Origin of the sequence: Facklamia sp. P12950 (assembly GCF_050409465.1) — a bacterium.
Lineage (GTDB): Bacteria > Bacillota > Bacilli > Lactobacillales > Aerococcaceae > Facklamia.
In genome coordinates this window covers 1-57,671 of record NZ_JBNUPK010000006.1, presented here as the reverse complement: position 1 = coordinate 57,671, position 57,671 = coordinate 1, and the positions used below count along the sequence as shown (strand labels likewise).

General features: G+C 34.8%; 60 protein-coding genes and 8 pseudogenes. 60 read left to right on the top strand and 8 right to left on the bottom strand.

The window, feature by feature from the left end; all coding sequences use genetic code 11:
- Positions 1 to 240: 240 nt before the first annotated feature.
- The 27 genes from ACQV2Q_RS06405 to ACQV2Q_RS06275 all read left to right on the top strand — a co-directional run bounded on the left by ACQV2Q_RS06405 (position 241) and on the right by ACQV2Q_RS06275 (position 32,454).
- Positions 241 to 1,476, top strand: a complete 1,236-nt coding sequence (locus ACQV2Q_RS06405) for a lipid II:glycine glycyltransferase FemX (protein ID WP_428873515.1) — start codon at positions 241 to 243, stop codon at positions 1,474 to 1,476.
- A gap of 103 nt (positions 1,477 to 1,579) precedes the next feature.
- Positions 1,580 to 2,965, top strand: coding sequence for a L,D-transpeptidase family protein (locus tag ACQV2Q_RS06400; RefSeq protein ID WP_428882290.1), 1,386 nt, complete (start codon positions 1,580 to 1,582; stop codon positions 2,963 to 2,965).
- A 152-nt stretch (positions 2,966 to 3,117) separates the two neighbouring features.
- Entirely contained in the window at positions 3,118 to 4,311 is a 1,194-nt protein-coding gene (locus ACQV2Q_RS06395; RefSeq protein ID WP_428882288.1) for a peptidoglycan bridge formation glycyltransferase FemA/FemB family protein, read from the top strand.
- A 132-nt stretch (positions 4,312 to 4,443) separates the two neighbouring features.
- Positions 4,444 to 5,349, top strand: coding sequence for a LysR family transcriptional regulator (locus ACQV2Q_RS06390; protein ID WP_428873517.1), 906 nt, complete (start codon positions 4,444 to 4,446; stop codon positions 5,347 to 5,349).
- 504 nt (positions 5,350 to 5,853) lie between these two features.
- Positions 5,854 to 6,636 carry an enoyl-CoA hydratase/isomerase family protein gene (locus ACQV2Q_RS06385; protein WP_428873518.1) on the top strand — a complete coding sequence of 261 codons (783 nt, stop codon included), beginning with the start codon at positions 5,854 to 5,856 and terminating at the stop codon, positions 6,634 to 6,636.
- A gap of 15 nt (positions 6,637 to 6,651) precedes the next feature.
- The gene (locus ACQV2Q_RS06380) at positions 6,652 to 7,956 is read left to right on the top strand and encodes an acetyl-CoA hydrolase/transferase family protein (RefSeq protein ID WP_428873519.1); all 1,305 of its coding nucleotides are present in this window, start codon (positions 6,652 to 6,654) and stop codon (positions 7,954 to 7,956) included.
- Between the two features lie 21 nt (positions 7,957 to 7,977).
- Positions 7,978 to 9,183 carry an acyl-CoA dehydrogenase family protein gene (locus ACQV2Q_RS06375; protein WP_428882285.1) on the top strand — a complete coding sequence of 402 codons (1,206 nt, stop codon included), beginning with the start codon at positions 7,978 to 7,980 and terminating at the stop codon, positions 9,181 to 9,183.
- Between the two features lie 33 nt (positions 9,184 to 9,216).
- A complete protein-coding gene (locus ACQV2Q_RS06370; protein ID WP_428873553.1) occupies positions 9,217 to 10,461 on the top strand; it encodes a thiolase family protein in 1,245 nt (414 codons plus the stop codon).
- A gap of 26 nt (positions 10,462 to 10,487) precedes the next feature.
- Positions 10,488 to 11,336: a 3-hydroxybutyryl-CoA dehydrogenase gene (locus ACQV2Q_RS06365; RefSeq protein WP_428873521.1), complete on the top strand. Its 849-nt coding sequence runs from the start codon at positions 10,488 to 10,490 to the stop codon at positions 11,334 to 11,336.
- 130 nt (positions 11,337 to 11,466) lie between these two features.
- Positions 11,467 to 12,399 (top strand): NAD(P)H-dependent flavin oxidoreductase, encoded by a 933-nt coding sequence (locus ACQV2Q_RS06360; RefSeq protein WP_428882283.1) that lies wholly within the window; start codon positions 11,467 to 11,469, stop codon positions 12,397 to 12,399.
- A 399-nt stretch (positions 12,400 to 12,798) separates the two neighbouring features.
- Complete coding sequence (locus tag ACQV2Q_RS06355) at positions 12,799 to 12,930, top strand: hypothetical protein (protein WP_428882281.1); 132 nt, start codon at positions 12,799 to 12,801, stop codon at positions 12,928 to 12,930.
- 63 nt (positions 12,931 to 12,993) lie between these two features.
- Complete coding sequence (locus ACQV2Q_RS06350; RefSeq protein ID WP_428873524.1) at positions 12,994 to 13,146, top strand: hypothetical protein; 153 nt, start codon at positions 12,994 to 12,996, stop codon at positions 13,144 to 13,146.
- A gap of 181 nt (positions 13,147 to 13,327) precedes the next feature.
- The gene (locus ACQV2Q_RS06345) at positions 13,328 to 14,278 is read left to right on the top strand and encodes a metal ABC transporter solute-binding protein, Zn/Mn family (protein ID WP_428882279.1); all 951 of its coding nucleotides are present in this window, start codon (positions 13,328 to 13,330) and stop codon (positions 14,276 to 14,278) included.
- Entirely contained in the window at positions 14,279 to 17,524 is a 3,246-nt protein-coding gene (locus tag ACQV2Q_RS06340) for a pneumococcal-type histidine triad protein (RefSeq protein ID WP_428882277.1), read from the top strand.
- A gap of 174 nt (positions 17,525 to 17,698) precedes the next feature.
- Positions 17,699 to 17,881, top strand: a complete 183-nt coding sequence (locus ACQV2Q_RS06335; RefSeq protein ID WP_428873527.1) for a hypothetical protein — start codon at positions 17,699 to 17,701, stop codon at positions 17,879 to 17,881.
- A gap of 200 nt (positions 17,882 to 18,081) precedes the next feature.
- Entirely contained in the window at positions 18,082 to 18,300 is a 219-nt protein-coding gene (locus ACQV2Q_RS06330) for a hypothetical protein (protein ID WP_428882275.1), read from the top strand.
- 190 nt (positions 18,301 to 18,490) lie between these two features.
- A complete protein-coding gene (gene rlmD / locus ACQV2Q_RS06325) occupies positions 18,491 to 20,029 on the top strand; it encodes a 23S rRNA (uracil(1939)-C(5))-methyltransferase RlmD (protein WP_428882273.1) in 1,539 nt (512 codons plus the stop codon).
- A gap of 306 nt (positions 20,030 to 20,335) precedes the next feature.
- The gene (locus tag ACQV2Q_RS06320; RefSeq protein ID WP_428882271.1) at positions 20,336 to 20,548 is read left to right on the top strand and encodes a helix-turn-helix domain-containing protein; all 213 of its coding nucleotides are present in this window, start codon (positions 20,336 to 20,338) and stop codon (positions 20,546 to 20,548) included.
- On the top strand, positions 20,541 to 22,580 hold the full coding sequence (locus ACQV2Q_RS06315) for an HsdM family class I SAM-dependent methyltransferase (RefSeq protein ID WP_428882269.1): 2,040 nt from the start codon (positions 20,541 to 20,543) through the stop codon (positions 22,578 to 22,580). The genes ACQV2Q_RS06320 and ACQV2Q_RS06315 overlap by 8 nt, the downstream gene beginning before the upstream one ends.
- Before the next feature lie 17 nt (positions 22,581 to 22,597).
- On the top strand, positions 22,598 to 23,695 hold the full coding sequence (locus ACQV2Q_RS06310) for a restriction endonuclease subunit S (RefSeq protein ID WP_428882267.1): 1,098 nt from the start codon (positions 22,598 to 22,600) through the stop codon (positions 23,693 to 23,695).
- A gap of 69 nt (positions 23,696 to 23,764) precedes the next feature.
- On the top strand, positions 23,765 to 24,031 hold the full coding sequence (locus ACQV2Q_RS06305; protein WP_428882265.1) for a DUF3847 domain-containing protein: 267 nt from the start codon (positions 23,765 to 23,767) through the stop codon (positions 24,029 to 24,031).
- Positions 24,032 to 24,490: 459 nt separating this feature from the next.
- Complete coding sequence (mobQ, locus tag ACQV2Q_RS06300) at positions 24,491 to 26,128, top strand: MobQ family relaxase (RefSeq protein WP_428882263.1); 1,638 nt, start codon at positions 24,491 to 24,493, stop codon at positions 26,126 to 26,128.
- A gap of 95 nt (positions 26,129 to 26,223) precedes the next feature.
- Positions 26,224 to 26,931 (top strand): replisome organizer, encoded by a 708-nt coding sequence (locus ACQV2Q_RS06295; RefSeq protein ID WP_428882261.1) that lies wholly within the window; start codon positions 26,224 to 26,226, stop codon positions 26,929 to 26,931.
- A gap of 214 nt (positions 26,932 to 27,145) precedes the next feature.
- Positions 27,146 to 27,988 carry an ATP-binding protein gene (locus ACQV2Q_RS06290; RefSeq protein ID WP_428882259.1) on the top strand — a complete coding sequence of 281 codons (843 nt, stop codon included), beginning with the start codon at positions 27,146 to 27,148 and terminating at the stop codon, positions 27,986 to 27,988.
- 745 nt (positions 27,989 to 28,733) lie between these two features.
- Positions 28,734 to 28,907: a hypothetical protein gene (locus tag ACQV2Q_RS06285; RefSeq protein WP_428882257.1), complete on the top strand. Its 174-nt coding sequence runs from the start codon at positions 28,734 to 28,736 to the stop codon at positions 28,905 to 28,907.
- Positions 28,908 to 28,960: 53 nt separating this feature from the next.
- Complete coding sequence (locus tag ACQV2Q_RS06280; protein ID WP_428882255.1) at positions 28,961 to 30,643, top strand: recombinase family protein; 1,683 nt, start codon at positions 28,961 to 28,963, stop codon at positions 30,641 to 30,643.
- A gap of 161 nt (positions 30,644 to 30,804) precedes the next feature.
- A complete protein-coding gene (locus ACQV2Q_RS06275; RefSeq protein WP_428882253.1) occupies positions 30,805 to 32,454 on the top strand; it encodes an Eco57I restriction-modification methylase domain-containing protein in 1,650 nt (549 codons plus the stop codon).
- Here the strand turns inward: ACQV2Q_RS06275 and ACQV2Q_RS06270 are convergent.
- From ACQV2Q_RS06270 to ACQV2Q_RS06245, 6 genes are all read right to left on the bottom strand, one after another.
- On the bottom strand, positions 32,435 to 33,448 hold the full coding sequence (locus ACQV2Q_RS06270; protein ID WP_428882252.1) for a hypothetical protein: 1,014 nt from the start codon (positions 33,446 to 33,448) through the stop codon (positions 32,435 to 32,437). The genes ACQV2Q_RS06275 and ACQV2Q_RS06270 overlap by 20 nt on opposite strands.
- Before the next feature lie 13 nt (positions 33,449 to 33,461).
- Positions 33,462 to 34,466 (bottom strand): DUF2326 domain-containing protein, encoded by a 1,005-nt coding sequence (locus tag ACQV2Q_RS06265; RefSeq protein WP_428882250.1) that lies wholly within the window; start codon positions 34,464 to 34,466, stop codon positions 33,462 to 33,464.
- Complete coding sequence (locus ACQV2Q_RS06260; protein ID WP_428882249.1) at positions 34,387 to 35,100, bottom strand: hypothetical protein; 714 nt, start codon at positions 35,098 to 35,100, stop codon at positions 34,387 to 34,389. Before ACQV2Q_RS06260 ends, ACQV2Q_RS06265 begins: the two co-directional genes overlap by 80 nt.
- Entirely contained in the window at positions 35,090 to 35,314 is a 225-nt protein-coding gene (locus ACQV2Q_RS06255) for an ABC-three component system middle component 7 (RefSeq protein WP_428882248.1), read from the bottom strand. The genes ACQV2Q_RS06260 and ACQV2Q_RS06255 overlap by 11 nt, the downstream gene beginning before the upstream one ends.
- Positions 35,298 to 35,723, bottom strand: coding sequence for an ABC-three component system protein (locus ACQV2Q_RS06250; protein WP_428882247.1), 426 nt, complete (start codon positions 35,721 to 35,723; stop codon positions 35,298 to 35,300). Before ACQV2Q_RS06250 ends, ACQV2Q_RS06255 begins: the two co-directional genes overlap by 17 nt.
- Positions 35,724 to 36,077: 354 nt before the next feature.
- Complete coding sequence (locus tag ACQV2Q_RS06245) at positions 36,078 to 36,455, bottom strand: hypothetical protein (protein WP_428882246.1); 378 nt, start codon at positions 36,453 to 36,455, stop codon at positions 36,078 to 36,080.
- Positions 36,456 to 36,617: 162 nt separating this feature from the next.
- Between ACQV2Q_RS06245 and ACQV2Q_RS06240 the strand changes: the two genes are divergently transcribed.
- From ACQV2Q_RS06240 to ACQV2Q_RS06190, 11 genes and pseudogenes are all read left to right on the top strand, one after another.
- Entirely contained in the window at positions 36,618 to 36,755 is a 138-nt protein-coding gene (locus tag ACQV2Q_RS06240) for a hypothetical protein (protein ID WP_428882245.1), read from the top strand.
- A 263-nt stretch (positions 36,756 to 37,018) separates the two neighbouring features.
- The gene (locus ACQV2Q_RS06235; protein WP_428882243.1) at positions 37,019 to 37,573 is read left to right on the top strand and encodes a hypothetical protein; all 555 of its coding nucleotides are present in this window, start codon (positions 37,019 to 37,021) and stop codon (positions 37,571 to 37,573) included.
- 159 nt (positions 37,574 to 37,732) lie between these two features.
- Entirely contained in the window at positions 37,733 to 37,897 is a 165-nt protein-coding gene (locus ACQV2Q_RS06230) for a hypothetical protein (RefSeq protein ID WP_428882242.1), read from the top strand.
- Positions 37,839 to 38,132: a DNA ligase gene (locus ACQV2Q_RS06225; protein ID WP_428882240.1), complete on the top strand. Its 294-nt coding sequence runs from the start codon at positions 37,839 to 37,841 to the stop codon at positions 38,130 to 38,132. Before ACQV2Q_RS06230 ends, ACQV2Q_RS06225 begins: the two co-directional genes overlap by 59 nt.
- Entirely contained in the window at positions 38,116 to 39,255 is a 1,140-nt protein-coding gene (locus ACQV2Q_RS06220) for a DUF2800 domain-containing protein (protein WP_428882239.1), read from the top strand. The genes ACQV2Q_RS06225 and ACQV2Q_RS06220 overlap by 17 nt, the downstream gene beginning before the upstream one ends.
- Entirely contained in the window at positions 39,245 to 39,787 is a 543-nt protein-coding gene (locus tag ACQV2Q_RS06215) for a DUF2815 family protein (RefSeq protein ID WP_428882237.1), read from the top strand. Before ACQV2Q_RS06220 ends, ACQV2Q_RS06215 begins: the two co-directional genes overlap by 11 nt.
- 10 nt (positions 39,788 to 39,797) lie before the next feature.
- Positions 39,798 to 40,013 carry a hypothetical protein gene (locus ACQV2Q_RS06210; RefSeq protein WP_428882236.1) on the top strand — a complete coding sequence of 72 codons (216 nt, stop codon included), beginning with the start codon at positions 39,798 to 39,800 and terminating at the stop codon, positions 40,011 to 40,013.
- A pseudogene (locus ACQV2Q_RS06205) lies at positions 39,994 to 40,599 on the top strand (hypothetical protein); the annotation flags it as partial. The gene ACQV2Q_RS06210 and the pseudogene ACQV2Q_RS06205, both read left to right, overlap by 20 nt.
- A 193-nt stretch (positions 40,600 to 40,792) precedes the next feature.
- A pseudogene (locus ACQV2Q_RS06200) lies at positions 40,793 to 42,137 on the top strand (SNF2-related protein).
- Between the two features lie 93 nt (positions 42,138 to 42,230).
- Complete coding sequence (locus ACQV2Q_RS06195) at positions 42,231 to 42,638, top strand: DUF1492 domain-containing protein (protein WP_428882235.1); 408 nt, start codon at positions 42,231 to 42,233, stop codon at positions 42,636 to 42,638.
- A 303-nt stretch (positions 42,639 to 42,941) separates the two neighbouring features.
- The gene (locus ACQV2Q_RS06190) at positions 42,942 to 43,298 is read left to right on the top strand and encodes an HNH endonuclease (RefSeq protein ID WP_428882234.1); all 357 of its coding nucleotides are present in this window, start codon (positions 42,942 to 42,944) and stop codon (positions 43,296 to 43,298) included.
- Positions 43,299 to 43,394: 96 nt separating this feature from the next.
- On the opposite strand, the gene ACQV2Q_RS06185 is transcribed toward ACQV2Q_RS06190, so the two are convergent.
- Together ACQV2Q_RS06185 and ACQV2Q_RS06180 are read right to left on the bottom strand one after the other, a co-directional pair.
- The gene (locus ACQV2Q_RS06185) at positions 43,395 to 43,772 is read right to left on the bottom strand and encodes a type II toxin-antitoxin system death-on-curing family toxin (RefSeq protein WP_428882233.1); all 378 of its coding nucleotides are present in this window, start codon (positions 43,770 to 43,772) and stop codon (positions 43,395 to 43,397) included.
- The gene (locus ACQV2Q_RS06180) at positions 43,769 to 44,011 is read right to left on the bottom strand and encodes a type II toxin-antitoxin system Phd/YefM family antitoxin (protein ID WP_428882232.1); all 243 of its coding nucleotides are present in this window, start codon (positions 44,009 to 44,011) and stop codon (positions 43,769 to 43,771) included. The genes ACQV2Q_RS06185 and ACQV2Q_RS06180 overlap by 4 nt, the downstream gene beginning before the upstream one ends.
- Positions 44,012 to 44,247: 236 nt before the next feature.
- On the opposite strand from ACQV2Q_RS06180, the gene ACQV2Q_RS06175 reads away from it, so the two are divergent.
- From ACQV2Q_RS06175 to ACQV2Q_RS06070, 22 genes and pseudogenes are all read left to right on the top strand, one after another.
- A complete protein-coding gene (locus ACQV2Q_RS06175) occupies positions 44,248 to 44,820 on the top strand; it encodes a P27 family phage terminase small subunit (protein ID WP_428882231.1) in 573 nt (190 codons plus the stop codon).
- 103 nt (positions 44,821 to 44,923) lie between these two features.
- Positions 44,924 to 45,686 (top strand): annotated as a pseudogene (locus tag ACQV2Q_RS06170) (S-adenosylmethionine synthetase N-terminal domain-containing protein).
- An 8-nt stretch (positions 45,687 to 45,694) separates the two neighbouring features.
- A complete protein-coding gene (locus ACQV2Q_RS06165) occupies positions 45,695 to 46,615 on the top strand; it encodes a ParB N-terminal domain-containing protein (RefSeq protein WP_428882230.1) in 921 nt (306 codons plus the stop codon).
- A 15-nt stretch (positions 46,616 to 46,630) separates the two neighbouring features.
- Positions 46,631 to 46,951: pseudogene (locus ACQV2Q_RS06160) on the top strand (DNA methyltransferase); the annotation flags it as partial.
- On the top strand, positions 46,941 to 47,540 hold the full coding sequence (locus ACQV2Q_RS06155) for an HNH endonuclease (protein ID WP_428882228.1): 600 nt from the start codon (positions 46,941 to 46,943) through the stop codon (positions 47,538 to 47,540). The pseudogene ACQV2Q_RS06160 and the gene ACQV2Q_RS06155, both read left to right, overlap by 11 nt.
- Positions 47,533 to 48,141, top strand: a complete 609-nt coding sequence (locus ACQV2Q_RS06150; RefSeq protein WP_428882226.1) for a DNA cytosine methyltransferase — start codon at positions 47,533 to 47,535, stop codon at positions 48,139 to 48,141. The genes ACQV2Q_RS06155 and ACQV2Q_RS06150 overlap by 8 nt, the downstream gene beginning before the upstream one ends.
- A gap of 129 nt (positions 48,142 to 48,270) precedes the next feature.
- Positions 48,271 to 49,026: a DNA cytosine methyltransferase gene (locus ACQV2Q_RS06145; protein ID WP_428882225.1), complete on the top strand. Its 756-nt coding sequence runs from the start codon at positions 48,271 to 48,273 to the stop codon at positions 49,024 to 49,026.
- A 133-nt stretch (positions 49,027 to 49,159) separates the two neighbouring features.
- Positions 49,160 to 49,282: pseudogene (locus ACQV2Q_RS06140) on the top strand (DUF4314 domain-containing protein); the annotation flags it as partial.
- An 89-nt stretch (positions 49,283 to 49,371) separates the two neighbouring features.
- Complete coding sequence (locus ACQV2Q_RS06135; RefSeq protein ID WP_428882224.1) at positions 49,372 to 49,656, top strand: hypothetical protein; 285 nt, start codon at positions 49,372 to 49,374, stop codon at positions 49,654 to 49,656.
- A 1-nt stretch (position 49,657) separates the two neighbouring features.
- The gene (locus tag ACQV2Q_RS06130) at positions 49,658 to 49,819 is read left to right on the top strand and encodes a hypothetical protein (RefSeq protein WP_428882223.1); all 162 of its coding nucleotides are present in this window, start codon (positions 49,658 to 49,660) and stop codon (positions 49,817 to 49,819) included.
- A 103-nt stretch (positions 49,820 to 49,922) separates the two neighbouring features.
- Entirely contained in the window at positions 49,923 to 51,524 is a 1,602-nt protein-coding gene (locus ACQV2Q_RS06125) for a terminase large subunit (protein WP_428882222.1), read from the top strand.
- 55 nt (positions 51,525 to 51,579) lie between these two features.
- Positions 51,580 to 51,999 carry a hypothetical protein gene (locus ACQV2Q_RS06120; protein WP_428882221.1) on the top strand — a complete coding sequence of 140 codons (420 nt, stop codon included), beginning with the start codon at positions 51,580 to 51,582 and terminating at the stop codon, positions 51,997 to 51,999.
- A 41-nt stretch (positions 52,000 to 52,040) separates the two neighbouring features.
- Positions 52,041 to 53,274 (top strand): annotated as a pseudogene (locus ACQV2Q_RS06115) (phage portal protein).
- Between the two features lie 7 nt (positions 53,275 to 53,281).
- Positions 53,282 to 53,895, top strand: a pseudogene (locus ACQV2Q_RS06110) (head maturation protease, ClpP-related); the annotation flags it as partial.
- A 185-nt stretch (positions 53,896 to 54,080) separates the two neighbouring features.
- Positions 54,081 to 55,168, top strand: a pseudogene (locus ACQV2Q_RS06105) (phage major capsid protein).
- A gap of 10 nt (positions 55,169 to 55,178) precedes the next feature.
- Positions 55,179 to 55,451, top strand: coding sequence for a head-tail connector protein (locus tag ACQV2Q_RS06100; RefSeq protein ID WP_428882220.1), 273 nt, complete (start codon positions 55,179 to 55,181; stop codon positions 55,449 to 55,451).
- A gap of 14 nt (positions 55,452 to 55,465) precedes the next feature.
- Positions 55,466 to 55,798: a phage head closure protein gene (locus ACQV2Q_RS06095; RefSeq protein WP_428882219.1), complete on the top strand. Its 333-nt coding sequence runs from the start codon at positions 55,466 to 55,468 to the stop codon at positions 55,796 to 55,798.
- Entirely contained in the window at positions 55,795 to 55,974 is a 180-nt protein-coding gene (locus tag ACQV2Q_RS06090) for a hypothetical protein (protein WP_428882218.1), read from the top strand. Before ACQV2Q_RS06095 ends, ACQV2Q_RS06090 begins: the two co-directional genes overlap by 4 nt.
- Positions 55,905 to 56,171, top strand: coding sequence for an HK97 gp10 family phage protein (locus tag ACQV2Q_RS06085; protein WP_428882336.1), 267 nt, complete (start codon positions 55,905 to 55,907; stop codon positions 56,169 to 56,171). Before ACQV2Q_RS06090 ends, ACQV2Q_RS06085 begins: the two co-directional genes overlap by 70 nt.
- Positions 56,168 to 56,521, top strand: a complete 354-nt coding sequence (locus ACQV2Q_RS06080) for a hypothetical protein (RefSeq protein WP_428882216.1) — start codon at positions 56,168 to 56,170, stop codon at positions 56,519 to 56,521. The genes ACQV2Q_RS06085 and ACQV2Q_RS06080 overlap by 4 nt, the downstream gene beginning before the upstream one ends.
- A 153-nt stretch (positions 56,522 to 56,674) precedes the next feature.
- Positions 56,675 to 57,271, top strand: coding sequence for a major tail protein (locus ACQV2Q_RS06075; protein WP_428882215.1), 597 nt, complete (start codon positions 56,675 to 56,677; stop codon positions 57,269 to 57,271).
- On the top strand, positions 57,249 to 57,671 hold a 423-nt coding region (locus ACQV2Q_RS06070; protein ID WP_428882340.1), incomplete at its 3' end, for a hypothetical protein. The genes ACQV2Q_RS06075 and ACQV2Q_RS06070, both read left to right, overlap by 23 nt.

The following is a 57,671-nucleotide window of genomic DNA, read 5'->3' as shown; positions in this document are numbered from 1 at the left end:
TTAAGTGAGTTACATATGAAATTAAGATTATATTTAAAATACTATTCGAACACTTGAAGTAGAAATATTGAATTAAATTCTTCCTTATTATTTTATGGCTAGTAATATATAATAGCCCAACTTATATTTTTATTTCTAAGATTCACTTAATTTCATTTAATTAGAATGTAAGAGCGGATCAATTGGAAGATTTTTCACCTATGCTATAATATCAAAGAAAGATGGAGAAGGAGTTCCACAATGATTCGAAATATTATAATTAGTGATACTGAACATGATCAATTTGTAAAAGACCACCCCAATGGCGATATGTGTCAATTGTCTTCTTGGGCCAAAATAAAACAATCTTTAGGTTGGAAGTGGTCGAGAGTTAGTGTGGGCCATGAAGACCGAGTGACAGGAGTTGCATCCTTATTATATAAAGAAATTCCTATTATCAAACGTTCTATTTGTTATGTGTCTAGGGGATTCGTGGTCGATTGGTTCGATAACGAATCAGTTAAAGCCCTTCTAGAAGTGGTTAAAGAAGATGCAAAACAACATAATGCTTTTTTAATCAAAATTGATCCAGTTCTAGAAGAGTCCACCCCTCATTTATTAGAACAGATTGAAAGCTATGGATTTAATCATCAAGGGTTTACCTTTGGTTTTAAAGAGGCGATTCAGCCCCGTTTCCATATGATTACAGATTTGAATAAAAGTGAAAAAGAAATACTGGATTCATTTCAAGGATTGACTCGTACTAATATTCGAAGAGCTAATAAATATGGCTTTATTCTAGAAGAGGCGCCTATAAGTAAAATGGCTATTTTTTACAATCTTATGAAAGAAACAGGTGCAAGAGGGAAGTTCTGGATTCGAGATATAAGTTATTTCGAGCAAATTTATAATGAAATGAATCCAAAAGGAGAAGCACAATTTTACTTAGTGAGGTTAGATCCAAAAGCAGCCATAGAAGGATTAGATGCTAATGATAAGAATCGTCAAAAAGAATTGAAAAGTCTCAAAAAGAAAAAACCAACTCCAGAATTTGAACAACAAATCAAACATTTAGAAGAAGCGATTGAAAAATCTGCTCATCAGAAAAAAACTCTTGAGCAAATTGCTCAAGAAAATCCAGCCGGCTATTACTTATCAGGAGCCATTTTCGTTCAATCAGGTGGGAAAGGCTATTATTTATATGGTGCCTCATCTAATCAACTACGTGAATTACTACCGAATGACTTTATGGTTTGGGAAATGATGCGTCAAGCGAAAAAGCGGGGATGCCATTCATTTGACTTGGGAGCAATTTCTGGCTTAGAAGATAAGCATGAAGATGATGCACCCGGACTGTATAATTTTAAGAAACGTTGGGGTGCCGTTAAAAGTGCTCGAATTGGTGAGTTTGATTATGAATTATCGCATTTTATTTCAATCTTATATCGTCAATTATTTAAGTTGCGCCAAATTTACTTTAATTGGCAAAAGAATTGAAAATAATAGTCGTAAAGAACGATAACTGACAAATTGTAATAGATTATTACTAGAATATTCATAAATACATGATATACTAGAATCTCGAAAGGGAGGTAATTTTGTGAAATTTTTAAAACGCTCACTGGTAACAATAATGATAGTAAGCCTAATCTTTGGTTTAGTATATGCAGGTGGAATCGGCTATTATTCTAATCGTTTTCAAGCAAATACTAAAGTGGGACAAATTGATGTAAGTAACTTGACACTCCCTCAAGCAGAGGAAAAAATAGAAAAATATGTACTAGATCAACAAATTGAATTTTTTGAAAATGATCGGTCAGTAGCAAGTATTAAAATGAAGGATTTACAGCCTCAAATTGACCAATCTGCTAAATTGGAAGAGCTTTATAATAATCAAAATCCAAATGCTTGGTTAAATTATTACTTTAAAGGTCAAAGTTTTGAAGACACCTCTTTAACTGACATAGAGATCGATTACCAAGTATTACAGGATAAATTAGAGGTCCAAGGTTTAGATAATAATAAGCGTTCCGCTTCACAAGATGCCTTTATCGACTATTCAGAAGCAGAAGGCTACCATGTTGTTGAAGAAAAACAGGGAACTCAGATTGATGAGGAAGCTTTAAAAAATGGTATGATGGCTCAGATTCAAGCGGGTAATTCTAACGTAGAATTAAATCAATATTACAAAAAGCCTACAATGACCAGTCAAGATAGCAAAATTGAAGAGTTTTTGGAACAAATTCAAGATGTTGTAGATACAGAGATAACTTTAGAGATTGATGGCAACGAAGAAGCCATTCCTAAGAAAGAAATTGAAAAGTGGCTGCATTTTGATGAGAACAATCAAATCGTTTTCGATGAAAATATGATTATGGAATTCTTAAAAACATACAATGATAAGTATTCATCTTACTTAAATCCTCGTTCCTTTAATTCTACTTTACGAGGTCAAGTTACAGTACAACCTGGTACTTTAGGATGGTCAATTGATCGACAAGCTGAAGCGAGTCAAATTGTAGAAGATTTGCAAAAAGGCGAGGACGTACGTCGCGATCCAGTAGTAGTAGGAAGCGGTTATGGAAGTGGTGGCGATGATATTGGTTCAACTTATGTTGAAGTAGACTTAGCTAACCAAACAATGTTTATCTATATTAATGGTCAACTTTTCACACAAACACCGATTGTTTCAGGAAAAGATGGGGCTGAAACAGTTCCAGGCGCTTATGCAATTTGGAGCAAGGAAAGAGATCGGTATTTAGAAGGATATGACTGGGTAAACGAAAAAGACTATAAAGTACATGTGGATTATTGGATGCCGTTTGATACTGTTGGTCAAGGTATTCATGATACTGCTAGTAGACCGGCCTATGGTGGAGATATCTATCGTTCTAATGGATCAATGGGATGTATCAATACTCCACCAGCAGTTATGCAACAAGTTTATAACGCTTTAGAAGTTGGTACGCCTGTCATTGTTTTCTAATTTATGCAATTTTTTTAAATACAAGCATCAGCATATGTGAACAATCACATATGCTGATGCTTGTTTTTTATTTTGAAGAAACTGCGGCAGGTTAAAAACTTAAAAATAGGCGAGTATAAACACTGACATTCTTAAATACCTTGGAGGTAGCCATGAAGATTATTGAAATTTCTTATGATGAACTTGCACATTTTTTAGCTAATAAAAGTGGCTTTTCTTTTTTACAAACAGCTCAAATGGCTAAAGTTTTAGTTGCTCGCGGTTTTCAGGAAAAACGTTTAGCTTTAGAAAATGCAGGAGTTATAAAAGCTGTGGGATTGGCTTATAGCCAAAAGGTCTTCGCCGGTAAAAGAATGGAATTAATGGCAGGGACTTTTGCAGCAGAAGAACAGTATGAATCACTTTTCTACCAGCATCTAAAGTTATATGCCAAACGCATGAAAATCACGGAGGTGATTGTTCAACCTAATCACAAGGATCATCTCTATAATAGTGAAGCAACAGCCATTAAGGATTTAGAAGCAATACCAAGCTATTTTGATGAATTAGGTTATACTAGAGAAAAGTCAAATGTCTACAATATGCAAGGAATGCCGACTTTCCAATATTTAAAAGATTTAAGTGCTTTTACATCAGAAGATGAAAAATTGCTTTTAAAATCTTTTAATAAAAATAGTCAAAGAAAGATTAAAAAGGCTAAGCAGTTTGGTCTTTCGATACGAACAATGGACTATGAAGAAATGGAAGATTTCTGCAGAATAACTAGGGAAACCGCTCAAAGACAGGACTTTGGAGATAAATCACTAGATTATTATCAAGCAATGTATAAAAACTTTAAGGATCAAGTTGAGTTTTTAGTAGCTGAGATCAATCTTCCTAAAGCCATTGAAAAACTAAAAAGACAAATCAATGAATTAAACCCCAAAAAAGTTCAAGATCAAGACCGAATCAAGTCATTAGAGAAAGATATAGAAATGGTTCAAGCCATTCAAGATGAAGAGAAAAAAGAAATTATTCCTTTAGCAAATATGTTAATAGTTTATTTAGATCAAGAAGCAACTTATTTTCTGGGGGGATCGCTAGAATCTTATCAAAATTTTTCAGCTCCATTTCTATTACAATATGAAGCCATGATGCGAACAATTAAAAAAGGGATTCCTTATTATAATTTTTATGGAATTGAGGGGGAATTTGATGGAAGTGATGGCGTTATGCGTTTTAAACAAAATTTCAATGGTTTTATTCTTGAAAAAACGGGCGTTTTCTTCTATCGTCCGTTCCCGCTTTATTATAAATTGACTCACTCTTTAAAAAGAATAGTATTTGGCTTAATTCCAAAAAAATAATGCAAAATAGGATAAAACCATCTGCAATAAACAGGAGGTTTTTGTGCAGAAAATAAAGCGTTTTCCTTTTAGAATATTGAATATCTGATATAATTGAAGAGAAATAATTAGAATCTGGAGAAAGGTAAAAGAATGGATATTAGACAACTAAAGTATTTCGTTGAAATTGTTCAGTCAGATTGCAATATGACTAGAGCAGCTAAGCACCTTTTTGTTAGCCAATCTGCACTTAGTCAAATAATTTCTTCATTTGAAGAAGCTCATAATTTAGACCTTTTTTATCGCGAAAGAGGTCGCTTGGTAGGACTGACGCCGATTGGTCATAAGTATTATAAGTATGCTTTAGAAATGATTGGTCTTCATGATCGAATGATGACGACCATTCACAATGAGTCGCGCAAGCTTAATAATGTGGTACGCATCGGTCTACCTTCTATTGTATTGAGAACTAGACTAACTAATGTCGTCTTAGATTTACGAAAAACTTATCCGGATGTAAACCTAGAAATTATTGAGGGCGGTTGTCAGTTCTTATATGAAAGGTTAGATGAAGGCGATGTGGATCTGGCTATTCTGATGGATCCCATTCGACGGACAGGGGAATTTCAAGACCAGGTTCTGATTCACGATAAATTTGTTGTCTTTATGGATCCTAACAATCCTTTAGCCAAGAAGAAAAAAGTGACCTGGGATGAAGTGAACCAAATGCCTATTGCCATTTTTAATGAATCATTTTCTACTAATCGTTTGGTAATGGATCAATTTGCTCAAAGACAGATGAAACCTGAAATTTTTGTTCACTCTTCTTCTTGGGAATACCTTATTGATCTTGTAAAAGGGAATGAAATAATTACGATTCTTCCTCTATCTACTTATCATTTAATGAATTCGGATCAAATAATTTATCGCGAATTCAAAAAAGATTTACCTTTTAATATCTATTTATCAAGAAAAAAATATGAAGCTTACCCGACCAGCCATAACTTACTTTATGACTGGATTAAAAACTATATAGACCAGCAAGTAATTAGTGGGTAAGAGTCAAATATCTTTCAAGCATATTTCTAAATTTTAGAAATATGCTTTTTTTGTGCTGTCCACTCTTTTTTTAAATAATTTTTTAAATTTAACAAAACTGCTTTGAAAAAAATTAGGCAAAACTTTATTTAAATAGTTGGCGATTACACAAAGTATTTAATAGATAAAATTTAATACGAATTCATATTAAATCAAAAGCTATCGCACTTATGACCTCTTTGTGAAAAATTTTTATAAAAAAACTGCTGAATTTGTGAAAAATAGTGGGAGAAATCACAATTAAAATCCTACCTGATTAGTAAATGTAATGGAATCGATTTCTTTTTCTAAGTTGCAAGCCTCTAAATGATTGCCTATACTCAATTTGTAAGCGCTTATCAAATTTTGTGTTGCATAATTTATGGAGTAAGTATTTAAATTTGATCGATCAAAGTCAATTTTGAGTTTGTGAATTATTTTTATCTAACAAGTTTTACTTTGTGATTTTGATTGAAGGAGAGAATAATGACTCAGTTAAAGACTTTAAGTTATACGGTTGATAAAGGCATAGCCAAGCTTGTCCTCAATCAACCCAAGAGCCTGAATGCTATTAATTCAGCAATGTTGGATGACCTAAATACCTTTATGGATGCAATGGAGCAGGACGAGAGTATTCGAGTAATTATCTTGACGGGTGAAGGTAAAGCCTTTATGGCCGGTGGAGATATTAAAGAAATGATGAAGATGGATGACCAAGTGGCTAAGAAATTCATTGAATATGGAAATTATACAATGAATCGCTTAGCAGGCCTTAAGCAAATAATGATTGGGGCTATTAATGGTTATGCCTTAGGTGGTGGTTTGGAACTCGCTTTAACTTGTGACTTAAGAATAGGAAGTTCTGAAAATACAATCGGTTTTCCTGAAGTCGGCTTAGGAATTATGCCAGGCTATGGAGGCACTCAAAGAGCTGTCCGTTTAATCGGCTTAGGTGCAACAAAACGATTAGTTTTCACTGGAGAATTGATAGATGGTAAAGAAGCTTATCGATTAGGTTTGATTGACTATTTAGTTCCTTCAGCAGACTTATTAGAAGAAGCTGATAAATTAGCTGACAAACTAATGCAGCAAGCCCCACTTGCTTTAAAAAAAGCCAAACTGGCTATTAATCGAGGTTCCCAATCAAGCTTACAAGAAGGACTCTTATTAGAAAATGAAATTGTGATTGGATTATTTAATAGTCAAGATCGTATCGAGGGTATGAATGCCTTTGTTGAAAAGCGAAAAGCTAATTTTAAAGCCAAATAAGTTAGGAGGAATAGTATGAGTCAATATCAAGCGATCTATGATGAAAAACGTCGTTCAGTTGAAGAGTTAGTCGCAATGATTGAACCGGGTGAAGGGATCGTTCTAGCAGCGGCTGGAAGTGAGCCATTATTGATTACCCAAGCTTTAAACAATGCTAAGCAACTTAAAGGGAATCGATTGTATCGGATGTTATCAATGTCACCGGTAGTTAATCTAGCTAAAGATCAATTAAAACAGTTTACTTTTTTCTTATCAGGCTTGGATCGTAAGGCTATGAGAAATACAGATGTCGATTTAATTCCTTCTCATTTCTCAGAAATACCCGCCATTATTAAACAAAGAGAACCAGAACCTGTAATGATTAGTCAAGCTTCACCAATGGATGAAGATGGATACTTTTCATTTGGCTTAACAGCTGCTTATACACCGTGCACGGTTGAGTTTGCAAAAAAAGTGTTTCTTGAAGTAAATGAAAATATGCCGCATACACATGGAGAGGGGATGAGAATTCATATCTCAGAAGTAACTGCTTTTGTAGAATCTTCTGAAGATGTTGTAGAATTACCGGATATCGAATTATCAGATAAGGACCGCAAAATTGGTGAGTATGTTGGGGACATTATTGAGGACGGTTCAACTATTCAAATCGGCTTTGGAACAATTCCAAATGCTGTTATGAATGCTTTAAGCCATAAGAAAAACTTAGGGATTCATACCGAAATGTTGCCATCATCAATAGTAGATCTTTATAACAATAAAGTTATTACTAATGAAGAGAAACCGGTCGGTAAACACCGTTTCTCAACAACTCTAGCTTTAGGAAATCGTCGCTTGTATGATTTTATTGATAATAATGAGGATGTCGAAATTCTTCCGGTTAACTTCATAAACAATATTGTTGAACTTGCAAAAATTGAAAACCTGGTCTCAGTCAATACAACTTTAGAAATTGACTTCTTGGGTCAATGTAACTCTGAACAATTAGAAGATTTCTACTATTCTGGTACCGGTGGTCAATCAGACTTTGCTGTGGGGGCAAGAATTGCTGCCAATGGTGTGGGAATTGTTTGTCTATATTCAACAGCTAAAGATGATACCATTTCTCGAATTGTTCCACATTTACATAGTGGTTCACCTGTTTCAACCTCAAAAAATGATATTGAAATTGTTGTTACAGAATATGGGGTAGCCCACCTTAAAGGTAAGAGTATTCAAGAAAGAGTACAAGCTTTAATTGAAGTGGCGCATCCGAAGTTCCGTGATGGTTTAAGAGAAGAAGCCATCAAGCTTGGTTATTTAGAAAATAAAAAATTAAAATAAAAGAAAAGGATTGATTTTAAAATGACTACAAAGATTGAAAAATTACAGTATTTATATCCAGAAGATATCTATGGTTACTCGCATGATCTTTCAGAAAATGAAGTAAACTTTCTAATGAAGCTGCGTGAAGTACTTGAAAAAGAACTTTATCCAGTTATTGATGAGCACTGGAAGAAAGAGCTTTTCCCGATGGAAGCTTTTAAGAAAATTACTGATTTAGGTTTGATGACTCATCCAACTCTTTTCGAGGGACGGGAAAATAAACGTAAAACTTCAGAAATTTTTAATCTTTTCCGTCTTTATGAATTAAACCGTATGGATTCTTCAATTGGTGCATTCACTATCGTCCACGGAGGACTTGCTTACTCAACTGTTTTAATCGGAGGATCTGAAGAACAAGTTAATTACTATGCACCTAAATTGGCCTCTTATGAATGGCATTCATGTTTCGGTTTAACTGAACCTCTTCACGGATCAGATATTGCCGGTGGTCTATCAACAACTGCTGAGAAACAAGGTAATAAATGGGTCTTAAACGGTGAGAAGAAATGGATTGGCGGGGCAGCAACTGCCGATGTTTTACCAATTTTTGCACGCGAGGTTGAAGATGGCAAGATTAAATGTTTCATGGTAGCAGGCGGAACTAAAGGCTTAACAGTCGATAAGATTGATGGAAAGATTGCCTTAAGAATGGTCCAAAATGGACATATTAAATTAAATAATGTTGAAGTGGACGCTGAAGCGCGTTTAGAAAATATTAATGGCTTTAAAGATGTCGCTAAGATCTTATACACTACTCGTGCAGATGTGGCTCACTTAGCAACAGGTTTACATGCTGGAGCTTTAGCTAATACCTTGAAATACGTTAAAGAGCGTGAGCAATTCGGTAAGAAAATTTCTGAATTCCAACTAGTTCAAGAAAAACTAGCCAGAATGCAAGCAAACTGTGTGACTTCATTAGGACTATCTCACCGTTTAGCTGTTCTACAAGAAAAAGGTAAGTATGCAGAAGTTCAATCTTCACTTGCTAAAATGAATAACGCTTACCGTCTGCGTGAAACAGTAGCCCTAGGACGTGAGCTATTAGGTGGTAACGGTATTATTGTTGAACACGATGTGGCACGCTTCTTCGTGGATGCTGAAGCAGCATATTCTTATGAAGGAACCCACGAAGTCAACTCATTAATTATCGGTCGTCACTTAACAGGTAAAGGGGCCTTTGTTTAGAAATACCAAGCTGAAGCAAGAGATAAGGAGCGAATTATGAAGAAAAATTTAGATGAAGTAGTTATTGTTGGGGCAGCCAGAACACCTGTAGGAGCCTTCTTGGGCGATTTAAAAACGGTTCGTGTTCAAGACTTGGGAACAACTGCTTTAAAAGAAGCAGCTAAAAGAGCAGGTGTCAGCCTAGAAGAAATTGAAGAAGTTATCTGTGGCCATGTGGTTGGTTCACCTACTTCAAGTAATATTGGTCGTGTAGTCGGCATTAATGCAGGTTTACCGATTGAATCTACTGGTTATACAGTCAACCGTTTGTGTGGTTCTGGTATCCAATCAGCTGTTTCAGCTGTACAGCTTTTACAAGCTTCTGAAAAGAAATATGTGGCGGCAGGGGGAGCAGAGTCCCTATCTAGAGCACCTTATTTCTTACCAGAAGAAGTGCGTTTCCAAGGATTTAAAACTGGTGATCAGCGATTAATTGATGCGAATACTATGATTCATACAGGGTCAGTCGGTGATGGGTACCCAGACTTGATTCATATGGGACAAACAGCAGAAACTTTAGCAAAGATGTATAAGATTTCGCGTGAAGAGCAAGATGAATTTGCTTTAAACAGTCAAGCCAAGGCCAAAAAAGCCATGGAATCAGGACGCCTCGCTCAAGAAATTGTGCCAGTTGAAATAACTGATCGTAAGGGAAATGTGACTGTGATTGATAAAGATAGTCACCCACGTCCGGATACTAGTATGGAAAAATTAGCTAAGCTAAGACCAGCTTTTGTTAAGGGTGGAAGCGTCACAGCCGGAAACTCTTCTGGACTAAATGATGGGGCAGCTTTCGAAATTTTTACGACTAAAGAAAATGCCGCGGCTAATAACTTAGAAATCATGGCTAAAGTAATGGATTATTCTGTTACTGGCTGTGAGCCAGATTTAATGGGGTTAGGACCAGTTAATTCGATTAAAGAAATTTTGGAGCGTAATGATTTTACTTTAGAAGATATCGATATTCTTGAGATTAACGAAGCTTTTGCAGCCCAAACTCTAGCCTGCTTGAAAGAATTGGGTAATGGCCCTGAAACAGAGCTATATGAACGCTTAAATCCAAACGGAGGGGCTGTTGCATTAGGACACCCATTAGGATGTACAGGGGCGCGAATGATTACAAGTATTTGTTATGAGTTCAAGAACCGTCCAGAAACACGCTATGCGATTGCATCAGCTTGTATCGGCGGCGGAATGGGAATATCTATCTTATTAGAAAACGGCTATTACAAGGACTAAGTCTAAAGAGATTAGGAGAAGATTAAATGAAAATTCAAAAAACAATGGTCATTGGATCAGGTATTATGGGCAATGGTATTGCCCAAGTCCTTGCCCAGGCTGGTTATGAAGTTTACTTAAATGATATTAAAGAAGAATTTATTGATCGCGGATTAGAAAAGATTCATAAAAACTTGCAAAGAAATGTTGAAAAAGAAAGAATGACGGCTGAAGAAGTCGAAAGAATTAAAGGAAGAATCCATAAGTCTCTTTCTTATGATGATGCTAAAGATGTTCAACTAGTGATTGAAGCAGCCACTGAAAATCGTCAAATTAAATTGGAGATTTTTAAAGAGTTAGATAAAGTCACACCTGAGGAAGCTATTTTAGCCACTAATACTTCTTCTCTGTCACTAACAGATATTGCTTCAGTAACTAATAAGCCGGATAAAGTAGTTGGTATGCACTTCTTTAATCCAGTACCAGTTATGAAATTGGTTGAAATTGTGACAGCTTTACAAAGCAGCGAAGAGACGATTCAAACCGTTCAAGAAGTGATCGATGCCTTTAATAAGACCATGATTATCGCAGATGACTCACCAGGATTTGCAGTTAACCGAATCTTAGTTCCAATGCTTAATGAGGCCATCTTTGTATTGGGTGAAGGAATTGCCAGCAAAGAGTCCATTGATACAGGGATGAAATTAGGAGCAGGTCATCCTATGGGCCCACTTCAATTATGTGATTTAATTGGTTTGGATACTTTATTATCAGTGATGACCGTTCTTTATAACGGATTCAATGATCCTAAATACCGTCCGGCACCATTGCTTAAACGAATGGTTGAAGCGGGATATTATGGTCAAAAATCTGGCAAAGGCTTCTATGACTATTAGGAATTGCTATAACTAAAAAGTTTACTTCTGTTAAACTAGAGCTAACAATTTGACCCCCTCATTTTGTCGGCTCTAGTTACTTTTATCTAACTAGTCACAAGGGGAGAGCCATAATTATGGAGGTGGAAATATGGATAGAATTTGCCAATTATTGGGGATTGAATACCCCATTATTCAAGGAGCAATGGCCAATGTGTCGCGCTATCAATTAGTAGGAGCGGTCTCTGAAGCAGGAGGCTTAGGTGTGATAGCATCTGGTGGTATGTCAGCTGATGAGTTAAGAAGACAGATTCAAGAAGTTAAAAAAATGACTCGTAAGCCCTTTGCGGTTAACTTAATGTTGCAAATGAAGAATATCGAGGAATTGGTTGAAGTAATTATTGAAGAAGGAGTACCGGTGGTTACCACTGGTGCAGGAACTCCTAAGAATTTTATATCAGCTTTGCATCAAGCTAATGTGAAAGTACTGCCAGTTATACCTAATGTTAAAATCGCTAAAAAAATGGAAGCGCTAGGTGTTGATGCAATTATAGCAGAAGGACAAGAAGCAGGAGGTCATATCGGACAAGTTTCAACCCTGCCTCTAGTTCGCCAAGTGATTCGTTCAGTTGATGTACCTATTGTGGCAGCCGGTGGTATTTTTGATGGTGCGGGTATGTTAGCTGTGGAAGCCTTAGGGGCTAGTGGAGTTCAGATAGGTTCTCTTTTTCTAAGTTCCAAAGAAAGCCCTATCAAAGAAGGATTCAGGAACTTAGTCCTACAAGCCGACGAAACAACCACGGTGGTTACTGGACGTCGTCTAGGACATCCTGTTCGTGTGTTACCGAATAAAATGACTGAAAAATATATTCGTTTAGAATATGAAGGGGCTTCAGATGAAGACCTAATGAAATTAGCAGAAGGTGCTATGCGGCGTGCAGTTTATGAAGATGATGTCGAGGAAGGATCCCTTATGTGTGGTCAATCAATTGGCTTAATTACTGAGAGCCAGAGTGTTGATGCGATTATTCAAAAATTAATGGAAGAATACCGCCAAGCACGCTTAAAGCTAATCAATCAATAAACATTTATAATAAGCTATTAAAAAACTCTAGACTTCTAGTAGCTTTTTAAGAGTTTTAAAAATAACAATAGTTGAGTAGATATCTTTAATGAAAACAGATTGAAAACGATTAATATCATCATTCTTTGACAGGACCGCTAGAGTGTTTAAGTTAAGGATTTAAGTTAATAAGAATACTAGTATCACAACAAAAGTATGGAAGGGGTTATGACTTTAGAAATTAAACAAATTAGAGAAGACGCTATGACTTAATTAGTGGATTTAGTCCATGAGGCATGGTTCGAAGGGGTTTATAAAGCGAAGAAATTTGAAAAGACAGCATCTGCTATTTCCCTTAACAAAGCACTATAGAACAGCTCATTAGGATGCGTTGCCGTTCTTGGTGGAGAAATTGTTGGTATGACTCTTTGTTTAACGAAAGAAGCAGATTCGACTTTTAGAATGTTCCAGTTAGACTTTATTGACAAATTGATCACCTTATCCAACCAAGCGCAACCGGATGAAGTCAAACGAGTGACTCGCGTCTTCTAAAGTGAACGTCAAGCCTATAGACAATTAATTACCGAAGTCTTTGATTATTTTAAAGAACAGGACTTGGAAAATGTTTATTTAATCACCGATACGGATTGCAATTACCGTTTTTATGATTACCTCCATTTCGAGCTTATCAATGAGACACGTATTAAATTACCAACCAAAGAGGGCTTTAGATATCGGGATGAATTTATGTATGCCTATTCACTTTAAACAAAAATTTTAAGACAGCTTAATCCTTTAAGATTAGGCTTTTTTTATGCAAAAATTTAGAAAAATAAAAAAACACAAAAATTTTTGTTGACAGGAAAAAGGAAAGACGGTAATATTCATTTTGAAAATGATAATAATTACTATTTATCTTTAGGCAGATAAATTTAAAAAAGGAGATCGTATGAAGTATCAAGGAAAAACAAAAAAATGGTGGTTAGTTCTTTGTCTTATTATTGGCTCTTTAGTGAATATTTCTTCAATTCAATCTGTTAAAGCAGAAGAAGAAAGAAAAATAGTCACTTCTTTTTATCCAATGTATGCCTTAACCAAGGAAATCGTTGGCGATAAACACCCTGTTTTGATGATTAATTCAGCGAATGGTATTCATGGTTTTGAGCCTTCGGCTAATGATGTGGTGGCCATTTATGATGCTGATATCTTTGTTTATCACTCAGATATCTTAGAATCTTGGGCTCAAAAAATTAAGCACAATGTCGAAAAGCAAGAGAAATCTAATGTGATTATTATTGAAGCTTCGAATGGATTAGCTATGAAGAAAGTGCCGGGTCTAGAAAAACTAGAATTGATGGAGGGTAAAGATGAATCAACCCTTTATGATCCACATACCTGGTTAGATCCCATTGAAATAGGCGAAGAAGCAAAGTTGATTGCTCAAGCCTTAGGGGAAGTGGATAGAGATAATAAAGATTACTATTTGCAAAGAGCAGAAAGCATTGGAACGCAAGCTCAGGTTATAACGGATAAATACACCTCACTTTTTAAAAAGCTCAAGCAAAAGACTTTTGTCACTCAGCATACAGCCTTTTCTTATTTAGCCACACGCTTTGGCTTAACACAGTTGGGAATAGCAGGTGTGTCTGGACAAGAGCCCAGTGTGAAACAATTGCAAGAAGTGAAAAAGTTTGTGGAAAAATATCAAGTCAAAACCATTTTTACCGAGCCGAATATTTCAGATAAAGCTTCACAATTAATAGCCCAAGAGACTGGAGCTAAGGTAGAAGTCTTGGATCCCTTAGAAGCGGATCCCCATAATGATTTAAGTTTACTAGCTAATTTAGAAAATAATTTACAAAGACTGTTAAAAGTTTTGCAAGAAGAAGGAGAGAAATAAATGAAACCATCTAAAATACTCTTATCATCCGCCGCTTTATTGACACTTTTAAGTTGGCATGAACCAATTAAATCAATCTACGCTCAAGATGATAAAGATTCATTCATTAATTATATTGAGGGTAGCGATGGAGAAAAGCCAAGTAATGTCTCAAGCACTGAAAACCGCACTATGGAAGAAATTTCAATGGAAGAAGGCATTGCGGGCGAGCAAATTATTGTCCAAATCAATAGGGAAGGTTATGTGACTTCTCACGGTGATCATTATCACTATTTCAATGGAGCAGTTCCTAGTGATGCTATTTTTTCAGAGGGAGTCTTAGCCCCTGAAGATTATCAATTTAATGAAGAGGATCTTGTTAGTCAAACGGATGAAGGGCAAATTATTTTAGTAGATGACCAATATTATCTTTATATAGAAAATCCAGATCAAGCTAAAAATCTTCGTTCTTTAGAAGAAGTGTTACTACAGTCATACAGTATGGATCCTGTCGATGCAAAGGCTATTTATGATTTGATGGAAGAATATGAACTTGGCGAAGAGGCTATTATTACTTATGAATTAGAACGCAGTCCTGAAGAAGTAGCAGATCAAAAAGGGATTGAAGGAGAGCATGTTGTTGTCTATTTAACCGAAGAAGAGTTTGTAACCAATCACGCTTTTGATTTACATGTTTTCTATGGTGACCTTGATCCAGAGGTTGTTTTCTCTGAAAGACTCTTAACACCTGAAGATTATCAATTGGACCAAGAAGATGTGGTCGCAGAAATTAAGAATGGATACATTGTAAAGCTAGAAGATCAGTACCAAGTTTACATAGCTCCTGAAGATCGGGCCCAAGCTGATAATATCCGAACTTTCCAAGATATTGAAGCTCAAGTAACCAGCAGTCAAAAGGTCTTTAAACAAGCAGGTGGAGTGCGTAAAGATGTAGCTAACACCATAGCAGCTGGTGAAGTGGGTGGATCAGGTAACCGCAATTCCAGTGGAGCTTACGTAACGGATGATGGATATATCTTTAACCCCTATGACGTTATAAAAGATTTAGGCAATGGCTTTATTGTTCCCCATGGTGACCACTTCCACTTTATTCCAAAGTCAGATTTAACGCCTCAAGAAATAATGATTGCAAACGCTGTTCTATCAGGTGGAAAAATTTCACAAGGCAACAGTAAAATAGCTGATAAAGGAATGGTTGATCAGATCATTCATGACAAAGCTGTTAATCATAAAGGTCCTTACACAACGGATGATGGTTATGTCTTTTCAGTGGGATCCATTACTAAGGTAACGGATACAGGTTTAATTGCTGCTCATGGTAGTCACTTCCATTTTGTTCCTTTTGCTCACTTAAACAAAGGAGAATTAGCCCAAACACAAGCTTATATTCAAAAGAAATTCGGAATTAAACGTAATTTATTGGCTGAATTTGGTTTAGCTAAAGAAGATAACAAAGTTGATCAGCCAAGTAATAAAAAACCTTCTCAAAACCTTGATAAGATAGCTGATAAGCCAACTGAAAATGATCAAGGTAATAAAAACCAAACAAATTCAGAATATCAGCGCCTATTAGCCAAACTCTATGCTTTGCCAATCAACCAACGTCATACTGAATCTGATGGTTTGGTCTTTGACCCGGAACTCGTAACAGATGAGATTGAGGGAGACTTCGTCTTACCTCATGGTGACCACTTCCATGTTATTCCACGTTCAAGTCTATCAGATTTAGAAATTAAATTAGCAGAAATGAAATTAGGCAAACGTCCATCAGTCGCTGTGAAGCCAAAAGACCCACAAGTTGATAAAGCAGATAATGAAAAACCAGCTGAATTAGACCAAGCAAGTCAATCTGAAAAGCCTAGCCAACCAGATCAACCAAAAGCAGATGGAAAAGTTGATTTCTTAGCTCAAAATTATAAGAAGTCAGCTAAGGGTAAGGACGGTAAAACATATACAACGGATGATGGCTATGTTTTCACACCAGAAAGTATTTTGAACTACTCTAAAAAGGGGCTTACAGCTGAGCATGAAGGACACACTCACTTTATTCCTTTTGGTGATTTAGACGACAGTGAATTGAAAGCAGCTGCTGACTTTATCAATCAGCGAAACATTAATGCAGCAGAAGAAAGTAAATATACAGCAGAAGAAATTGCAGCCAAGTTGGCCTATATTTCTTTGGAAAATGGTGTAGCCATTGAAGATCTGGAAGTCAACGGTAACGAAGTGATTATTCCGCACGGTAATCATTCACATACAGCGAATATGGATAAAATTCCAACAGAATTAAAGCAGTCTAACTTCACATCGGAAGAAGACTATCAAACTCAATTGATTACGCTTAAAATGAGTGAAGTATCGCGTAATAAGTATTACATTGATGTTTGGCGTAAAGATGCTACCATTTATGCTTTAACGAAGTTCTATAAAGTAGTAGAGATACCATTAGATGACATAGAATTACCAATTAAATATGATCAAGTCTCATTAAAAGATGTAAAAACAATAGAAGATCCACTTTTTGAAAAGAAAGTCTATGTCGCTCAGCGCTATAAAGTTAAGCCATCTGATATGTTTATCTTTAATGGTCGTATCAAAGTTGGTGATCTTAATTTAGTGATCGATGAGATTGACGTAACAGAAGCCTATGAAACAGATTCAAATGATTTGCCAGAAACTAAAGAAAATGTTGAAGGAGAAAAGGATGAAGTGGTTGAAGAAACTCCTTCTAATAAAGGAGTTAGCCATCAAGCGGTCATTGAATATATTAAAAACTACTATGGTAAGGCTGCTAAGTCCGTTAAGTACGGAAAAGGTTTTGGATATATAGTGACGCCAGCTTCTGGAGAAGAGAATGTATTAATTATAGAGTCTGAAGCAAGAGCAGCGATGGAAAATAAAGAGGCATTGCCAGAACTTGCTAGTCAGAAGGATGGCGTAGATTCAGAAAATGAAGTTTCTTCACTAGATGAAACTACCAAAGAAATTCCGATGGAACAATTGAAAAATTTTGTAGGTAATTACTATGGGGTAAACCCATCAAGTATTCAAATATTTTCAGGCATGGTAATCGTTCCAAATCCTAATCCAGATTATGCCAACCTTAATCTTACGATTAAACAAGTAAAGCTTGCTTATATTATGAATGGTGAATTACCTGCTATGCCACAAGTTGCTCCTTTTGCAAAAGAAGAGATTGGAGAACGAAATGATTCTAATTTAGATGATGCAGAAATAGGCAAATAATCAAAATTATAACAAAGTTATGTTAAGAGTCCTTGTTAATGATCAAAGGACTCTTAATTTTTATTTAGGGAAATTAAATATCAAAATTTATGTCATACAAATAAATTTGATAGACAAGAAAGTAGGCATATTTTATAATCGAAATAAATTTTTTGATTATAAGGAGCAAAAGCTATGGCTAAGAAATATCAGTGCTCTTATTGCGGGAAAGAGTTTTCCAAGTCTAAAATTGACTGGGAAGGTTCAGAACCTGAGTTTGAAGAATATTACTGCAAAAAATGCAGCGAATCTCTTATACAAGCGAGTATCAATGCGATGGATCCCAATAGCAACGGCTATGAGGAAGACGGATTTTAGGAAGAGGAAAGGTTAGGTTTTTAAATTTAATTATTAAAGCATTTCATTTAAATAGAAAATAAGACTTCTATCGATAGGAGTCTTATTTTAATTGTCTACTACAAGACTTAGAAGTAGCCAAGGAATGTCTATTCATTCATGATATAATATAGGAACAATCTTAAAAACTTAGCTTAAAGTAGTAAGAAAAGAGGTATTTAATGAAGCGCTTTATTGAAATTGATGAACTTAGCCAGTATCCAAAAGCTTTTTTTATAAATGTAACACTGGGAAATGATCAATCCAGTGGCGATGACCACTATCTAGGACTTGAGGAGCCACTATATGATGAGGCGAGTCACATTCCGCATGCCAAGTCATATTATTACGAATTGGTGTACGATGATAAGGGGTATATGAGGTCCCAGAAAAGTTTATAAGCTCATTTCAAAGACCTTAAAGACAAAGAGCTCATGGTGTCTTGAGGATTGGGCGTAACCGCTTGTAGCAATTTATTAGCCTTAGATGAAATAGGCATTGAAGGAAAGTTATACACTGGTTCTTATTCGCAATGGTTGAAGAAAAAGCAGAAAGCTGTTAAAGGAAATGATGAGTAGAAAGAGTGAGTGAATGAAAAAAGAAATATTTCCGACTGAAGTATTGGAAGTTGAAATTACTGAGTTAGACCATAAAGGAAATGGCTATGCCCGTTATGTCCATGCGCCAGACCGTGGGTCGAATGGAAAGGGCTTGAAATTATTTATACCCAATGCCGTTCCAGGGGATAGAGTTCGGGTGACGGTACCTAATGCCAAGGGCAGAAAGCAAGCAGTCGTACCGTTTGATGCATTATTAGCAGCCAGTCCTGATCGTAATCTTGATATTCCGCTCAAAGACGCCAATGCCGGGGGAACGCCATTAATTTCCATGACCTATCCAGCTCAGTTAGCTTATAAAACCCAAGAAGTAAAGGACCATTTAGCAAGCCAAGGATTCGATCCGGCTTGTGTTCGACCCATTATTGGGATGGATGATCCCACCCGTTATCGTAATAAAATGGAGTTAAGCTTCGGAGCTGAAGGGGCTATCGGTATGCATGAACAAGGTAACTTCACCAAAATCATCGATATGAAAGATTCGGTGCTTGCTCCTAAACTATTTGTCCGGGTAAAAGAAGTAGTCGCCGACTGGCAAAAAGATTATCAATTATCCTATTATGACAAACAGACTCAAAAAGGTCTTTTGAGAAATCTCTTATTGCGTCAATCCTTTGTCACCGGGGAGTTGATGGTAGTGATTTATGCCACTGAAGCACCTAGTCAAATGCAAGAGGCAGTGGATGATTTGAGTCAGCGGCTAAGCAAACGCTTCGATCAATTAGTTAGTTTACAATGGATTCTACACAAGGAAGCGACGGAACGGATTCAAGCCGACGAAACGTTTATTCTTCATGGGCGCGATTATATTAATGACGAATTAAATGGCTTTCGCTATCGGATCTGGCCGGAGACCTTTTTCCAAGCCAATCCTGTCCAAGCGGAGAAATTGGTACAACTAGCCTTGGAATTCGCCCAGGTCAATGATCAAATGCGCGTCTTAGATCTTTTCTGTGGGGTGGGAACTTTTAGTTTGCCCCTAGCTGAAAAGGCTAAAGACTTAGCCGGTATTGAGATTGTTGACCAGTCGATTCAATCAGCTATTCGCAATGCGATTGATAACGGCTTAGACAATACCTTCTTTATGACCAGTGATGCGAGAAATGGCTTGAAGCGCTTGGAAACCGAGTGGGGACGACCTGACTTATTACTATTAGACCCTCCTCGTTCTGGGGCCGGTGGAAAAGTCATGCGTGCGATTGGAAGATTTGGTACGGATAAAATTGTTTATGTTTCTTGTTTCCCTAAAAGTTTAGCAGAGGATTTGGTTTGGTTACGTGACTTTGGTTATGAATTGGTCTCTGTTCAGCCGGTGGATCAATTTTCGCATACAACGCATGTGGAGACGGTAGCGTTATTGTCCAAACTAGATATCGACCAATGTATTAAAGTGAAATTAGATATGGACGAGTTAGATGTAACAGCATCTGAAAGCAAGGCTACTTATGAAGAAATTAAAGAATATGTTATGAAGAAACACGGCATGAAAGTATCTAATCGTTATATATCGTAAGTAAAGAAGAAATGTGGACTTGAAGTTGGTAAAAATTATAATGTTTCAAAGAAGGAAAATCCTATAGCACCTAATTGTCCACCTGAGAAGGAAGAAGCGATAAGGGAAGCTTTAGAGTATTTTAAAATGATTTAATGTAAGGATATTAGAAAGCACTTTTGATCTAACAATCAAGGGTGCTTTTTTTATATTAGAAAGACAAGCTAGTGTTTCAAAAGGGCAAGATAAATGATATAATAGACATAGTGTCTAAAATAATAATGAAAATGAATATATATTAAATCAGATAAAAAAAGGAGAGATAAAATGGGAGTATCTTATAGACCTTTATGGATAGAACTAGCCAAAAGAGAAATGGGAAAAGTTGAATTTCAAGAGCATGTAGGTATTTCAGGAAATTTATTAGCAAAATTAGGGAAAAATGACTACATATCAATGAGAAACTTAGAACAGATATGTAGGAAGATGAAACTTTCTCCTAATGAAGTCATTGAATTTAAGGAGGAAGAAAATGAGTAGAAAACAATCAGTTGAACCTAATATAGCTGATCTTGTCAATGGTTGGCTAAAATCTTATGGATTAGATTATAAACTAGAACAAGAAAGTCTAAACAGTGAAATTGATAAGGCACTTAATGAATATGCTTCTAAAAGTGGTGGAAGTGGCGGAAATAGACCTGATGCAAAAGTTCTAGTTCAAGGAAGTAATCTAAAATACTATCCCGTACTTATCGAATACAAGGGATATAAAGATAGTCTAGTAAAACTAGATAGCAACGGCCAAGTTGAAAATACAAATACAAGAAATGAGCCTAACTATAGAAATATTAATACCTATGCAGTAAATGGGGCTATTCACTACGCAAACGCTATTTTACACTATACAAGCTACACAGAAGTAATAGCAATTGGAGTTACAGGCTATAAGGATATAAATGATAAACTCCACCACGAAATAGGGGTATATCATGTATCAAAGGAAAATTTAGGTATAGGTCAGGAAGTTGATAAATATACAGACCTATCCTTTCTTAAAAAAGAAAACTTTGATGATTTCACAAGGAAGCTAGAAGAATTAAGCCTAAGTCCAGAAGAACTAGACCGTATAAGAGAAAAGAAAGAAAAAGAAATCAATGCCAGTCTAGTAAAACTTAATAATGATATATACAGAGATGAAAAAGGACTTAGCGAAAATGACAGGGTCTATTTGGTTGCAGCTTCTATCATGGCAACACTTGGTATACCAGGAAAAGTAACCCCATTAGAAAAAGAAGAATTAAAATCATCAAGAGAAATAGGAAACACAGATGGGGATATTATTTTAAGAAAGATAAACTCTTTCTTAGCAGAAAAAGAACTTCCACAAGCAAAAAAAGATATGATAGTTAGGACACTACAAAACACGCTGACAACGGAAAACATTAATAAACCAGTAAGTGGAGAAAGTCAGTTAAAAAGAGTATTTACCAAGATAGTAGATGACTTAGGTATTTATTATAAGATAGGTCTTACTACAGATTTTACTGGAAAACTCTTTAATGAAATGTACTCATGGTTAGGATTTTCACAAGATAAGCTAAATGATGTAGTCCTAACACCTTCCTATGTAGCAAAATTATTAGTAAGACTAGCTAGAGTAGACAGGAACTCCTATGTCTGGGACTTTGCCACAGGGTCTGCTGGTCTTTTAGTTGCAGCAATGAACGAAATGCTAATTGACGCAAAAGAAAATATCAAATCACCTCAAGAACTGGAGCAAAAAAAGATAAAAATAAAAGCAGAACAGTTATTAGGATTAGAAGTCCTATCAAGTGTTTATATGCTAGCAATCCTTAATATGATTATGATGGGAGATGGGTCATCTAATATACTAAATAAAAACTCCCTAACAGACTTTGATGGGAAATATGGCTTTGGAAAAAAAGATGATGACTTCCCTGCTACAGCATTTGTTTTAAATCCACCTTATTCAGCCGAGGGTAATGGAATGATATTTGTAGAAAAAGCCCTTTCTATGATGAATAAAGGATATGCCGCTATTATTATCCAAGGCTCAGCAGGTAGCGGTAAAGCGATAGACTATAACAAGAAAATACTAGAAAACAACACCTTACTTGCCAGCATAAAAATGCCTATAGATTTGTTTATAGGAAAGTCTAGTGTACAAACTCATATCTATGTATTTAGGGTAGCAGAAGCCCACCATAAGAATAATATGGTGAAATTTATTGACTTTTCCAATGATGGATATACAAGGTCTAATAGGAAAAAAGCAAGTAATAATCTAGTAGATACAGATAGGGCAAAAGAAAGGTATGACGAATTGGTAGATCTGGTACTGTTTGGAAAAAGCAAACTAAATATATTCACAGAAGAAGAATACTATGAAGATACTATAGACCCAGAAAACGGGGCAGACTGGAATAAATCAGCTCCTATAGATACAAGACCCAAACTCGAGGACTTTAAAAAGACAGTAGCAGATTATCTAGCCTTTGAAGTATCTAATCTATTAAAGAATAAGGGGGAAAATGAAGAAATAAAAAAATAGAAGCCCCACTTAATAAAATGCTTAAAGAAGTTAAGTGGGGCGAGTTTAGGATAGGGGATTTATTTGAAGTGACTACATCAAAAGGATATGATGCAGGTAAGTTAAATTTTGTTGATAAGTCTATAGATACATTTGAATTTGTTGGAAGAACAAAAAGTAATTATGGAATACAAGGATTTGTAGAAAGATTAGATACTGAGCCAAATAACAAAGAGACTATTTCTGTTAGTCAAATTGGAGCGGTACATGCTCAATTTAGGGCAAATAAGTGGTATTCAAGTCAAAATATTTTTGTTTTAACGCCAAAATTTAAGCGACTTATGAATTTATTAACTGTAGCCTCTATAGATAAAATTTTATCCAATTATGGTGGATATTCTTCTTATCCTACTTTAAAAACATTAAGGGAACATATCATCCAACTCCCCATCTTAGAAGATGGGTCTATAAATTTTTCTTTTATGGAAAAATTTATAGCAGAGCTAGAAGCTACGCATCTAGCAGAGCTAGATGCGTACTTGAGCGTAACAGGGCTAAAAGATTATGAATTGACAGAGGAAGAACAACAAACTCTAGAAAAATATATAAAAGAAGAGGTTGAATTTGATAAGTTTGAGTATCAGTCAATATTTAATAAAATTAAACAAGGGAGAAGACTAACAAAAGCTAATCAAAAGCCAGGGAATATTCCTTTTGTAATGTCAGGAATAACAAATACAGGTGTAGTCAATTATATTTCAAATCCAGTTGCAAGTTTTCCGAGAAATGCAATTACACTTGATATTTTTGGAAATGCATTTTACAGATCTTATGATTTTGGTGCTGGAGATGATACCGGTGTTTATTGGAATGACAAAAAGAAATATTCAGAAGATATGATGTTATTTTTAACTGTAGCAATGGAAAGATCGGTTCTAGGACAATACTCTTATGGTAAAAAGCTTAGAAGCTCTCAAAGTAAAAAAATATTGATGAGTTTACCATCAAAAAATAATGATGTAGATATAGAAACAATGGAATTATTGATAAGAGCAATAAAGAAATTAGTAATAAAAGATGTGGTTGAGTTTTCAAATAAAAGAATAGAAACGACAAAAGAAATTATAAATAAATAGAAATATAGCGATTAGAAAATAATATTCTAGTCGCTTTTTTCATGCCTAATTTTAGGAGGAAGTGAAGTAATGAAAAATACAAAAAGATTAAATCAAGTAAAAGATGAGATAAAAAACTTATTAGAAGAAAAAGAAAAGTGTGTACTTGAACTTGAGCAATTAAAAAATCAAGAGAAGAAAATTAAAAGGCAGATTAGTCAGAGAGAAAGGAAGAAAAGGACAAAAAGATTAATAGAAAGAGGAGCGATTTTAGAATCTTATATTGACAAAGCAGAAGAAAAAAGCAATGAAGAAATTGTTGAAATATTAGATAAAGTTTTTCTGGATATGGATTGAGAGCAAGAAATAACTTAGGAAAAAGGAAGAAGTTTTGAAAGAGAGAATAATATAATCAATCCCTTAGATTTTCTAAGGGCGCAATTATACACCCACAAGGGGTGCAAGAACCTGCAAGCAGGCACCCTAAAGGGTGTCCTTGCGACCTGCGGTGCTTGACCCTTGCAGGGAGCAATGAAAAGGCTGAAGCCTTTATAAGTTATTTCTAAAATACAATTTCATAAAAATATCCATTCGCTTTTTTATAGTCAAGGGTAAAATAAACTCGCTACCGCTCGCCCTTGACAATAAAAATTTGAAATGAATAGTAATCATTAAGCCGACATACTGAAACAAGAAAGTAAGTTTAGTATCGTCGGCTTTTTTTATTTTAACATTTCAAAATGCTCATTCACGAAGTGAAAGTTCAAAAGATATTTTTTTAAGACCGACACCTAAAACAAGAAAGGAAGTGAGAAGATGGCAGAGAGTTTTCATTTTAATATTTCTATGGTAAGTAGAGGAAAGGGGAAGTCAGCAGTTGCTAGTTCAGCCTATATATCAAGAGAGAAAATAACCAATGAATGGGACGGAGTAACCCATGATTACCATAACAAAAAAGACTTAATATACAAGGAAATATTTTTACCTGAAAATGCAAAAGAAGAATTTAAAGACAGAGTAACTTTATGGAATAGTGTGGAACTAAATGAAAAAGCAATTAATGCTCAACTGGCAAGAAGTTTTATCATAGCCTTACCAAAAGAATTAAGTATTGAAGAAAATAAAAAGCTTATAACAGAATTTATTGAAAGTAATTTTGTATCACGAGGAATGATAGCAGACCTTGCCATTCATGATGAAACTGATAAGGGAAATCAGAATATTCATGCCCATATTATGACAACAGTAAGACCACTAAATGAAGATGGATCATGGGGGCAGAAAAGCAAAAAAGAATATGTCTTTGATGAAAAAGGGGAGCCAGTCCTTACAAAAAGTGGCAAACAAAAAACAAGAAAGATTGAACTTACTGATTGGAATAATAGGGGCAATGCTGAAAAGTGGCGAGAGAGTTTTGCAAGTCTATGTAACAAATACTTAGCAGAGAAAAACATCGAAAAAAGAGTAGACCACCGTTCCTATGAAAGACAAGGACGAGATGAAATACCTACCATTCATATGGGAGCAAGTGCTTCAGCCTTAGAAAGAAAAGGCATAGAAACAGAAAAAGGAAATATCAACCGAGAGATTAAAAAACATAATAGTTTAGTAAAAGAGATTAAGACAAAAATAGGAGAACTTACCTTATGGCTCAATGATCTAGTTAAAACATTTCAATCGAGGTATGACCAGTATAAAGAAGATAAAAAAGAAGAACTGGAGAACAAGGCAGAGCTTTTTAATCTCTATGAATACATCTCAATTTATCATGATATTCAAGTAGATAAAAGAAAATACCTAAACAGCTATGGGAGAGAAAAGAAAGGACTTGCCGACTTAAAAAAATTTTCCAGTGCAAGAGTATATCTTCAAAATAACAACCTAGAAACCATAGCAGATTTACAAGGGAAAATTTCCATTTTACAAAGTAAAAATAGAAAAGTTTCAAAGGAAATAAAAGTTAAGACAGAAGAAATAGACAAGCTGAATAAGTGCCTAGTCTATGCTGATATTATCCGTAAAATAAAACCAGTCTTTGATAAGTGGCAAGGAAAGAAATTATTCAAGGAAAATTACTATCAAGACCATAAGGAGATAATAGACAAGTATAAAAGAGTAAGAACCTATTTAGAAAAGCAAACAGGCTCATCAGCAATCAAGCCGAAAGAATGGAAAAAGCAAGTTAATGATTTAGAGATAGAAATTGAAAGATTAAACCAAACAAAAGAAAATATTAAAGATGAATTTTCAAAGATTAATCACATTAAGTATGCAGTAAAAATAGTCAATGATGATTATGGGATTGACCTATCCATTGAAATAGATAAGGCAATAAAGAGGGGAGAAAAGCCAAGTATCATTGAACAGATTAAGAAATTTGAAAAACAAGAAGAAAAAGATGATAGATACAGACAAAAAGCAAGGGAGAAATACCAAAGAGATGAAGAAAGATAGGCACCGTTCCCAAAATGTGAACGAAGATACCTATTATTGAAATTAAAGATGAAGTCCTAAATTAGGACAACATAAAAATAGAAAGGAGAGATATTATGGCTGGAAAAAGAATGTTTTCATTGAAAATCATAGATAGCGACCTATTTTTAGACATGCCTTTAAGTAGTCAGTGTCTATATTTTCATTTATCAATGAGGTCAGATGATGACGGATTTGTAGACAATCCTAAGAAGATAATAAAGATTATAGGGGCTAACGATGATGACCTAAAAATTTTAATTACAAAAGGTTTTGTTATTATCTTTGAAAAAGGAATTATTGTTATTACCCATTGGAAGATAAACAACTATATTAGAAAAGATAGATATAAGCCAACAATGTATGTAGAAGAAAAGGAGCAACTTCAAGAAATAATCAATGGAGCATATATAAAAAGCACTGGTTGTCATTTGGTTGACCAACGGTTGACAAGTGGTCGACCTAGTATAGGGGAGAATAGATTAGGTAAGGTTAGTATAGATAAGGGGAGAGGAGAAAGAGAAAAACCGCCCACCTCCCTTTATGGTCAATTTAAAAATGTTAAGTTATCAGAAGAAGAATATAACAAGTTACAGGAAGAATTAAAAGACCATACCCAAACCATGATAGATAAATTATCAAGGTATATGGAAAGTAGTGGTAAGGACTATAAAAACCACTATGTAACAATCCTTAACTGGTATGAAGAAGATAAGAATAAACTTATGAATAAATCAGATAAAAGAAAAACTACATCTAACTATGATGATAGTCCTAGCATATAAGAGGGTGGACAGGTCTTTTTAGATGAGTTAATAGAAAAGATGATTAATTCTATAGGGAAGAATAAAAAAGCCATTAAATAAGCTTCCACCATTTAACAAATGAAAATCAATAAGAAATACAAGGCGATTAGAAAAGTAAAAAATTCTAGTCGCTTTTTTATTACCACAAAGGGAGTAACGAAATGTTACCACCTTATTTTTATAGGAGGATAAAATGACAGATAAAAATACTAAGACCATAAAAATCAAAGGAGTTAATTTTAAGTACAATCTTGATAGGGATTATGAAAAAGAGGGTCATGTTTACTGTAAGTCTTGTAATGAGCAAGTAGACGGACAAGTAATGGACTTTATAAATAAAAAGATGATATTTAGAAGAGCCTGTAAATGTGATAGGGAAAGAGAAAAACTTGAAAAAGAAAGACAAAGAGCCTTAAAGGTGGAAGAAATTAAAAGAAGATGTTTTGTAGAAATAAGTCAAAGCAAATATACCTTTAGAAACTCTGATGAACTCATAGATAAAGACCTAATCAGAAAGGCGAGAAACTATGTAGATAAATTTGAAGAAATGAGAAAGGACAATATCGGATTAATCATCTATGGAGGAGTGGGAAGTGGAAAAACCTATCTTACTTGTTCCATAGTTAATGCTATCATTGAAAAATACCTTTATGAATGTAAAGTTATCAACTTTTCTCAAATACTAAATGATTTACAAAAAGGTGGCTTTAACCTTGATAGAAATGAATATATCAATAGTCTAGTCAGTAAGACCTTATTAGTCCTTGATGATTTTGGAATAGAAAGGGATACAGAATATGCCCTAGAACAAGTCTATAATGTGATAAATGCAAGGTATCAGAAAAGCAAACCGACCATTATCACAACCAATATAGATTATAGAGAACTGGAGAGGGAACAAGAAAACCTAATGTTGGCAAGGATTTATTCAAGAATAATAGAAATGGGAGTACCCCTAAAGGTAGATGGTAAGGACAGACGAAAAGAAAAACGAAAAGAAAAGATAAAAAAAGCAAAAAACTTAATAGATGACTAAGAGCGATTAGAAAAGTAAAAAAATCTAGTCGCTTTTTTAATACCACAAAGGTAGTAAGAACGTCATATCCTATTTTTCAGAACGAAATAACAATCTTAAAAGTCTCAATGTAGTCTCAAAAGAGTATCAATCTTCAAAAAAAGCGGTCCAATAGGGTCATTTTTTCACTTTATAAAGTAGAGGGGTTAATTATTGAAAGATTTACTTCGAAAAAGAAAAGCAAAACTCATTACAGGAAAATAATAAATTTCACTTTTAAAAAGTTTTTGCTGAATTTGGTTACCAAGCACCTTGCTTTTTCACTCTATAAAGTAGAGAGGTTAATAACCAAAAGAATTAATTGTAAATTTTAAAGAAAAACTCCTTGTGGGAGAATAATAATTTTTACTCCATAAAGTAGATGGACTTTTACTCTCTTTGATCTTTGACAACTGAATAGACCACAACGAGACGTTATCCATTTAAGGAGCATGAGCTTATTTACGCCTAGACCTTCCTGCTGAGTAATCGGTTTAAATGAATACTAGAAAAATCTAAGGATAGAAGGAAGCAAGCGATAAATAAATGAGTTTAATTAAGGCGTGGAAACCTTAAGCGATGATTTAAGTGGTGATAATGATACTTCTACAGTTGACGCTGGCCTATCTAGAACAGGGGCAGAGGTGAGATGCCTATGTAGCAATTCCATTGCACTCGTTTATGTCATAAAACTAAATAATTCGCAAACAAGAAAGGAGGTGAGAGATTGGAGTATCAATGGAATGGATTAGCTAACTTATTAGCGGATTTAATTGGAAAATATGCTGAAGATTTGGATGTTAATAATTTGCCTAATCCTCTTCCAATTACTTCCGATAATGAAGATGAAATAAAAGATATAAATTTTACAAAACTATCGCAGGAAAAAGGATTTAAATGATATAATAGTCGTGAGATAAATATCCAAATTATTTTAAGAAAGCGAGGTTTTGTATGAAAAAAGAGAAGAAAAAAGTTTATATTTACACAAGAGTTTCAACCACCTTACAAATAGATGGATATTCTTTAGAGGCTCAAAAAGCTAAGATGAAAGCATATTCTGATTTTAACGATTATGAGGTTGTTGGCGAGTATGAAGATGCGGGAAAATCAGGTAAATCCATTGAAGGTCGTGTCGCCTTCACACAAATGATGGATGATATCAAGTCTGGTAAAGATGGTGTTTCCTTTGTTCTTGTTTATAAGCTATCCAGATTTGCAAGAAATGCGGCTGATGTTTTATCTAGTTTACAAATCATGCAAGACTTTGGTGTAAATTTAGTTTGTGTTGAAGATGGGATTGATTCCTCAAAAGATGCTGGAAAGCTTATGATTTCTATTCTTTCAGCTGTTTCTGAAATTGAAAGAGAAAACATAAGAATTCAGTCAATGGAAGGTAGATTGCAAAAGGCTAGAGAAGGTAAATGGAATGGTGGCTTTGCTCCATATGGATATCAGCTTGTTGATGGTGAGTTAAAGATAAATGAAGATGAAGCATTTGCTATTCGAGTAATTTTTGATAAGTATGTTAACACAACTATGGGAGCCAATAGTATAGCAAGATATCTTGATAATCAAGGTATAAAAAAGATTCCTAGACAAAATGGAAAAAATCCTCTTTTTAGTGCAAGCCTTATAACTCGCATTATTAAAAATCCAGTCTACAATGGCAAAATTGCTTATGGTAGAAGACGTACAGAAAAGAAACATGGAACACGTAATGAATATCAACTAGTAGAACAAGATGATTATTTGGTAGCTGATGGTATTCACAAAGCAATCATAAGTGATGAAATATGGGAAGCAGCTCAAATTAAAATCACAAGCCAAGCAAAGAAATATGAATATTTACATAAGCCTAGAGGAACAACAACTCATTTATTATCTGGATTAATTAAATGTCCTATTTGTGGTGTTGGCTTATTGGGAAATAAGAGTGTTAAGTACAAAAAAGATGGCACAAAATATAAAGACTTTTTCTATTATGGATGTAAGCATAGAAAAAAAGTCCGTGGTCATAAATGTACTTTCAATAAGCAAATTCGAAAAGAAATATTAGATGGAGCAGTAGTTGAAGTGATTACCAAGTTAGTAAGTAACCCAAAATTTTCTCGTCTAATGCAAGAAAAAATTAACATGAAGGTTGATACAAGGAATATAGATAATGAGATAGAAAATTACGAAAACGAGCTGAGAAAAAGTAACTTGTTAAAATCAAAAATCTTAGAAGATTTAGATAAATTAGATGTTGAGGATAAGTATTATAGTCGGATCAAAGAGGATTTCGAAAATAGGTTATATAAAGCATATGACAAAATTGAAGTGATAGAGAGAAGTCTTATAGATTCAAAAGCGAAAAGAAGAAATATTGAAGCTGAAAAATTAACAGGGGATAATATATATAAGATATTGATTTACTTTGATAAATTATATGAACTTATGAATGATGAAGAACGAAGAAAACTTATGGAAGTTCTTATTGAAGAGATTGAAATATATCAAGAGAAGCAACCAAATGGACAATGGTTAAAATCTATTACTTTTAAGCTTCCAATCATTGAGGAAGATACATTAATAGGTTTGGACAATGGACACCATGTTGAGACGGTAGTATTGATGCAAAAGGTAATAGAGTAGAATGTTGATAAATCAATATTTGTGCCAGCTACTGTATATTTTCTATATAGATATTTTTAGAGAACGTAAAGAATTTTAACTGGCAAATAAATAATTTTTACAGTAATGTGTAACCAGTATGTGGAAACTGATCAACAATAATACAATTAAAGGGTGATGTAATGAGTGATAAGTATACTCACGAAAAAAAACATGGGGTGGTCTATACACCTCAAGGGATGGCAGATTATCTGACTACATTAATGCTCTCCCAAGTAAACTATTCTGATTTTGGTGAAAAAATATATATCTTAGAACCCGCGCTTGGTGAAGGGATATTATTGGATACTCTTTTGACACAAATGCCTAAAGATAAAGAAATTGTAGTATATGCATTTGAGACTGACCAACAAATTTGTGAGGCCACAAATGAATATTTTGATAGGAAATATCCTGATATTAAATTCAATATTTATTCCGATGATTTTGTGGATTATTTTTCGGAAAAAAGGTTTGGGCAAACAAGATTTGATTTTATTATCGCGAATCCACCATATGTGCGAACTCAAGTACTAGGCGCTGAAGAATCACAACGATTACAGAAAATGTTCAGTTTAAGCGGAAGAGTAGATTTTTACTATGTATTCTTAATCATTGCAAATTTCTTATTGTCTGATAATGGTGTTTCTGGTTTTATCACATCAAATAAATTCATGTCAATAAAAGCGGGGGCTGACTTAAGAAAACAACTAATTAAATATTCCTCCTTAAAAATTATTACAGATTTTGGGGATACTAAGTTATTTGATGCAGCTGTATTACCCTGTATACTTGTTTTTAAGAAAGGAAATACTGTTCCTGAAAATGTTGTGTTTACATCAATATATGAGACGTCTGCTAAGAATATTAAAACATCAGTTTCAGCAGAGGATTTTGACTATGGTAAGCTATTTCAGACCGGTAAGATTAGATATTTAGGAAAAGAGTTTCTCATTGAAAAAGGTGAATTAAGAATAGATGATGAGAACTTTACTTGGACTATCCAAACTGAAGAATCAAAACAATTTTTAGATGTGGTTGAAAAACATAGTTATGGCACAATTAAAGATATTTCAAAGGTAAAGGTAGGAGTAAAAACTACCGCTGATAATGTGTTTTTATTTAATTATGTGCCAAATAATTTGAAATTGATTAGACCTCTAATAACACATAGAAACTCAGGGCATATAAAAGGTATCGAAGAACCTGAGTGGAGTATTCTTTATCCTTATTACGATTCTGATGGGAAAAGGACTTTATATGATTTAGAACATTTTCCAGAAGATAAAGATTATCTTGAACAATATAGAAATCAATTATCCGGAAGAAATTATTTGAATAAAGCAGGTAGAGAGTGGTATGAAATTTGGGTTCCACACCAGCCTAAGGATTGGAAAAAAACCAAAATAGTTTTTAGAGATATCGCTGAAAATCCGACATTTTGGATTGATGATACTGGATCGGTTGTGAACGGGGATTGTTACTGGATATCATTTAATGAAGATATATCAGAAGAGATGATTTTATTAATCTTGGGAGTAATGAATAGCGAATTCATTAAAGAATTGTATGATTATAAATATAACAATCGTATTTATGCGAGAAAAAGAAGGTTTAATACACAATATGTAGAAAATTTTCCATTTCCAAATCCGAAATTAAAAAAATCACAGGAAATTATTGAATTAGTAGATTCATTAATTTCAAGTGATTCTGTGAATTTTAATGACATAGAAAAAGAATTAAATAATATGGTATATGAAGTTTTCGGATTTAGTCGTCAAAGAAATTAGATGGTAAAGGGATTTGAATTTTTTTATTTTCAAACCTTCCTTGAAATTGTGTAAAATGATTATGGAAATCTAGTCCATTTACGACATACAACCTATTTACGAGGAGATTACCATTATATAAATCACAATCAAAAATTGCATATCTTACATCTTTTGAGATAAAAATATCGTCATCAATTTTTGTAACAAGTTGATCGTCATTAGGAAGGTGTAACCCAAGATCAATTGTTGGAGAAGTCTGAGTTTTGACCTCTAGCAATTGATTTTTTATATCAGGAAACTGCCCATCATCTAGAAATGCTGAGTATCCTAGTAGTTTACACACCTCTGTATGTAATATTTCTGCTCTCACTCTATCGTGGGTGTTTATTGGAACAGGGAAAGAACGACCTACAAGAACTAATAATGATTCATAAATCTTCTTGATAGAAAATAATTCTCCTTTTACTGGCCAGTCAATGGGAGTTAACTTTGTCGGACCAGTATTGTCATTAACGTATTCTTTAACACTAGGTGTATCCTCTAGTGTTAATAATGATGAATTATCGAAATTTGGCATTACGGCTTGAAATTTTGATGTTAATGTTCCAGTTCTGTCTAAAGTCGCTAGTTGATCGCCATTTACTATTTTTATTTTTTCAATTATATTATCTTCGTTTGGACGAATAAGAACATATCTTCTATCTCCATCTAGTTCTTCGTTCCAAACCTGTAAATTATTTCTTAATTGAACATAAGTATCAAAGTTTTGTCCTGGGAATCTTGGTTGAGTTTTTTCAAATGATTTTGGAGCCTCATACCCTAAAGCTTCTGCAGCCATTGTTTTAACTACTTTTGATCTTGTTCTAGGTGCTAAACCAGAAAGATCTTGACCTAATAATTCTTTTTCAAGTAAATACTTAAGCTCTTCATCTTCTAAATATAGGTCACTATCTAAGGGGATTTCATCATATATAGTTAATCCAGACTCTCTAATTAAATCTTTTTTATTCATTTTTCTCACCTTTCTAATTATTATCTTTGTTCTCCATGCTACTCCATGATTTCCCAAATAGCTCGTTACCATTTGGCCCAAGTTCAATTACATGATTGTCATAAAGTATTGACTTCACTTCATCTGAATATGTGTTTTGCTTATCAAATGAAATGAATATTTGTTTGTTAAATGTGGAATATATTTTGAGAATATTCTTAATAGCGTTGTCTTCTACTTGCTTAAAAATTAATGAATCATGAACTAACAATGGTAGAAATGATAGCGTTAATATTGCTAAATCGAATACAACTAGGCCGCGAAAATTTGTACCTGTTCCTGTGTCATTTGGGATTTCGAAATGGTAACTACTAATCGAATTTATATTAATAAGAGGGGCCATTTTTTGCCCGTTAGTAACCTTTTCATTAATTTCATGCATTGTCTGATTCAAAGTTGATTCAATTGAATTAATAGCTAAATCAACCGTATGATCTAAGTGTTCTTTTATTTTCTTTGTTTCTTCTGCAATAAGCTCCTTATTATCATAAGCTTCGTTGGCTTTCTCCAGTTTAATAATCTTTCTGGCTACTTCAGTATAGTTTTGTAATTTATCTTGTGGGATTTTTTCAGAATCCTTAATGTCTTCAGTTTGTCGATCTACTTCATAATACATTTCATTGTATTTTTTCAATTCTTTATCTATTTTTTTCTTATTGTCGGATACTTGTTTCTTCAAAATACTATTCAAATCATCATGAAACTGTTCGATCTCTACAATCTCAGCGATGTTCAAATTCGGGAAGAATTTTTCTAATTCTAAAAGATCACTTTTTAATTTAGAACTTGAAATTTTTTGATCATACTTCATTGAATTCAAATGAAGCTGATAAGTTAGAATTTTATTGCTAATTAATCTCTGCTGTTCTCTAAGCTCAGCTAGTTTATTTCTTTGGTATTCATCGAGTCCAGAGAATGTTTCTCCTAAATCTAATACCAGATTCTTTTTTTTTGCGTAAATTATTAATTTCAATTTCATTCTTTTTATATTCAGTTTTATTTGGAGTGGCGTATACATAATTATATTTTAAAGACTTATTAAAGGTTTCCTTTTTTTCTTTGTAATCCTGATAGCGTTTATCAGCTAAATCTATTTCTTCATACTCATTTAACAACTTGAATAATCTCTTCAAACCTTTGTTTTGTGTATCTTGTTTAAATGATCGAAGGGGAGCGGTCTCATCGTAATTATCTCTATGATAGACTCGTATAAAATTACTAACTGTCTCTCTAAAACTAATGTAACTTGAGTTTAATTTGTATTTTTCTTTTAACAGATTAGTATAATCATTCAAATTTATAATTTCAATCTTCATATAATTTTTATCACAAATTGTGACTTTGGTAGGAGAGTTTGTATCTCTTGAAAAATAATGCATTGTGCCTTCAAATCGAAATGCAAAGTTGATTTTGTGTTCGCCAACGTTTTTGATTGTATCAAGAGATTTAACTGTATAGTCAGAACCACCAAAAACGAAATCAACAATCATAAGTAGTGTTGATTTACCGATAGAATTTGCACCATCATTTGCCCCTAATACAACATTTAATCCATCCTTGAATAAGGTTGGCTCTTTGTGTTTGAAAGAATCACATTGAATTTCAACAAACATAGTAAATCACTCCTTCCTTATTAAGATTAATTTTCTTTATTGCAAACAAAATAACCAGTACTTCTATAAAATCATTTATGTTGTCAAATTTTTTCTTTGTTTGATTGAACAATTTGATTACTTCCATTGGTTCATTGTGAACGGTATCTAATATAATAGTGATTTTTGGGAAAACACTATCTTGATAGCTTGTTACTTTACTGGGAAATTTCATTAAACACCTCACAATTCTGTACAAAAAAGGCAGCAATTATTTGACATGCTAATCGGTTTGAAGATCCACCAGATGAAATTTGTATCCAATCTGTAACTTCTTCATAAATTTGACTTTGGTTTATATTTTCTTCTTCTAAACTTAAATAAAAGAGCTTTACTTGAGAAGCAATTTTTTCGAAGATTATTATTCCTTCGCCTTCTAAATTTGAAAAAATATTTCTGACAGTATTGTAGAAGGAAGTAACTTTGGTATTTATGTCAAAAATCAACATTGAATTACCTGGATATATTTTCTTTTTGATTTCTATGGCATCCAGAGTCAAATCAACAGGTATATCTGATAGATCAATTGAGGAGAGATTATTTATTACCTCTAAAATATCTTTTTCGAGCTTTACTGAGTTCAATACTTCTTTTAATTGCTTATTTTTTTATTAGCTCTTCCTTTATACCAATAATTTTCTGTTGATCTTCTTCAGAGAGCTCACCCGTATATATATCAGAACAATCTCTACAAAGACATAGTTTGTTATTTTGAGAATCTAAAAAGTCGTATTGATTAACTTCATATCTTATTATGGAGTTATTTCTGATATTCTCAGTTAAATTTTTCCCGCAAATAGGACAACTTGAATCACATTCAGATAGAAGATAATAGTCTGATGTGGGAACAAGTTCCATATTTTCAGTATTCGACCGTGATAAACAATATAGAAACAATTCAGCTAAGAAGTTAGAATAGTCTCCACTATTGAACTTTTCTAATAGTAGCTCTTTTTTTGTTTAGAAATTTGACTATCTTGCTCAATCAATGATTTCATTTCAGAATAAAAATCTTCAGTTAGGTTAATGTTAAGAGTTGGTATGAAAATTTCATCAAACCAGTCTTTGCATCGAGTAAGAGTACCATTATCTATGGATATCGCATCGCGTATGGACTGCTCCACATCTTTAGTTTTATTAAACCAACCACTAACCTTTGTTGGAGTAATATCAACAAGACTTCCATTTCGATCCAATATATTTTCTCTATCTATTAGGGTACCTATGAGTAAGTTAACAATATCCTGGTTTGAATTTGGTGTTTGTAATGCTTTTTGGGAAATTATCAAAAAACTAGATAGACTAATTTGATTCATTGCATACCTCCTCTCGGTAAAAATCCAATAAAAGTCCAGGAAATACTAGTGGGCTTATTTTTTTTAGAATTAGTGTGTAGTCAATTGTAGTTATATACATAATTCTAAGTTAATTAAGGATGTTTTACAACATCTAATATTTGCCATAAAGGAGGTGATCCCTTGGCACGAAACAACAAGCAAACCAGCAAAAAGGTTGCAAGTAAAGCTTCAAAAATCCTAAAGGATGGTCGTTACAGCAAAACAAGTAAGTCTGTCGCTGGTTCTGCATTATCTCAGACTAAGAAAGGTCGTAAGTAATTAGTCGCTTTATCAATTGGCTTAGATGGTGAGCCGTTAATCTCCATCAAATAAAATATCATAACGCCTGATATGCATTAGGGCAGAAGGATACATAGTCATTTTTTGATAGGTCATAGGACCAAACTCAAGAATGATGGAAGTAGCCTTACCTTAATGCGCCCAAATTTTCAGGTGGAGTAGGTTTGTGCACTTCTAAGGTTACAGGCCTATTTTATTTGTCTCCTTTTGCCCATGTGATGTCCAGGTGCAAGGAGACAAATATGGAAAAACGAATTATCACAGTACAAACAGTAAAACAGATTAATGGTCAATTAGTCCTTGCGTATGAAGAAGTTGAAGTTACCGAAGAAATTTACCTTGAAATGATGCGTCCGGAATGGCGTGAGAAGAAGCGTAATCAATGTTGGTATGAAGATTTAAATCGATTATTAGAACATGAGGAAGCGGGTAGCTCACAGTGGATGACTTCAGCACCTGATCAATTTAAAGCATTAGGAGGTACAGGGGAACCGATGGCTCATTTAAGGATGGGGCGTCTGTTGTCGCTAGACCAAATTAATGAATGTTCAAATTTTGATGCGACTTCATTAGATGATCCTGTAGCAGAAGCCGAAGCTTCTTTATTATATGAAGCCTTTGATGAAGTACTTAATGATTTTTCTGAGCGTAACAAATTAATCATGTCCCTCTTACTCATTGACGAATTAACGGAGCGAGAAGTCGCTGAAATCGTAGGTTGTTCACAAAAGACAGTCAATAACATCAAGTGGAAATTACTGCCAATCATTCAGGAAGCATTAAAAGATTGGCAATAATTTTTAGAAACCTTACTCAAACTCTTTCCGAATGTCCTTGGAGAGATGGAAGGAACAAATCGCCTCCATCTTTTCAAAGGATGTGGCGAAAAATTTCTTCCAACGATTACTCAAAACCTCTCTAGATGTCCTAGGAGAGTTGGAAGGAGGTAAAAAACCTTGGAAAAAACATCCAATGAACAAGTCGCTAGTAGCCTGATGGCTATTTCAATCGTTACTAAGAAGCTCGCTCGTCAACTAATGTCAACCAGTAAAGGAGAAAAAGATGTCAAGGATAAAGTTAATGATGGATGTAAAGGAAGATGCAGAGAGTCTTGTGTCTAGTATAGGGATACTTTTAGATGCTTTAGAAAATGATGAAGAGATAGAAGAAACTACAGCAAAGAAAGAAGAAAAGACCTATGAATTGGAAGAAGTAAGAAAAATCCTAGCAGATAAATCAAGGCTAGGTCACACCTCAAAGATAAGAGAACTTTTAGAAAAATATGGAGGGAAGAAGTTATCAGAAATTGATCCAAGCAGGTATGAGGACTTAGTCCAAGATGTGGAGAAACTCTAATGGGGCTCATGCCATACTGTCTCCCAGTTCATCTAACCAATGGATCCACTGTCCTCCAAGTATAAGACTATCAGAAAAATATGAAGAAGAGATTAGTCCATATGCACTAGAGGGAACGGCAGCCCATAGACTGGGAGAATATAAGATTAAAAGCCTATTAGGCCAAAAGGCAAAAGACCCTACAAAGGACCTAGTCTACTATAACCAGGAAATGGAAGATCTAATGGAAGGATATGCATCCTATGTAATGGAAGTAGTAAGTAGCTATGAAAGACCAGCTGTCTTTGTTGAAGAAAGACTAGACCTATCTGAATATGTAAAAGATTCCTTTGGAACGGCAGACTGCATTGTAGTGGGAGGAAAAGACCTTCATGTAATAGACCTTAAGTATGGGCAAGGAGTCCTAGTAGAGTCCAAAGAAAATACGCAACTCATGCTATACGGCTTAGGAGCACTGACACTTTTTGACGGAATCTATGATGTTGAGAAAGTAATTGTTCATATCTATCAGCCTAGAAGGAACAATATTTCAACCTATGAGATTGGAACCAAAGACCTCTATCAATGGGGAGAATCCATAAGAGAAATAGCGAATCTCGCCTATAAGGGGGAGGGAGACTTTGCCTGTGGAGACTGGTGTAGATTTTGCAAAGCTAAAAACAAATGTAGAAAAAGAGCAGAAGAAAATTTAAATACAGCTCAAGAAGAATTCACTCTTCCCCCAGAACTTACAGATGATGAAATTGAAGAGATATTACCAAAGCTGGATAACCTGGAAGATTGGGTGAAAGATATAAAAGCCTATGCTTTGGAAAGAGCAATGAAAGGTCATAAGTGGAAAGACCTAAAACTTGTAGAAGGCAGGTCAAATCGTAAGTATCGAGACGAAGATGAAGTTATAAAGAAAGTAAAAGAACTGGGATTTAATCCTTATGAAGAAAAGTTGCTAGGTATTACGGCAATGACAAAGCTATTAGGCAAGAAAGTCTTTGATGAAAATATTGGAGACCTATTAGTAAAACCAAAAGGAAAACTTACCCTAGTTTGCCTTGATGATAAAAGAGAAGAAGTAGTAATTGAAAATGTAAAAGAAGAATTTGGAGGAATTAATTATGCAAAATAAAACAAAAGTAGTTACAGGTGAAGTTAGATTATCATATTTTAACGGTTGGGAACCTAAATCTATTAATGGGGGAAAGGAAAGATATTCAGTATCTGTCATCATTCCAAAGAGCGACCAAAAAACAATAGAAAAAATTGAAAGGGCTGTTGATTCAGCAATTGAAGAAGGGCTATCTAAGTTTAACGGAAAGAAACCAAATAAGAAGGCCATTAAGCTTCCTCTTAGAGATGGAGATACAGAAAAAGATGATGAGGCCTATCAAGATTCCTATTTCTTAAATGCCAACTCCATGATAGCCCCTCAAATTGTAGATAGGAATGTAGAACCAATCCTTGATAGAAGTGAAGTCTACTCTGGGGTTTATGCAAGGGTGTCTTTAAACTTCTATGCCTACAATGTCAACGGCAACAAGGGAGTGGCTGTAGGCCTTGGTAATATTCAAAAGCTAAGAGATGGCCAACCACTAGGCAATAGGTCTACTGCAGCAGATGACTTTGATGCTATGGATGATGAAGAGGACTTTTTAGGATAGGAGGCAAAAGATGAAAGAAATTTTTGTATTGATATTAATGAGGATATGGGCTTTTGCCTGGTATAAGTTAGGATACATTCAAGCACAAATAGATGAGATGCATAAAAGGATAAGGGATTTATATAGGGATATAGAAAGAAATATTGATGAAATTAAAGATAATATTGATAACTGCAATCAAGTATTAAATGAAGTACGTGATAGAAATGAAGAGAATAAGTATTGATATTGAAACATTCTCTTCAGTAGATTTAGGCAAGTGTGGTGTATATAAATATGCCGAGAGTGAGGATTTTGAAATCCTCCTCTTTGCCTATTCCATTGATGATGGAGAAGTTGAAGTTATTGAGTTAGTAGATGGGGAGACAATCCCTCGAGAGATTTTAAAAGCACTTAGTGATAAATCTATTGAAAAGTGGGCCTTTAATGCCAACTTTGAAAGGGTTTGTCTGTCAAAATTTCTAGGAGAGAGACTAAAACCTCAAGCTTGGTACTGCACCATGATTTGGTCTGCCTATCTAGGGCTTCCACTATCCCTTGAGAAAGTAGGAGATGTCTTAAAATTAGATAAACAGAAGATGTCAGAAGGAAAATCCCTTATTAGATATTTCTCCATACCCTGTAAGCCAAGCAAGGCCACTGGAATGAGAAATAGAAATTCACCTCATGACGATAAGGAAAAGTGGTTGACTTTTAAAGAATATAACAAACGAGATGTAGAAACGGAAATGGCAATAAAGAAAAAACTATCTCATTTCCTTCTACCTAAGAGAGAATGGGAAAACTACTGGATAGACCAAGCTATCAATGACGGGAGTTCCTGATAGAATCATACTCTTACCTGGAGGCAAGATAGGATTTGTAGAAACAAAAAGACTAGGAGAAAAGCCAAGACCAATTCAGAGGAAAAGAATAAGAGACTTTAAAGATTTAGGATTTAAGGTCTATGTCCTAGATAATATAAATGACATTGATGAAATCATAAAAGAGATTGGAGGGGATCAGTTGGAATATAGACCACATAAGTATCAAGATAATGCTACGGAATTTATAAAGGGAAAAGAGGTATCAGCCCTTCTACTTGATATGGGACTTGGCAAGACAGTTATAAGTCTGACAGCCATAAAATATTTACTCTTTGACTCCTTTGAGATCTCTAAGGTCTTAATCATAGCACCACTAAGGGTAGCAAGGGTTACTTGGAAGGAAGAAATAGAAAAATGGTCTCATCTTGATATCTTAAAATACTCAGTGGCTATTGGAAGTGAAAAGGAAAGACTCAAGGCGTTAGAAAAAGAAGCAGACATCTATTTAATCAATAGAGAGAATGTAGACTGGTTAATCAATAAGAGTGGACTTCCCTTTAATTACGACATGATTGTCCTTGATGAACTTTCATCATTTAAGTCTCATAGGTCTAAAAGGTTTAGAGCACTGATGAAGGAAAGACCTAAGGCAAAAAGATAGTGGGACTTACAGGGACACCATCTTCTAATGGTCTTATGGATTTGTGGGCTGAGTTTAGACTACTAGATATGGGAGAGAGGTTGGGAAAATTTATAGGGCAGTACAGAGAAATTTACTTTAAGCCAGACAAGAGAAATGGCCACATCATCTATTCCTATAAGCCACTGCCCTTTGCTGAGGAGGCCATTTATAAAAAAATTCAGATATCACCGTCTCAATGAAAGCTGAAGATTATCTAAGTATGCCAGAAAAAATAAGCAATGAAGTCTTTGTTAGTCTATCGAATAAGGAAAAGGAAACATATGAAACCTTAAAAAAAGACTTAGTTGTATCTATTAAAGATAAAGAAATAGATGCAGTAAATGCAGCAGCGCTTTCAAATAAATTACTTCAGATGGCATCGGGTTCAGTTTATGATGAAGACAAAAATATGGTTTACATTCATGATAAAAAGTTAGACGCCCTTGAGGATTTTACAGAAGGTGCAAATGGAAAACCTGTTTTAATTGCTTATTGGTACAAGTCAGACTTAAAAAGAATTAAAGATAGGTTTGATGTAAGAGAACTAAAGACAAGTTCTGACTTTAAAGAGTGGAATCAAGGAAAAATATCAGTGGCAATTATTCATCCTGCATCAGCCGGTCATGGACTAAACCTTCAAGCAGGAGGTTCAACACTTATATGGTTTTCTCTCGCTTGGTCCTTGGAACTTTATGAACAGACCAATGCAAGACTTTATAGACAGGGTCAAAAAGAAACAGTTGTGATTCACCATATATTAGCCAAAGACACAATTGATGAAGATGTGATGAAAGCACTAGAAAATAAAAACAAAACCCAAGCTGAACTTATAGATGCAGTAAAAGCAAATTTAGAGAGTTAAGTTGATAGAATGTCACTATCGATATTTGATAAACTTAATATACGAGTAGGAGTTATATGGATAACTTACCTCAAAAACTTTATGGAGGTAAGCATGAACACAAAAGAATATTTAAAACAAGCCTTTTATTTAGACAAGAGGATTAACAGTAAGTTAGAACAGGTTGAGAGTCTTAATGCACTAGCTACAAAAGCTACTGCAACCTTATCAGATATGCCTAAGAGTCCCAACAGAGGAGCATCAAAGCTTGAAGATACAATTGTAAAAATTATTGATCTTCAAGAAGAAATCAATAGGGATATAGATAGGTTGGTAGATTTGAAGAAAGAAATAGCTGATTCAATCTTTTCATTAAAAGATAAAGAGGAACAGACAGTTCTTGAAAAGAGATATCTCTGTTTTAACACTTGGGAGCAGATTGCAGTAGATATGAATTACTCAATTCAGTACTGTTTTAATGTCCATAGGAATGCACTAAAAACAATTGACATGAAGCTCTAATACCGATAAAATTTATATAGGAGAGATATAAATAGTATGAAACGTGATGAAATATTAAGAAAAATTTATCTTTTTTTAGTTTTTTATGTTTTGTCTAATTTGATATCGGTAGAAGGTAGGTTGTTATATAAGATTTTGTATTCAGTCTTGCTAGTATCTACAGCATTTTATTTCTTTAAGAAAAACAAATAGTAAAGTTGATAGAATAAGAGTAGAGAAATGTAGTATAGTTAAAATAGCAAAAGAATAATTAATTTAGCCTCGAGAGAAATCTCGGGGCTTTTATCATAAAGAGGTGGTTAATTGCCAAAAAAACCTAAGAGACCATGTTCTTATCCTGAATGTCCAGAGCTTGTTGAAAGAAGATTCTGTAAGAAACATGAGAAGGAATACAATAAAAATTATGAAAAATATAAAAGAAATCCAGAGACGCATAAGCGTTATGGAAAAGCATGGAGGATTATTCGTAAAAGATATATTAGTGAACATCCTTTGTGTGAGATGTGTTTAAAAGAAAATAGAATGACAAAGGTAGAGGAAGTACATCACATACTTCCTCTTTCTCGTGGTGGAACAAATGATGAGAGTAACCTTATGAGTCTTTGTAAATCTTGCCACTCAAAAATTCATGTAAAAGCTGGGGATAGGTTTGGTGGATAATTTATTGAGGGGAGGGGGAGTAATCATCTTAAAAGCTGATTTACCTACCAACGGTGCCGCCCTCTCACGCACAAAAAGACGGGTTCAAAGGGGGTATTAAAGAATATGATTTTTCACCCAGGTCAATAAATCTTTCTCAGATTTATTTGAGGAGGCAATATCAAGAATTATTTCAATAAGTTCAGCTTGAGAATATTCCAAAGAATAGCCGTTAAGTTCCAATAAGATTAACATTACATGGATCCCAATTCTCTTATTTCCATCGACAAAAGGATGGTTTTTTATGATGGAAAATCCTAGATGAACAATTTTTCTAAGGATTCCTGAATATAAATATTCACCATCAAAAGTTTGAAAGGGAGAATTAAGGGATAGGTCTAAGATATTTTCATCTCTTAGGCCAAACTCTCCACCAAACTCCCTAATTAAAGCTTGATGTAGCTTTAAAATTTGACCTTTACTAAGTCTAATCATTTGGCAAGGTTCTTATAGGCTTTTTTGTTTTGCTTTATAAGACGTTTAGAAATCTGATCTATTTCTTCATCTGAAGATAGGCTTAGGCTATCAAACTCCTTATACTCAATAAGAATGTATTTTGGATTATTGTTTTTCAAAATTACAGCTGAGCCATTTTCATCAACAAGACGGGCAAGCTTAGAAAAGTTTTGGTTTGCCTCGGTAATAGAAACAAGGGTATTTGTATTGATTTTCATATTATCAACCTCCTAGTTAAATTATACCATAAAATAGGATGAATTAAACCTATTTTATATTATGTAGAAAAATTTATAAGAGCAAGGGATTTATTCTTTTATAAAAAAGCCCTCTCCCTGGTTCGCATGTAAAAACTACATTAAGCGTGGAGAGGTTCTGTTAAATTAATTATAGCATAAATTTTTAAAATTAAAAGTTCTAGACTAAAGCGAAAAAAATATATGGAGGTGATATTATGGCAAAAGACGGAACATATAGAGGAGGAAGAAGGGTAAGGGCAGGTGGCAAGCCACAGCCTGCAGCAGAAAAAATTCAAAAGGGAAAAGAAGTAGAAATCCTAATGAATGACATTCCTACCTTTAGCCCAGAAGAAATAGATGCAGTAGACCTACCTGATGGAGCAGTTCTTGATGGGGCGGATATGCCAGAGCCGAGTGACTACTTATCAGCCAATCAAAAGAATGGGATTCGGCTCGGTGCTGATGAAATATATAAGGAAACCTGGGGTTGGTTAAAACAAAGAAATTGTGAAAACCTAGTAAATCCAAGACTACTTGAGTCCTACTCCCAGGCCTTTGCAAGATACATCCAATGTGAAGAGGCCATTAGTCAATTTGGACTTTTGGGAAAGCATCCAACAACAGGAGGAGTTATTGCATCACCATTTGTACAGATGTCTAGTCAGTTTCAAAAAACAGCCAATCTTTTATGGTATGAGATTTACAACATTGTAAAAGAAAACTGTACGGAAGTTTATGAAGACTATGGGGAAGATATGATGGAAAAATTATTAAGACAAGGGAGCTAAAAAATGTACCCTTCCGATGAAACAGGACGAAATCAAAGATTTCTATGTTTCTATCCTTGGGCACAAGGATATTTTCCTTATTAAAAAGAAAGAGAGGTAGAAAATGTTTGAAAAAGTAAATCCAAAACATCCAGATAAAATAGCGGACTGTATTGCCGGTGCAATTGTAGATTTAGCGTATAAGGTACAAGCAAACCCTAAAATTGCTGTTGAGGTATTAATCGGACACGGAGATTGTCACACAATAATTGAAACAGACTGTAAGCTAAATAAAATAGAAATTGAATCTGCAATTAAGAGAATAGCTGGAGATGTTAAGACAGATATTAAAATTGTAGAACAAGATGAGCACTTGTCTAAGAATCAAAAAGATAAAATTAGATGCGGAGATAACGGAATATTTAAAGGAGTACCTGTAAGCGAAGAGGAAAAGAAACTATCACTTATCGCTAGAGAAATTTATACTAACTATCCATTTGATGGAAAATACATTCTTGATGGAGATAAACTTATCATTTGTCAGTCCAATGTTTCAACTAAAATTTTAGAATCCATTTATCTCAATGCGGTTATTAATCCTCTAGGAGATTGGACAGGGGGCTTTAATGTTGATACAGGGGCAACCAATAGAAAACTTGGCTCAGATATGGGAAGAGCAGTAACCGGAGGAGGACTCCATGGCAAAGATCTATCCAAGGCAGATGTATCTCTTAATATTTATGCCCACCTAAAGGCACAGGAGGGAGATTGTATTTTCATGTGCCATTGGTGATGAAGAAATTGATGGAAGACCATATTCAGAAATAGTAGAAATAGCAAGAGACTATATTAATTCTCTTGGTGGTTTTGAGGAATTTGCTAGGTAGGGGCTTATATGATTACAACAAAAGAAATGAAATTAGTTGATATTGAAAAATTAGTTCCTTATGTGAATAATGCAAGAACTCATTCAAACGACCAAATCAATAAACTACGATCTTCCATTCGTGAGTTTGGTTTCATCAATCCAGTTATTATAGATAAGGACTATGGAGTAATTGCAGGTCACGGAAGAATTATGGCAGCAAAGGAAGAAGGTATAAAAGAAGTACCTTGTGTATTTGTAGACCACCTAAACGAGGCACAAAAGAAAACATACATCCTAGCAGACAACAGAATGGCACTTGATGCTGGTTGGGATGAAGAACTACTAAGAGTAGAAATAGAATCCTTAGAAGAATATGGCTTCAATGTAGAACTTACAGGTTTTTCAGAGGAAGAATTATCCTCTCTTTTTGATTTAGGGCTAGAGGTAGAAGAAGACGACTTTGATGTTGAAAAGGAACTAAATAAGCCAACTTTTTCAAAGACAGGCGATATTTGGACATTAGGCAGGCATAAAGTTATCTGTGGGGATTCTACTCAGTGGGATACCTTTGAAAAGCTACTTGGAGATACTAAGGTAAATCTAGTATGCACTGATGCACCATATTTCGTAGACTTAAAAAATAAATCTGGCAGTATCAAAAATGACAACTTAAATGATAGAGAAGCCTATGAATTTTTAATGAAAGTATTCATAAACTTTAAAGATGCAATGGTAAAGGATGCATCTATTTATGAATTCTACGCAACAATGAAAGCAAGAATTTTTTATGATGCATTTGAAGATGCTGGATTTAAAGTTGGTGTGGGACTTATTTGGAAAAAACCTAGAGCTCCTTTTATGAGGACAGATTGGAAATTTAATATGGAGCCTATTATATTTGGTTGGAGAAAAGATGGAAAACATAACTGGTATGGAGATCAAAAATAAACAGCAGTCTTTGAATTCGATGGAATTAAAGATTCTGAAAAAGAAGGATGTGGTCATCCATCATCTAAACCAATACCTCTTATTGCTTATCTAATCAAACAATCCACTCAAACAAATGGTTTAGTTCTTGATGAGTTTTTAGGTTCTGCATCAACTTTAATTGCTTGTGAACAACTTGAAAGAATATGTTATGGTATCGAATTGGAACCCAAATATGTGGATGTTGCTGTTAAGAGATATTTAGAATTTAAAAATGGCTTAAGCGATCAAATTTATTTGATAAGAGATGGGGAAAAGATATCATATAAAAACTTGGAGATTAGAGATGAAGAGTAATGTAAATTATAGGTTCGATAAAGATGTTTGTATGGGGGTACTTCCTAATGGTCTAGTTTTTTTAATAGATGCCGAGATCTATCCTAAGGTACAAAATATTAAATGGTATGTTAGTACACAAGGTGGAAGACCTTATGTTGTAGATGAAGACAGAAATAAAATAGATTCATATGTTATTTGTAGAGCATTAAATTATGAAGTAGATCACATTAACTTAAATACCTTAGATAACAGAAAAAAGAATTTAAGATTATGTACGCATCAACAAAATCAGATTAATCAACCTCTTCAAAGAAATAATACTTCCGGAGTTACGGGCGTAAGCCATTATGCTCCAAGAGGAAAATTCAGGGCAAGAATTAAAGTTTCACAAAAAGATATTCATTTAGGCTATCTTGATACCTTTGAAGATGCGGTGAAAGCTAGAAATATCGCAATGAAATGTATGTTCGGTCAGTATGGAAGATATAACGAAGTTAATGATATACCTGTGGATTTAGAAACAGATGTTATAAATCGCTGTTCAAAATATAAGGAACTTTCGTACAACAGTGCATTTTTTGATTTTTGGGATGAAGACTATGAATAATCTCACACTAGGCTCTCTATTTGATGGCTCAGGAGGCTTTCCACTTGCAGCTAAAGTAGTAGGAATAAAACCTATCTGGGCATCAAAAATTGAACCCTTTCCCATAAGAGTTACAAGTAAAAGAATGCCAGAAGTCAGGTACTTAGGGGATCTATGTAAAATTAAGGGAGATGAAATAGAGCCAGTTGACATCATAAGCTTTGGCAGTCCATGTCAGGATTTATCTATAGCGGGAAAGAGAGGAGGTTTGAAGGGGAGTCAGTCAAACCTCTTTTTTGAAGCCATAAGAATTATAAAAGAAATGAGGTGGAAGACAGGTGGAGAAAAACCAAGATATATTATTTGGGAAAATGTCCCAGGAGCCTTCTCCTCCAACCAGGGAGAAGACTTTAGAAGAGTCCTTGATGAAATTATATCCATCAAAGGAGCGTTTCCCTCAGTGCCTATGCCTTACAAAAACAAATGGCCCTATGCCGATTTACTCATGGGAGAAGGATTCAGCCTTGCTTACCGAGTTCTTGATGCGAAATACTTCGGAGTGCCCCAGCGAAGGAGGAGAATCTTTCTTGTCGCAGATTTTAATGGAAGATGTGCCGGATAAATACTATTTGACCAAGACCGCCTGCCTTGGAATCTTAAGAAAAGCCAAGCTAAATGGAAAAGAAATACCAAGCCCACTGAGAATTGCTTTGGAGAAACAATCTGTATAAATGACCAAGGTGGACAGAGAATGGATATAAGGAGTGAAGAATCTGGAACCCTTAGAGCAAAAGGAGGACAGCCTCCTCTTGTCTACGACTACGTATCTGACCTACCAGACGTTCACAAGGCTCACGTGGGTAGGTCATTATTTGAAAATCACGGCCAAGACTGCCGTTACAAGGGGCCTTTAGAAGAGTCTCCGACCCTTTCATCGACTCTTGGAACAGGAGGCAACAACCAGCCTTTAGTGGCCTACGACATCAGACAAACCTCAGAGAATACGAAAAATGAAAGACATAATATTTATGCTTGTGATGTATCAAGAACCATAGATACCAGTGGTAATCCTCCAACGAGAAATCAAGGAGGGGTTGCCATTATTTATTCCATGAGTAAAAACTCTCACTTTACAAGCGCGGCTCTTAATGAGACTTCATCTCTTGTAGCGACAGACTATAAAGACCCGCCTGTAGTTTTCAATAAATATGTAAGAAGACTAACACCAACAGAGTGTGGAAGACTACAAGGCTTTCCAGATGCTTGGTGTAAAAATTTAGGAACAGACAATCCGACCAAAGAAGAGATGGACTTTTGGAGACAAGTCTTTCAAACAGATGCCGATATTCGGGGACTTAAAAAGAGAAAAACTGATAGACAGATTTTAAAATGGTTTAAAAATCCTCATACAGACTTAGCAGAATATAAGATGTGGGGCAATGGAGTTGCTCTTCCCTGTCTTATATATATTTTCAAAAGATTGGTAAATTCAGTAAATATAGCTTGATATCAATCCTTATTTGAGCAATATATGTATGTGAGGCGATGAGATGATTTCAAAGGAAATAATAAGCCATTTAAACGAAACCTATCCAGTAGGAACAAGGGTAAAACTTCTTCAAATGTAAGATGAGCAGACTCCTCCACTAGGAACTTTAGGAACAGTATATGGTGTAGATGACATAGGGTCAATCCTAGTTAAATGGGATAACGGATCAAGCTTAAATGTGATTTTCAAAGTAGATAAAATAAAAAAACTATGATATAAACATTGAGAAATAGCCATATATAGCTTGACTAATCCTCCCTTCTACGGGAATATGTCTATAAGAAAAGAAGGGGAGGAGAAACCATGAAAAAAGAAATTTTACAAAGATTAGAAAGAGAAATTAGGGCCTGTAAAAAATACGCTGAGACAGCCATCATGAGGGCAAGAGAAGGAAAAACCGATCTAGCAATCAGTCTACTAGATATTGCAAATATAGCTAAGACTTGCGCAGGACAAGCCCATGAAGAACTTTGGGATATTTCCCAGGGGGATTTAACAGGAGAAGAATTTGACATCTTTGCAGAGGCAGAAATCTTGGGACATTTAACAAGAAAAGCCTACAAGGAAATCCAAAAAGGGAGGAAGTAAGATGACAAGCTTTGAAAGAGACTATAAAGATGTACTAGAAGGAAATGAGGTTGAAGTTTTTAAGCGAAGGAAAAAAGAAATAAAAGAATTAGAGAAAAAGCTTAGGGAGACAAGAAATGGTTTTAGAGACCAGTGTATCTTCCAAGAACTTGAAAAAAAGTAGAGTATAGAAAAACAGATGAATTAGTTTAAGAAGACAAGGGGGCTAGGTCCTATTTGTCGTGGTAGACCAGAGGGGTCTTTTTTTATTGGGGTGATTTAATGGAATGAGAAAACTAAAAGAAGATAAGCCAAGTAAGTTTATGCTATCAACCTCCCATTGTGATAAGAATAAAGCTGATTATGCGGTAACCTTTATTGAATGCCTCAAACATACCAAAGGCAGATGGGCCGGTACGCCCTTTAAATTAATAGACTGGCAGGAGGAAATAATTAGAGACTTATTTGGCATTGTAAAAGAGTCTGGATACAGACAATTCAATACTGCATATATTGAAATACCTAAAAAACAAGGAAAGTCTGAACTTGCTGCAGCCGTTGCGCTACTACTAACTTGTGGTGACGGGGAGGAAAGAGCAGAAGTTTATGGATGTGCTGCAGATAGGCAGCAGGCAACCATAGTTTTTGATGTGGCTGCTGATATGGTTAGGATGTCTCCAGCCCTATCTAAAAGGGTAAAGATACTAGCTTCCCAAAAGAGGATGATCTATAAGCCGACTAACTCCTTCTACCAAGTTCTATCTGCTGAGGCCTACTCTAAACATGGATTTAATATTCATGGTGTAGTCTTTGATGAACTTCATACCCAGCCCAATAGAAAGCTTTTTGATGTAATGACAAATGGATCAGGGGACGCCAGAACCCAACCCCTATATTTCCTTATTACTACAGCTGGAACAGACACAAAGTCTATCAGCTATGAAACCCACCAAAAGGCAGTGGATATTCTTGAAGGAAGAAAAACTGATTCAAGCTTTTACCCAGTCATTTATGGAGCAGATAGGGAAGATGACTGGACAGATGAAAAAGTATGGAAGAAAGATAATCCATCTCTAGGAATAACAGTTCCACTAGAAAAGGTTAGAGCAGCCTTTAACTCTGCTAAACAAAATCCTGCAGAAGAAAATTCTTTCAGACAATTAAGGCTTAATCAATGGGTAAAACAAGCTATTAGGTGGATGCCTATGGAAAAATGGGATTTGTGTAACTTTACTGTTAATGAAGAAGAACTTAAAGGCAGAGTCTGTTATGGTGGTCTTGACCTATCAAGTACGACAGATATTACAGCATTTGTATTAGTTTTTCCTCCACAAGAGGAGGATGACAAATTTCAAATCCTACCTTACTTTTGGTTACCTGAAGATAATCTTGACCTAAGAGTAAAAAGAGATCATGTAAACTATGATTTATGGAAGAAACAAGGCTACATTCATATCACAGAGGGAACTGTAGTTCACTATGGATTTATTGAAAAATTTATCGAGGATTTGGGAGAAAAATATAATATCCGAGAAATTGCCTTTGATAGGTGGGGAGCCGTTCAAATGGTTCAAAACTTAGAGGGTATGGGTTTTACAGTAGTTCCCTTTGGACAAGGCTTTAAAGACATGTCTCCACCAACCAAAGAACTAATGAAGCTAACCCTTGAAAGAAAAATTGCCCACGGAGGCCATCCAGTTCTAAGATGGAATATGGACAATATTTTTATACGAACAGACCCAGCAGGAAATATTGAGGCAGATAAGGAAAAATCCACAGAAAAGATTGATGGAGTTATTGCTACTATTATGGCTCTGGATAGGGCAATAAGGTGTGGTAATGATATAAGTGAGTCTATATATGATGATAGGGGATTAATTATTTTTTGAATTGGGTATAAATTTAAAATATATAAAGTTTTTAGATATTTAAGGAGATAAGTTTATGAAATGGTATAATAATCCAACTTTAATGAGTTTTATTGGTGTATTGATTGGTGCTTTAATTGGATTCACTGGCACAATTTATTCTTCTCATGTAAATTTACTAACAATAGAAAAACAACATATTTATGAATTAGAAAATAGAAATATGAAGAAAAAAGAAGAAATAGGCGTACATATGATTCAGTCCCTATATAGTTTACAAAAAATGAATGATGGTTTAATTAATACTAATTTAGTTTCATTTAAAGAAGAATCATATACAATATCAGCTAATGCAAGAATATATTTTAGTCAGGATGTAGTTGATTTATATGATCAAGTTTTAAAAGAATTCTTTGAGGAGAAATTATATAATGGAGAAAAAATAGAATCAAAATTAATTCCCGCAATTAGGAAAGATTTAGGAATTAATGCATAAAACACATTTATTTTTATACCTAAAACTAGGAGGGGGGTAGTATAAACATTCTAAATTTAATATTTAAGTCGAGAGACAAACCAAAAGACGGGGAGAGAATATCTTCTTCGTCTTTTTTATTTGGAAGAACAAGTGTAGGTAAGGATGTAAATGAATTTACAGCCATGCAGATGACTGCTGTTTATTCTTGTGTGAGAGTACTTTCTGAAACATTAGCAGGACTTCCCTTACATCTATATATAAAACGAGATTCTAATTCCAAGGAGAAAGCTAAGACCCATTCGTTATACTTTCTTCTTCACGATGAACCTAATAGTGAAATGACTTCTTTTGTTTTCAGAGAAACTTTGATGACTCACTTACTTCTTTGGGGGAATGTCTATGCTCAGATTATTAGAAATGGAAGGGGAGAAGTGATTAGTCTTTATCCACTCATGCCAGATAAGATGACGGTCATGCGTGGAGAAGATAGAGAGATTTTCTATAAATACAGACACAAATCGGAATATGTTTATCTTTTAAAAGAAGAAGTACTTCATATACCGGGTCTTGGATTTGATGGACTCATAGGCTACTCACCTATATCCATGGCAAAAAAATGCCATCGGTATGGCTATGGCTTGTGAAGAATATGGAGCATCTTTCTTTGAAAATGGAGCACAGCCAGGTGGAGTTTTAGAACATCCTGGAATCATTAAAGACCCAGAAAGAGTAAGGGAGTCCTGGAATAAGGCCTTCCAAGGGCCAGAAAACGCCAACAAGGTGGCTGTCCTTGAAGAAGGGATGAAGTACCAAGCAATCGCCATAGCCCCAAGTGAGGCCCAAATCTTGGAAACCAGGAAGTTTCAATTAAATGAGATAGCTAGGATATTTCGAATACCACCTCATATGGTTGGAGATTTAGAAAAGTCATCCTTTTCAAATATAGAGCAGCAATCACTGGAGTTTGCGAAGTATACTCTGGATCCTTGGATTGTTCGTTGGGAGCAATCCTTAGAAAGGTCACTTTTAAGGAAAAAAGAAAAAGAATCTTACTTTATTAAATTTAACTTGGATGGACTTCTTCGTGGAGACTATGAATCCAGGATGAAAGGATATGCTGTAGGAAGACAGAATGGTTGGATGAGTGCAAATGACATAAGAGAATTAGAAAACCTTGATAGGATATCAGCTGAAGAAGGTGGAGATTTATATCTAGTCAATGGAAATATGCTACCACTGGATAAGACTGGAAGTTTTTATCAATCAAAGGGAAATACGAAAGGAGAAAAATAAAATCCTAATGAACAAAAATAAAATATTTTGGAACTGGTCCAAAGAAGACAATGTCTTATATATAGACGGAGTAATTGCTGAAGAGTCTTGGTTTGATGATGAAGTCACGCCAAGGCTCTTTTTTGAAGAATTAAAGAGTAAAAGGGGGGGATATCACTGTATGGCTTAACTCCCCTGGTGGAGATTGTATTGCAGCATCAAGAATTTACACCATGCTTTTGGAACACAAGGGAAATGTCACTATAAAGATTGATGGCCTAGCTGCATCAGCCGCCTCTGTTATTGCCATGGCAGGAAGTGAAGTGCTCATGAGTCCAACTTCTTTAATGATGATTCATAATCCCTTAACTGTAGCCATTGGAGATTCTTTGGAAATACAGAAGGCAATTGATATGTTAAAGGAAGTTAAGGAATCCATCGTCAATGCCTATGAGATTAAGACAGGTTTATCCAGAGATGAAATTTCAAATCTAATGGATGTAGAAACTTGGTTTGATAAAAACAAGGCTATGGAGATAGGATTTTGTGATGGAACGCTTACAGATAAAAGAAATTTAGACCTTGTAACTAATATGGTTTTTTTCAAGGAGGGCAGTGACAAATTCACTTTTAACAAAGATCTAAAAAGAGGTAAAAACACACTCAATGGGTGAAGTGGAAGAAAGATTAGAAAATATTAAAAAACATGGGAGGAATAATTATTATGTACCCTTCCGATGAAAGATAACGAAATCAAAGATTTCTCTCTTTCTATCGTTGGGCACGAGAACATTTTTCTAGTATTTATATAAGGAGGAAGAAGAAAAATGACTATTAAAGAACTAATGAAAAAGAGAAATGAGGCCTGGAATAAGGCAAAGGCATTTGCTGAATCCAAGAAGGATGAAATGGACAAGGAGTTAGAAAAACCTATTACTCAGGCACTAACTAGCCAGCCTAGCACTTTTAATGAAGAAGAAAAACCAATGAGAGCGAGAAATGTCTATAAAAAATCCATGATGAAGGCCCTAAGATCTAACTTTAGAGATATTACCAATGAGCTAAAGGTGGGTACCGATGAAAGTGGAGGCTACCTGGTTCCGGAAGAGTTAGAATCGGAAATCGTAGATGGACTGGAAGAAGAAAATATTGTAAGAAAACTGGCTACAAAGGTTCAAACATCAGGACTTCACAAGATTAATATTGCAGCTACAAAGCCAGCAGCCCTATGGGTGGAAGAAGGGGGTCAGCTTACCTTTGGAGAAGGTACATTTGACCAAGTTTCCTTAGATGCACATAGACTTCACGTTGGTATTAAAGTAACAGAAGAATTGTTATACGATACAGCCTTTAATTTGGAAAAATATATCGCAGAAGAGTTTACAAGGGCCCTTGCCAATGCCGAAGAAGATGCCTTCTTAAATGGAAATGGTGTAAATAAGCCAACAGGAATCTTTGATTCAAAAAAGTTGGAGAAGTTGGAGTGACAGCAAAGGCTACTACAATAACATCAGATGAGTTCATGGACCTTGTCTATTCCCTAGATAGGCCCTATAGAAAGAAAGCGGCCTTTATTTTAAATGATAGAACAGTGGCCCAAATTAGGAAGTTAAAGGATGTAAATGGGGCCTATATTTGGCAGCCTTCCCTTAAAGATGGAGAACCAGATAGGCTACTAGGCTACCCTGCCTATACATCAGCCTTTGCTCCAAAGGCTGAAAAGGGAAAACCAGCCATAGCCTTTGGAGCCTTCTCTTATTACAAGATTGGAGACAGGGGACATAGGTCCTTCCAAGATTTAAGAGAACTCTTTGCCGGCAATGGTATGGTAGGTTTCTTAGGAAAGGAAAGGGTAGATGGAGTTTTGGTTTTAAGAGAGGCAGTTAAACTTCTTAAGATAGGCACTACAGCCTAGTGAGTAAATCATGATTAGTCTTGATGAAGTAAAAACCTATCTAAGGGTGGACTTTGATGATGAGGATAAGATGATAAATTCACTTATTCTCTCATCTATCAATCATTGCAAGGATATAGCTAGGGTTGAAAGTGAGGAAGAGTTAGAGGAATATCCTAATTCAAAAATTGCAGTTTTATATATGACAACCTATCTCTATGAGCATAGGGAAGAGACTGATTATGAAGACTTAAATCTAACTTTAAGAGCTCTTTTAATTGGTCTTCGAAAGTCAGAATTTTAAAGAGGGTTATAAGTATGAAAATAGCTGATTTAAATAGAAAAATAGTCTTTCAATCTAAGACTGTAGAAGTAGATAGAATCGGAAACTATAAGGCAACTTGGACAGATTTTCTTGAAACCTCAGCCTATATCTCCTTCCAAGGAAAAGGCGAAGAGGTATTTTTAGGTATGGAGATAGATAGGTCAGATATTTCCTTCACTCTAAGATTTCAAAAAAGGCTAAAGAACATTAACACATCTGAGTATAGGATAGTTTTTGATGATGAAAAATACAATATTATTTCCATTGACTTTATGAACTACAAGAATAGGTTTATTAAGCTTAGGTGTAAGAAGGTGTCTAGATGAGGGTAAGTATTGATAATATGGCTGATGAAATTATGAAGGGCCTTGAGGAGTATTCTGATATGGCAGCTGATGAAGTAAAAAAGAAGTTAGAAAAACTGCCAACAATATTAAGAAAGACATTCAAGCAAATGCACCTGTTGGTGAGACAGGTAAATATTCTAAGTCCTGGTCCGTGAAAAAAGAGAAAGAAACTTCTAACTCAATAGAATTAGTTGTTCACTCTAAAAACAGATATCAACTGGCTCACTTACTTGAAAAAGGTCATGTATTAAGACAGGGAGGCAGGGTATCAGGGAGACCCCACATAGCACCTGCTGAAGAAAAAGGGGTCAGAGAATTAGAAGAAAATATAATGAGGAAGTTAAAAGAATGAAAAACTTAATAAAAATACTAGAAGAAATAGGACTTCCCTTTGCCTATTCTCATTTTGCTGAGGGAGAAAGTCCAAATCCACCATTTATGGTATATCTATTTCCAAAGAATAAACATTTTGGAGCAGATGGTTATGTATATCATAAGAACATACAAGTAGATATGGAAATCTACACGGATAAGAAAGACTTAGAACTTGTAAGAAAAATAGAAGAAATACTGGATAGAAAAGAAATCTATTATGAGAAGTCTGAAACGTGGATTGAATCAGAAAGACTCTATGAAGTTCTCTACGAGTTTACAATAAATTTGAATACTAAGGAGGAGTATAAATTATGGCTAATAAAGTGAAATTTAATATTTGCAACGTTAATGACCTAACCCCTCGAGCCTTGCGAGTGGCAGGTAGGTCAGATGTCACGAAATCCAATTCTCTGCGACTTATAAGGAGCGAAGAGAATTGTGATGGAGCTGACTCACTACAATTTATAGGAGGTAACAATTATGGCAAATAAGGTAAAGTTTAATATCTGTAATGTCCACTACGCTCTCTTTGATAAAACCGAGGAGGGCGTAATTAAATATAAAGCTCCTGTTCCAATGCTTGGAGCAGTTTCCATTTCATTAGAACCAAATGGGGAGCCGGAGAGTTTCTATGCAGATGGAATTGAGTATTACACTATTTCAAACAATATGGGCTATGACGGTGATTTGAAGATTGCTCTAATTCCAGAAAGCTTTAGGACAGATGTTTTAATGGAAAAAGCAGATAAAAACAAGATCCTGGTAGAGTCTTCAAAATCAGAAACAGCAAATTTTGCCCTTCTTTTTGAATTTGATGGAGATCAAAAGAAGATCCGTCACATCATGTATAACTGCTCAGCATCAAGACCAAGTCTTGAAGGGGAAACCAATGAAGAATCAAGAGAGGTTCAACCAGAAACTATTAGCATCCAATCAAGACCCCTTCCAAATGGAAATGTAAAGGCAAGAACTGGAGATGAAATTACTAAGGAAACCTATGACAACTGGTACAAGACCGTCTATTTGTCCACAGAAGAAAACACATCCCCAGCAAATGTTAGAAAGGCGGAGAAATAACATGGCCTTAACTAAGACAATTAATATTGACGGACAAGATGTAATATTTCGAGCCTCTGCTGCTATTCCAAGAATTTACAGGCTAAAATTTGGCAGGGATATTTTTAAAGACTTAATGGAACTTGAAAATTCAATTAATAGGAGTAATGAAAACAACTCAAATATTGACATTGGTTCATTAGAACTCTTTGAGAATATAGCCTATGTTATGGCAAGACATGGGGACAAGACAGTAGAAGACAGGCCAGAGGAATGGTTGGATAATTTTTCTACTTTTTCTATTTATCAAAACCTACCCCAGCTAATAAAATTGTGGGGATTATATATTAAGATGGAAAAATATCTAAAAAGTAAGACCAATGACCACCCCCTTATTTTTATTAAGAGCAGTGGAACGTGG

Bases quoted from the DNA above. Each gene is read 5' to 3' on its own strand.
- ACQV2Q_RS06225 (WP_428882240.1), top strand. From the start codon at position 37,839: ATGTCAAGGATAAAGTTAATGATGGATGTAAAGGAAGATGCAGAGAGT.
- ACQV2Q_RS06195 (WP_428882235.1), top strand. From the start codon at position 42,231: ATGAACACAAAAGAATATTTAAAACAAGCCTTTTATTTAGACAAGAGG.
- ACQV2Q_RS06385 (WP_428873518.1), top strand. From the start codon at position 5,854: ATGACTCAGTTAAAGACTTTAAGTTATACGGTTGATAAAGGCATAGCC.
- ACQV2Q_RS06090 (WP_428882218.1), top strand. From the start codon at position 55,795: ATGAGGGTAAGTATTGATAATATGGCTGATGAAATTATGAAGGGCCTT.
- ACQV2Q_RS06210 (WP_428882236.1), top strand. From the start codon at position 39,798: ATGAAAGAAATTTTTGTATTGATATTAATGAGGATATGGGCTTTTGCC.
- ACQV2Q_RS06390 (WP_428873517.1), top strand. From the start codon at position 4,444: ATGGATATTAGACAACTAAAGTATTTCGTTGAAATTGTTCAGTCAGAT.
- ACQV2Q_RS06130 (WP_428882223.1), top strand. From the start codon at position 49,658: ATGACAAGCTTTGAAAGAGACTATAAAGATGTACTAGAAGGAAATGAG.
- ACQV2Q_RS06395 (WP_428882288.1), top strand. From the start codon at position 3,118: ATGAAGATTATTGAAATTTCTTATGATGAACTTGCACATTTTTTAGCT.
- ACQV2Q_RS06155 (WP_428882228.1), top strand. From the start codon at position 46,941: ATGAAGAGTAATGTAAATTATAGGTTCGATAAAGATGTTTGTATGGGG.
- ACQV2Q_RS06135 (WP_428882224.1), top strand. From the start codon at position 49,372: ATGAAAAAAGAAATTTTACAAAGATTAGAAAGAGAAATTAGGGCCTGT.
- ACQV2Q_RS06235 (WP_428882243.1), top strand. From the start codon at position 37,019: ATGGAAAAACGAATTATCACAGTACAAACAGTAAAACAGATTAATGGT.
- ACQV2Q_RS06355 (WP_428882281.1), top strand. From the start codon at position 12,799: ATGACTCTTTGTTTAACGAAAGAAGCAGATTCGACTTTTAGAATGTTC.
- ACQV2Q_RS06150 (WP_428882226.1), top strand. From the start codon at position 47,533: ATGAATAATCTCACACTAGGCTCTCTATTTGATGGCTCAGGAGGCTTT.
- ACQV2Q_RS06360 (WP_428882283.1), top strand. From the start codon at position 11,467: ATGGATAGAATTTGCCAATTATTGGGGATTGAATACCCCATTATTCAA.
- ACQV2Q_RS06330 (WP_428882275.1), top strand. From the start codon at position 18,082: ATGAAGCGCTTTATTGAAATTGATGAACTTAGCCAGTATCCAAAAGCT.
- ACQV2Q_RS06080 (WP_428882216.1), top strand. From the start codon at position 56,168: ATGAAAAACTTAATAAAAATACTAGAAGAAATAGGACTTCCCTTTGCC.
- ACQV2Q_RS06270 (WP_428882252.1), bottom strand. From the start codon at position 33,448: ATGAATAAAAAAGATTTAATTAGAGAGTCTGGATTAACTATATATGAT.
- ACQV2Q_RS06365 (WP_428873521.1), top strand. From the start codon at position 10,488: ATGAAAATTCAAAAAACAATGGTCATTGGATCAGGTATTATGGGCAAT.
- ACQV2Q_RS06245 (WP_428882246.1), bottom strand. From the start codon at position 36,455: ATGAATCAAATTAGTCTATCTAGTTTTTTGATAATTTCCCAAAAAGCA.
- ACQV2Q_RS06255 (WP_428882248.1), bottom strand. From the start codon at position 35,314: ATGAAATTTCCCAGTAAAGTAACAAGCTATCAAGATAGTGTTTTCCCA.
- ACQV2Q_RS06305 (WP_428882265.1), top strand. From the start codon at position 23,765: ATGAAAAATACAAAAAGATTAAATCAAGTAAAAGATGAGATAAAAAAC.
- ACQV2Q_RS06120 (WP_428882221.1), top strand. From the start codon at position 51,580: ATGAAATGGTATAATAATCCAACTTTAATGAGTTTTATTGGTGTATTG.
- ACQV2Q_RS06185 (WP_428882233.1), bottom strand. From the start codon at position 43,772: ATGATTAGACTTAGTAAAGGTCAAATTTTAAAGCTACATCAAGCTTTA.
- ACQV2Q_RS06375 (WP_428882285.1), top strand. From the start codon at position 7,978: ATGACTACAAAGATTGAAAAATTACAGTATTTATATCCAGAAGATATC.
- ACQV2Q_RS06215 (WP_428882237.1), top strand. From the start codon at position 39,245: ATGCAAAATAAAACAAAAGTAGTTACAGGTGAAGTTAGATTATCATAT.
- ACQV2Q_RS06180 (WP_428882232.1), bottom strand. From the start codon at position 44,011: ATGAAAATCAATACAAATACCCTTGTTTCTATTACCGAGGCAAACCAA.
- ACQV2Q_RS06145 (WP_428882225.1), top strand. From the start codon at position 48,271: ATGGATATAAGGAGTGAAGAATCTGGAACCCTTAGAGCAAAAGGAGGA.
- rlmD (WP_428882273.1), top strand. From the start codon at position 18,491: ATGAAAAAAGAAATATTTCCGACTGAAGTATTGGAAGTTGAAATTACT.
- ACQV2Q_RS06335 (WP_428873527.1), top strand. From the start codon at position 17,699: ATGGCTAAGAAATATCAGTGCTCTTATTGCGGGAAAGAGTTTTCCAAG.
- ACQV2Q_RS06075 (WP_428882215.1), top strand. From the start codon at position 56,675: ATGGCAAATAAGGTAAAGTTTAATATCTGTAATGTCCACTACGCTCTC.
- ACQV2Q_RS06175 (WP_428882231.1), top strand. From the start codon at position 44,248: ATGGCAAAAGACGGAACATATAGAGGAGGAAGAAGGGTAAGGGCAGGT.
- ACQV2Q_RS06220 (WP_428882239.1), top strand. From the start codon at position 38,116: ATGTGGAGAAACTCTAATGGGGCTCATGCCATACTGTCTCCCAGTTCA.
- ACQV2Q_RS06380 (WP_428873519.1), top strand. From the start codon at position 6,652: ATGAGTCAATATCAAGCGATCTATGATGAAAAACGTCGTTCAGTTGAA.
- ACQV2Q_RS06315 (WP_428882269.1), top strand. From the start codon at position 20,541: ATGAGTAGAAAACAATCAGTTGAACCTAATATAGCTGATCTTGTCAAT.
- ACQV2Q_RS06290 (WP_428882259.1), top strand. From the start codon at position 27,146: ATGACAGATAAAAATACTAAGACCATAAAAATCAAAGGAGTTAATTTT.
- ACQV2Q_RS06095 (WP_428882219.1), top strand. From the start codon at position 55,466: ATGAAAATAGCTGATTTAAATAGAAAAATAGTCTTTCAATCTAAGACT.
- ACQV2Q_RS06340 (WP_428882277.1), top strand. From the start codon at position 14,279: ATGAAACCATCTAAAATACTCTTATCATCCGCCGCTTTATTGACACTT.
- ACQV2Q_RS06280 (WP_428882255.1), top strand. From the start codon at position 28,961: ATGAAAAAAGAGAAGAAAAAAGTTTATATTTACACAAGAGTTTCAACC.
- ACQV2Q_RS06345 (WP_428882279.1), top strand. From the start codon at position 13,328: ATGAAGTATCAAGGAAAAACAAAAAAATGGTGGTTAGTTCTTTGTCTT.
- ACQV2Q_RS06100 (WP_428882220.1), top strand. From the start codon at position 55,179: ATGATTAGTCTTGATGAAGTAAAAACCTATCTAAGGGTGGACTTTGAT.
- ACQV2Q_RS06310 (WP_428882267.1), top strand. From the start codon at position 22,598: ATGCTTAAAGAAGTTAAGTGGGGCGAGTTTAGGATAGGGGATTTATTT.
- mobQ (WP_428882263.1), top strand. From the start codon at position 24,491: ATGGCAGAGAGTTTTCATTTTAATATTTCTATGGTAAGTAGAGGAAAG.
- ACQV2Q_RS06165 (WP_428882230.1), top strand. From the start codon at position 45,695: ATGATTACAACAAAAGAAATGAAATTAGTTGATATTGAAAAATTAGTT.
- ACQV2Q_RS06275 (WP_428882253.1), top strand. From the start codon at position 30,805: ATGAGTGATAAGTATACTCACGAAAAAAAACATGGGGTGGTCTATACA.
- ACQV2Q_RS06295 (WP_428882261.1), top strand. From the start codon at position 26,224: ATGGCTGGAAAAAGAATGTTTTCATTGAAAATCATAGATAGCGACCTA.
- ACQV2Q_RS06125 (WP_428882222.1), top strand. From the start codon at position 49,923: ATGAGAAAACTAAAAGAAGATAAGCCAAGTAAGTTTATGCTATCAACC.
- ACQV2Q_RS06405 (WP_428873515.1), top strand. From the start codon at position 241: ATGATTCGAAATATTATAATTAGTGATACTGAACATGATCAATTTGTA.
- ACQV2Q_RS06265 (WP_428882250.1), bottom strand. From the start codon at position 34,466: ATGAAATTGAAATTAATAATTTACGCAAAAAAAAAGAATCTGGTATTA.
- ACQV2Q_RS06320 (WP_428882271.1), top strand. From the start codon at position 20,336: ATGGGAGTATCTTATAGACCTTTATGGATAGAACTAGCCAAAAGAGAA.
- ACQV2Q_RS06260 (WP_428882249.1), bottom strand. From the start codon at position 35,100: ATGTTTGTTGAAATTCAATGTGATTCTTTCAAACACAAAGAGCCAACC.